Below are 43,958 nucleotides of genomic sequence, written 5' to 3'. Positions count from 1 at the left end.
CCCCGCCTCCGCCGCCGGCCCCCGAGCCGCAGCCCGAACCCCCGCCGCCGCCGCCCGCCCCTGCGGTGGTGGCCCCGGTGACGCCGCCCGCGCCCAAGGTCCAGGACGATGACCGCGAGGCCGAGATTGCGCTCGAGAAAAAGCGCAAGGCCGAACAGCTGAAGAAGGAAAAGGCCGAGCAGGAAGCGCGCGAGCAGCGGGAGAAGGAACGGGAAAAGCAACACCAGGAAAAGCTGGCGAAGGAAAAGGCCGAGAAGCTGGAAAAGGCACACCAGGAGAAGCTGGAAAAGCAAAAGGCCGAGAAGGCGGAGAAGGAACGCCAGGAAAAGCTGGAGCAGGAAAAGAAAGAGAAGGCTGCCAAGGAAAAGGCGGAAAAGGCCGCGCGCGAAAAGGCGGAAAAGGAAAAGGCCGAAAAGGCTGAAAAGGAAAAGGCAGCCAGGGAGAAAGCCGAGAAGGAAAAGGCCGAAGCGGCCAGGAAGGCCGCCGAAGACAAGCGCAAGAAGGAGCAGGCCGCCAAGGAGGCGAAGGAAGCCAAGGAAGCCGAGGCCCGCCGCCAGGAGAACATACGCCGCATGCAGGGCATGGCCGGCAGCGGCGGCTCCGATGCCAGCGGCACCGGCGGCAGCCGCAGCGGCGGAGCGGGCAGCAGCGCCAGCGGCGGTCCGTCGGCCGGCTACGCGGCCAAGGTGGCGGCGCGCGTCAAGCCCAACATCGTCTATCCGGACGCCATCAGCGGCAATCCGCGCGCCGAGGTGCGCGTGCGCACCGCACCCGACGGCACCATCACCAGTGCCACGATCAGCAAGTCCAGCGGCAATGCCGCCTGGGACGAAGCCGTGGTGCGCGCCCTGCAAAAGACCGACAAGCTGCCGCGGGACATCGACGGCAAGGTGCCGTCCGACCTCGTCATCGGCTTCAGGCCGCAGGACTGACGCAGAGGCCCTCCCGTACTGTGCAAATCAAGCCCCGCCGGCCCGGCCTGCGGGGCTTTTTCATGCCTTGAGCAAACCGCGCAGCCCCCGGCTGCACTCCTGCCGCGCTACCCGGCAATGCACATATAGGCGCCCAGCACCAGCAGGCTCAGCATCAGCACACGCTTGAAGAGCGGGGGCGACAGGCGCTCGCGCAGCCGCGCGCCCCATGCCATGCCGGCCAGTGCGGGCAGCAGCATCAGGGCAGAGACCAGCACGGCCTGGCCCCAGGCAAAGCCGCCGGCCCGGGGGACGGCAGGCGCAGCCCCTGCCATGCCCAGCCCCAGCGCCACGGTGGAAACCGTAAAGCTCAGACCCATGGCCTGCATCAAGGCCTGGCGCGGGAGATTCAGCGCCTGCAGAAAGGCCACGGCAGGCACGACGAAAACACCGGTCAGCGCGGCAATGCCGCCGGTTGCCAGGCCGCACGCCAGCCCCAGCCATGCCTGGTGCCTGACCGGGATTGCGGCACTGCGGCCCCACAGGCCCCAGGCCGCATAAGCCACCAGCGCCAGACCCAGCGCCATGCGCGCCACGGGCAAGGCACCCACGGGGCCCCAGCACCCCATGCCGCCCAGCGTGCCCAGCACAATGCCGGCCTGCATGGGCCACAGCCGGCGCAGCACCGGCATGAGCGCAGCCACGGGGCGCATCTGCACCACATTGGTCACCAGGGAAGGCAGCAGCAGCCAGGCCGCCGCCTGCCCTGCGGGCATCAGCAAGGCCAGCAATGCCATGGATACCGTGGGCAGGCCCAGCCCGACCACGCCCTTGACCACGCCCGCCAGCGCGAACACGGCCAGCGCCGCCACGAAAACCCATTCCTGCTCTGCCATCTGTTCCTCCTATAGCTGCCATCCATCGCTGCCATGCATCAGGAAAATCCAAACTATTTTTTATCCTTCATTGCCTGGCACATCGATACAGCGCAATACTGTCCGGCGTTACAAGCATCCACAAGCGGGAAATTTCAAACCAAGGCTTTGGAAATTCCTGAATGTCACCCTATGGGCCTGCGCTTCGACCTCACCGACCTGCAGCTGTTCGTCCACATCCTGGACAGCGGCACCATGACCGCGGCCGCCGCGCTGTCGCACATCACGCTGGCTTCGGCCAGCGAGCGCGTGCGCGGCATGGAAAGCCAGCTGGGCTGTGCGCTGCTCACGCGCCAGGCACGCGGCGTGCAGCCCACGGCGGCCGGCCATACGCTGGGCCAGCATGCGCGCCAGGTACTGCGGCAGATGCAGAGCCTGCGCGGCGCCATGGGCGACTTCGGCTCGGGGCTGGCCGCACAGGTGCGCCTGCGCGGCAACACTTCGGCCATACGCGAGCACCTGCCTCTGGCCATCAGCGGTTTTCTGCAGCAGCACCCGCAGCTCGCGCTGGAGCTGCAGGAATGCCCCAGCGCCGAGGTTCTGGACGGCCTGCGCCAGGGCCTGTGCGACCTGGGCGTGGCCGCCTGGGATGCCGACGAGCCGCCGCTGCTGTCCGGCCTCGAATGCAGCATGTGGCGCACCGACCAGCTGGTGGCCGTGCTGGCGGCCGGCCATCCGCTGGCCACGCATGCCAGCCTGGCGCTGGCCGATCTCGTCCATGAAAACTGGGTGGGCCTGCCGCGCGATTCGGCATTGCAGCAATTGCTGCTGAAGCAGGCCCTGCGACTGGAAAAGGCCGCTGCCGCAGGCAGGCCTGATTTCATGGGCAGCGCGCTGCGCATGCGTGTGCAGCTGCCCCATCCCGAAGGCCTGTGCCAGCTGGTGGGGCAAAGCGTCGGCATCTGCGTGCTGCCCGCCGCCGCGGTACGGCGCCACGCCGCGGCCACCGGAGTCGTGGCCGTGCCGCTCAGCGATGCCTGGGCCCGGCGCCAGCTGTGGCTGTGCACGGCCAGGGGCGCTTCCCTCTCTAGCCCGGCAGGCCAGCTGCTGGCCCATCTGCGCCGGCAGGCTGACTAGCGGCCCGGACCTTCACAGGCCGGGCCGGACACGGGGTGTCAGGAGATCGTCTCCTGCTCCTTGCCATGCACCTTGGCAAAGGTCAGGATCACTTCGCGCACGATCTTGCGCTGGGGCGCGGGCAGTTGAAGAAAGGCATCGAAGGCCTCGCGCTCCAGATAGCCCACGCCTTCAGTCCAGCGCTGGCGGTGCTCCTGCACCGAATTGCGCACGGCCTCGCCAAAGCGCAGCACCTCGGGTTCGATTTTCAGCAGGCTGGCCAGCACGACCAGCTTGTCCTGTGCGGGTACGGCCTCGCCCTTGAGCCAGCGCGATACCGCCTGAAAGGTGACGGACCTTCCCCAGTAGTGGGTGTTGAACAGATTGAGCAATACGCCAGGCCGCGGCTCCAAGCCAGCGGCAACCATGGCGTCGCGCAGCCGCTGGGCAAATTCGAGCTTGTTGTCCATTCCTGGAAATTAAATTCCTGTGGAATGAAAGTTAAACTTTGTGTTTTATCATTCATTGAATTATCGGTTGAATCCATCCCACAACCGTCGTACAGCGGGAGGCTGGCACGGCGGTCAGCTGCGCAATGCCCCCATCCCTGCTCGAACAATTGCCCGAAATCATCGCCGCAGGTCGCAAGCAGGCCGCGCACATCCTCCGGAACCTGGAGGCGTACGGCGGGACCGTGCTCCAGACACGTGAAATGGTCATGCCGGCCAATGGCGTTGCAGCGGGCGCGACCCAGGACCTGGAGACCGGCTGGACGGGCCGGCTGATCCATGGCGACAACCTCGCAGCCATGGCTGCGCTGCTGGCGGGCGATGAGCAAATGCCCAGCCTGCGCGGCAAGCTGGACCTGATCTATATCGATCCGCCATTCGACAGCCGCAGCGACTACCACATGAAGGTGGCCCTACCGGACCCGATGCGGCCTGCGCGCACCACGCAGATCAGGCGGCAGGCCTACTCGGACATCTGGCGCGGCGGTACCGCCTCCTATCTGGCCATGCTCGTGCCCCGCCTCATCCTGATGCGGGAACTGCTGGCCGATACCGGTTCGATCTACGTGCATCTGGACTGGCATGCGGGCCACTATGTCAAGGTGATCCTGGACGACATCATGGGCCGGCAGAACCTGCGCAACGAGATCGTCTGGTGCTACCACGGCCCCGGCTCTCCCAGGATGCGCCAGTTCAACCGCAAGCACGACCATATCTACTGGTATTCCAAGTCCGACGCCTGGACCTTCAACGCCGATGATGTCCGCATGCCGCTCTCCGGCCCGCTGGGCGGCGGCTGGGCAGGAATCGACAGGGCGGCGCTTGCGCAGCGCGGCAAGATCCCCGAGGACTGGTGGGAGATGGCCGTGGCGGCCCGCTTGCGCGTCGACGGTATCCGCCGGACCGGCTATGCCACCGAAAAGCCCAATGCGCTGCTGGAGCGGATCATCCAAGCATCCTCCGGGCCCGGCGCCCTGGTGGCGGACTTCTTCGGCGGCTCGGGTGCATTTGCGTACAACGCCGAAAGACTGTCACGCAACTGGATCAGTGTCGACATCGGCGCCGCCGCATGCCTGACCGCGCGCAAGCGCCTGGCAGGACATGGCGCCAGGCCATTTCTTTACCAGACGGTCCGCAGCCATCCAGCGCCCACGGACCAGTCTTCTTCCGGCACTAGCGGCCACCGCCTGCCGCAGGCTGCATCGCGGCAGCACCTGCTGCTCCATCCCGTCGAGCGGCGCATCAACAGCGGGCAGGAAACGCTGCAGGTGCGCCTGAAGAACTATGTGCTGCCTTCGCCCCAGGCCAACGAACTCGACGCCGATGACCGCAGCAGATTGCATGCCGTGGCGGATGCGGACCCTCTGGCCCTGATCGAATACTGGGCCGTGGACCCCGACTATGACGGCAATGTGTTCTGCTCGACATGGCAGAGCCATCGCAGCGGGCCTGCACATGCAGGCCAAGCGCTGCGTGTGAGCACCCTGGCCGTACTGCGCCTGCCCCGAAAGCACGGCCCGCGCCAGGTGTGCATACGGGCCGTGGATGTGCTGGGCTTGGAGACCGAGGTGGTGCTGCGCGCCGAGGCGTCGGCCTGAGCTTTCGCTAGCCATCCGGGCCGGCATGGCCGGGCCCGGATGGCTAGCGAAGCTTCAGAAGGTTTCCCAATCGCCTTCGTCGTTGCGGGAAGAGCCTGCCGACGCAGCGACCGAAGTAGCAGCCACCGCGGCGGAAGCCAGTGCCGGAGCACGCTTGGGGGCTGCAGGGCGTGCCGTGGCGGCAACGGCGCCCCCCGGCTTGGCCGCAACGGGCTTGGATACCGCGGACTGCGCTGCAGTTACCGGTTGCGCCTTGGCCGGCGTGCCCTCGGGCCGGCGCCGCGCCCCCCCGGTGCTGCCGGTGTCGCCGGGCAGGCGAAAGCGCGAAACGGCTTCCTGCAGGCGGCGGGTCTGCGCTTCCTGCGAACCGGCGGCCGCAGCCGCCTCTTCCACCAGCGCCGCGTTCTGCTGCGTGTTCTGGTCCATCTGGGTCACGGCCTGGTTGACCTGGGCAATGCCCGAGGCCTGTTCCTGGGAGGCGGCCGAGATCTCGCCCATGATGTCGGTCACGCGCTGCACCGAAGCGACGATCTGCTGCATGAGCTCGCCCGCGTGCGCCACCTGGGCCGAGCCCGCGTCCACTTTGGTCACGGAGTCTTCGATCAGGCCCTTGATCTCTTTGGCCGCCGTGGCCGAGCGCTGGGCCAGCGCCCGCACTTCGGAGGCCACCACGGCAAAGCCCTTGCCCTGTTCGCCGGCACGCGCCGCTTCCACGGCGGCGTTGAGCGCCAGGATATTCGTCTGGAAGGCGATGCTGTCGATGACGGTGACGATTTCCGCCATGCGCCTGGAGCTGTCGGCCAGCGCGCCGATGGTGGTCACCGCCTCGGTGCCGGCCTGGCCGCCGCGCACGGCCACCTCCAGGCTGCTGGCGGCCAGCTGGTTGGCCTGGCGCGCGTTGTCGGCGTTCTGGCGCACGGTGGAGGACAGCTGCTCCATGCTGGCCGCCGTTTCCTGCAGGGCCGAGGCCTGCTGCTCGGTACGGCTGCTCAGGTTGGAGTTGCCCAGGGCGATCTCCTGCGCGGCCACGCCGATCTCGTTCACGCCTTGGCGCACTTCGGTCACCATGCCGCTCAGGCTGTCCTGCATGCGCTGCAGCGAGGCCATGAGGCGGCCGATCTCGTGGTGGGCCTGGGGGATGCGTCCGGTCAGGTCGCCCCGGGCCACGGTTTCCAGCACGGTGTTGGCTTCGTCGATGGGGCGCAGCACCTGGTTGCGGATGAACAGCCAGCAGCCCACGGCCAGCACCAGGCCCAGCACCATCAGCGCCGTGCTGCCGGCCATGGCCTGGGCTTCCGAAGCGCGCGCCTCGGCGATCAGGGCCTGCGAACGCTGGTCCGCGGCTTCCAGATAGGTGCGGATGGCTGCCGTCAGGCCTTGCAGCGCATTGCGCCGCTCGGCGCGCATGGCCGAGCCGTAGTAGCCTTCCTCGTTGCCGCTGCGCAAGGCCTGGGCGCTGCGCTGGGCCATGTCCTTGTACACCTCGAAGGCCTTGGCCACGGCGCGCGCGCGCTCCTGCTCGTCGGGCCGGGCCTTGCCCTCGGTTTCGGCCAGGAAGGCCTGGGCCTGCTTGCCGGCATTGGCCAGGGCTTTTTCCGCATCGCCCACGGCTTCCTCCAGCGCGGCCTTGTCGCCGCGCAGCAGCTCGCGGTAGCCCGTGGAGAACTCCAGCCGGTTTTCCACGATATGGATCTGCAGCTGCTTGATGGCCATCAGCCGGCCATGGAAAAAATCGTACTGCGCCTGGGTGCCGGTGGCGCCCTTGACGGTGCTGTGCAGGCCTTCGCCAATGGCCACGGCCAGGGCCAGCAGCATCAGGACCAGCACGAGGATCAAGCCCCTGCGGATACTCAGATATCGGAACATCGAAAAACTCCCGTTGTGAACGACCACTTTCGCCCCCCGCCATGGTGCGGCGGGCAAAGTGCCGGGACGATTGTGCTGGCCGCAGCCCGAGGCCATCGGCCGAAAAACAGGCCTAAATCCGCCCAGCCCCGGCGACCGCAGAGTCCGTTTCACGCCCCCCATGCCACGCAATGGCAAACGGTTTGCGGGACAATACGGCCCATCATGACCCTCAAAGCCCCTGAACTGCTGCTGCCTGCCGGCTCGCTCGACAAGATGCGCGCCGCCTATGACTTCGGCGCCGACGCCATCTACGCCGGCCAGCCGCGCTACTCGCTGCGCGCGCGCAACAACGAATTCCGCCTGGAGCAGATCGCCCAGGGCATTCAGGAAGCCCATGCCCGGGGCAAGAAGTTCTTCGTCACCAGCAACCTGATCGCCCACAACGACAAGGTGCGCACCTATATCCGCGACATCGAGCCCGTGATGGCGCTCAAGCCCGACGCGCTGATCATGGCCGACCCCGGCCTGATGATGATGGTCAAGGAAAAGTGGCCCGAGGCCGAACTGCACCTGTCGGTGCAGGCCAACACCACGAACTGGGCCACGGTGAAGTTCTGGCAGAAGGCCGGCGTCTCGCGCATCATCCTCTCGCGCGAGCTGAGCTTGGACGAGATCGAGAAGATCCGCCAGGAATGCCCGGACATGGAGATCGAGGTCTTCGTGCACGGCGCGCTGTGCATCGCCTACTCGGGCCGCTGCCTGCTGTCGGGCTACTTCAACCGCCGCGACCCCAACCAGGGCACGTGCACCAATGCCTGCCGCTGGGAATACAAGACGCACGATGCGGCCGTGGACCCCAACACCGGCGAGGCCCTGGCCCAGACCATGGAAAACGGCTTCAGCTTCGAGAAGGCCCGCGAGGAGGCCGACTCGCAGTTCAGCACCTGCGGCAACGGCGAGCGCCACCCCAAGGCCGACCAGGTCTACCTGATCGAGGAAATGGGCCGCCCCGGCGAGCTCATGCCCATCATGGAAGACGAGCACGGCACCTACATCATGAACTCCAAGGACCTGCGCGCCGTGGAGCATGTGGAGCGCCTGGTGAAGATCGGCGTGGACTCGCTCAAGATTGAGGGCCGCACCAAGAGCCTGTACTACGTGGCCCGCACGGCCCAGGTCTACCGCCGCGCCATCGACGATGCCGTGGCCGGCCGCCCGTTCAACCCCGAGTTGATCACCGAGCTCGAAGGCCTGGCCAACCGCGGCTACACCGGCGGCCTGCTGGAGCGCCGCCCCTCGCAGGACTACCAGAACTACGAGACCGGCCACAGTGTGCTGCAGCGCAGCCACTTCGTGGGCGAGGTGCGCGGCTGGGCCGACGGTCTGGCCGAGATCGAGACCAAGAACCGCTTCCAGGTAGGCGACACGCTGGAGATCATCCATCCCCGGGGCAACCGCAAGGTGCTGCTGGAGAAGATGTTCAACCTCGAAGGCGAGCCCGTGCAGGTCGCCCAGGGCAACCCCGTGCGCGTGCGCATCCCGCTCGAAGGCCCGGTGGACGGCGCGCTGATTTCGCGCCTGCTGTAGGCTCGCGCGCGCCCACCGTCCGGCGCTGCCCCATGACGCCCCGCATGCAGGGGCGTCACTCTTTTTTCCATAGCTGCCTGCGCTTGCAATGCCTTGATGCAAGGTGTTTTTTGCATTGAAACCTATGCAAATCCTGCGCTGGCAGCTCCTGATTCCAGAGAACCCCGACCATGGACATCCGAATTGACGAAGGCCTGAAGGCCTATATCGACCCGCTCACCCCCGACGAACACGAGGCGCTGGAGCGCAGCATTCTGGCCGAAGGCTGCCGCGATGCCCTGGTGCTGTGGGGCGACCTGCTCATCGACGGCCACAACCGCTACGGCATCTGCATCAAGCACGGCCTGCCCTTCAACACCGTGCAGGCCACGCAGTTCAAGAACATGGACGACGTGCACCTGTGGATGATCGACCAGCACCTGGGCCGCCGCAGCGTCTCGGACTTCCAGCGCGGCGTGCTGGCGCTGCGCAAGCGCGAGATCATTGCCGCGCGCCGCGCCGAAGCCGCCGCCGCCGTGCAGGCCGCCAAGGCAGAAGCCGCAGAGGCGGCCAACGGCGAGGAAGCGCCCTGGGAAGGCGACACGGACCCCGTGGTCGCCAAGGCCCTGGCCAGCGTGGCCAAGGTGCCTGACGAGGCGCTGGACACGCGCGAAGCCCTGGCCCGTGCCGCGCGCCTGTCGGCCGGCCAGGTCAAGATGATCGAGACCATCCAGGAAAAGGCCGCACCCGAAGTGGTGGCCGCCGTCAAGGCGGGCGAACTCTCGCTCAACGCAGCCGCCGTGGTCGCCACCCTGCCCGTGGAGGAACAGCAGGCCGTGGCCGCCGAAGGCGCCGAAGGTCTCAAGCAGGCCGCCAAGCGCGTGCGCGATGCCAGGAAAAAGCCCAAGGCGGCCAAGGAAACCGAGGCCGGCGACGAACAGGCCGCGGCCCCTGCCGCCTCGCCAGAGGAACTGCAGGCCCGCGTGGCCGAACTCGAAGCCGAGAACGAGCGCCTGCGCCAGCAGGTCAAGGCGCTGCAGGATCTGCTGGCCGAGCAGCAGTAAGCCGCCGCCGGCCCTGCCGCGCGGGCGGTGCGCCGGCCGTGCTCAGGGCTTGAGCCAGTGGAGCAGCTCGGGCACCAGCAGCGCCTCGTTCAGGGCCTCGTCGCTTTGCGAGACAAAGGCCTTCAGGTTCCGGATGGGCAGAAAACCCGTGTTGCCGAACTCCTCGCCCAGCCGTTCGATGAAGGCGAACTCGCCGGGCTGGTTGGAGATGCCGAGGAACATCACATAGACCTCGTAGGCCTCGCGCTGGGCCTGGGCCAGCACCTTGCGCGTCTGGGCCTGGTCGCTGTTTTCACCGTCGGTGATGAAGAACACCACCGAGCGCTTGCGCGGCCCCTGCGCCTCGGCCGCAGGCGCGCTGCGGGCGCCGAAGAGGCGCTGCAGAAAGCCGGTCCGGCCTTCCTCAGCGGCCCAGCCAAAGCTCTGGAAGATCTTCTGCAGCACATAGGAATAGTCCGTGCCCCGCGCCCAGCCCGGCACCTTGCCGATGATCTGCCGGCGCACGAAGTTCTCGTAGTTGGTGGCGGTCAGCGCCCCCACATGGTGGGCATGGCGGGGGCCATCCGAGAAGGTGAACACATCGAGCTTGCGGTCGGGATCGAAAGCCAGTCCCCAGGGCGCCAGGCGCAGCAGCAGGTCGTTGGTCACGCCCTGCTCGTGCTCATCCTCGAACGAGCCCGAAACGTCCAGGGCGATGGCGACGTCGATCACCGGCGGCTGGACGATGCCTTTCTTTTCCAGCGACAGCTTGAGCGCAGTGGTCGACTTGGCGAGATTGAGTTGGATCATGAGGGAAGTTTCCGTTCGATAAAGGCCTTGAATTCAGCGACCACATCGGCCAGCAGCAGGCGCTGCGTCTCGCTGAGCCGCGGCCCCCATGGCGCCAGCTGAGCCAGCACGGCGGGCAGCCTGACCAGCACGCCTTCCTGCACCATGGCCGTCAGTGCCTGCAGATGGTCCTGGTCGAGCTGCAGCAGCTGCAGCTGCTCCAGGGCCAGCGCCTGCGAAGCCAGGATGGCCGCGGCCCTGGCGCTCAAGGTGGTGTGGATGTCGTCGCCCGTGCGCTCCAGCAGCCAGGCGGCCGCCATGTCCAGCGCCTGCAATTGCCGGTGGGCCGCCCCGGTCTGCAGCGCCAGCTCGGCCAGCAGCGCCTGGTGCGACTGGAGCTGGGGCAAGGCCTGCTGCAGGCGTGTCTCCGCCAGCCGCACCTCGGGCGCCGCCTCGCTCCATATCCTGGCCGGTGTACGCCGGAACACGCCGCCCTGCAAGGCCTCCAGCAGATCGCTCATGCGCGCGTGCAGCTGGCGCAGCAACAGCGGCACCTGGCGCAGCAACGGCTCCTCGGCCAGTTGCAGGCGCTGCCTGACCAGCTGCGCCAGGCGCTGCTGCTGCGGCTCGCCAAAGCGCATCCAGTCCGGGGCCCCGGCCGTGGGCAGCGGCGCCGCACCGATCTGCTGCTGCGCCAGCTGCACGGCCTGCGGCTGTGCGTCGGGAAACAGCTGCAGCAGCTCTTCGGCCGCGGCCGCAAACGGTCGTTGCTGCACGCCGGCCAGCACGGACGGCTTGAGGACCGGGCGCCGATGCCCGGCCGCCTCGGCCTGCGCAGCCCCGGGCAGAGCCAGCCGTGTCGGTGCCGGGCGCGAGCTCAGGGACTGAGGCCCGGGCTGTGGCGGGCACTGCGGCGCGGCGGGCGGCACCGATGGCGCAGCGCCGATGCTGATGCGCGTGGGACCGGGCTGCGCCGGGGTGTTGCCGTCCGCGCCTCGGACGATGGAGGGCGCGCGTTTCATCGCCGCAGCGCTCAGGAAAATTGCGCCAGCACGTCGTTGAAGTCGCCGACAAAGCCCACGCCCACGGGCGAGAAGGCCGGGCCGCTGCCGTCGATGATGATGGAACCCATCTGCACGCCCGAAAAATCGGCGAAGTGATCGCTCAGGCTGACCATCAGCAGCTGTTCGCGGTCCTCGTTCTCCACGACGACATGCGCATTCTTCACGTGACGGAACACCGGCTTGCCGGGGCCGTGGATCATGGCCACGAGCACGACTTCGATATAGCCGGTGGCCGGCAGGCGCAGCCTGGACGGAAACACGCGGATCCACTCGTCGTCGTCATCGCTGAGCTGGCCGTCGGTGGCATCGGGGCTGTGCACCAGCGCGCCGCCATGGACGGAAAAGGTCTTGTCGGCCGCCAGCGGCAGGTAGCCTTCCTGCTGGCCGCGCACCGTGCGCTGCACGTTGTAGACGGACAGAATGTCCTCGAACTCCGAGATCCGGGCGCCCTCGCCCCGGTTGACCGCCACCAGCGCATGCAGGTCCAGGTCCGATGGGCAATCCCAGGCCAGGCGCACGAAAAAGGATTCGTTCTTCTTGAGATTCAGCGTGAGCTTTCTGGGCGCATCCGAAGGTTTGGCGAGATTCACCGACAAGGACATGAAGCACTCCGTCTAATCGTGGGGAAAGTATGGGAAAACAGGCAGCCGGGCCGGCGGCTGGCCGCGGCCCTGCGCCATGGTTCGGAATTCAGGCGCGGCGCGCCTGGGCGCTGGCCAGCACGGTCTGGCCCAGCGCCAGCATTTCCTGGCGCGAGGCGGCCATCAGCTCGCGCGCCTGCGCGAATTTCTGCTGGTTGGCAATGCGGGCCTGGCCGGCGATCTCCATCAGCTCGCGCGTGCCTGCCACCACGGACTGGATCTGCTGGGCCTGGCTCTGGCGGTTGTCGCCGGGCGCACGGGCCGCGGTGCCGGCCACCTGCTGCATCAGCTTGCCGCGCATGCGGCTGAGGTTCTCGTCGAGGTCCTTGCCCTTCTGGCTGAGCTGCTGCGTCTCCAGCACGCGGTAGGCGCTGTACAGGCCCAGCAGGCTGGACTTGATGGAGGCAAAGCGCACCGAAGCCGTGGTCGCCAGCTCCTGCAGCGTGCTCAGGCCCGAGTCCTGGATCTGCGCCAGCACCAGCTGGTCCGCGGGCAGGCGCGTCATGCAGCCTTCGACGGCCAGCGCACGCGACTCCAGCGCCTGCAGCTTCTGCGTGGCCTGCATGCGCAGCAGATGGTCCTGCTCCATCGCCGGCTCCAGCGCCTGCACCTGCTGGCGGGCGTACAGGTGGGCGTTGTACAGGAACAGCGCCTCGACCGCGAACAGCTTGCGAAAGCGGTGGTATTCCTGCAGCACGCTGTCCAGGCCGTGCATGTCCGATTCGAGCCTGCGCATCTCGCCGCTGAGTTCACGCTCGAGCTTGTTGACCTCGTCGGACAGGCGCTTGGTCTTGAACGAGACCAGCTGCGCGGTCTCTGCCAGCGCCTTGCTGATGGCGCTGCGCATGGCCTGGGCACTGAGCAGCCCGGCAAGGCGCGTCATCAGCGAGGGTTTCTCGCCGCTGAGGATGCGGTCGGCCAGCTGGTCCAGCTTCTCGGATTCGACGGCCGCGCTGAGCCGGTCCAGCAGGCCGAACACCACGGGCGCCTTGTGCTTGTCGACTTCGGCCAGGAAGCGGTCGAAGACCTGGTTGAGCGTCAGTTCGGCCTCGAAGCCCAGCTTGGCAATCTCCGCGGGGGCCAGCGCCATCAGCTCGAAGTTCTGCACACGGCCCAGCACGGCTGCCATTTCGGCGGCTGGCAGCGCGGTCGGGAAATTCTGGGGAATCTGCAATGCGCCAGGCGGCTGGGCCGCCTGGATGGCAGTGCCGGCAGGCTGGGCGGAAGGCTGTGTCACATCACTCATTTGTTATGAATGTTCCTGCCCGCAGGCAGAACGCTTTGGTGAAGAGAGCAGCCATTCTAGATGCCTACTTTGCGCAGGCAGCGCACCCGGAGCCGGGCGGGATAAAGCCTTACAAAAGGATGCAGGCCTCGGGGGAATCAGACCTCGGCCGTGAAGCCGATCTGCTTGACGATGGGCCCCCACTTGGCCAGGTCCTCCCTGACCAGAGCGGCCAGCTCCGCCGGGCTCGACGACATGGCCTCCAGGCCGAACACGCCCAGGCTGTCGACCACATCGGCGCTGGCCAGGGCCTGGCGCATCTGGGCGTTGAGCCTCTCCACCAGCTCCGACTTGGCCTTGGCGGGCAGGAAGAAGCCGAACCATTCGCTGTGGGCCATGTTCCTGTAGCCCTGCTCGGTGAACGTCGGTACCTTGGGCATGAAGCGGCTGCGCTTGGCGCCGCTCACGCCCAGCACGCGGAGCTTGCCGCTGGCCACATGCTGCATGGCATCGCCGACCGGGCAGCTCACCGCCGCGACATTGCCGCCCATCATGTCCATCAGCGCGGGCTGCGAGCCGCGATAGCCCACATGCTTGAACTCCACGCCGGCCTGGTGCCCCAGCAAGGCACCAATGAAATGCGGCGTGGAGCCCGCAGCGGGCGATCCGAAGCTGCCGCCGTTGGGATTGGCCTTGACCCAGGCGAAGAACTCGGGCACGGTGGTCACGCTGGCCGGCACCATGGGGCCGACCGCGAAACCGAAGTCGAAGATGCAGCCCACGGTGACGGGCGTGAGGTCGGCCACCGGGTCGTAGCCCAGCTTCTTGTAGATGTGCGGGTAGATCGTCAGCATGGAAGTCGGCGTCTGCAGCATCACCGAGCCGTCGGCCGGGCGGCCCTTGACGTAGTTGATGGCGATCTGCCCGCCCGCGCCCGTGCGGTTTTCCACCACCACGGCCTTGGCATAGCCGCCGAGCTTGGTGCCCACACGGCGGCAGATGGCGTCCGACGTGCCGCCCGCAGCGAAGCCGGTGATGATGTTCAAATTCTCGAGCTGGGCCTGGGCCTGGGCCTGCATGGCTATGCCGGACAGCAGCGCACCCGCGCTGCCGGCACCTGCGGCCTGCAGCCATTGGCGGCGGTTGAAGTTCATGGTTGTCTCCTTGGTGTTTTGGGTGAATGCAGGGTCAGCCAGGCGAGGACTGTCACTTCTTGTCGCGCAGCCAGGTGACGGCGCCCGAGTGGGTGACCGCGCCCTGGTGGGCGGGGCGCACGGTCAGCGCATATTTCTCCAGCAGGCCGCCCAGCGGCCGCTGCTGCGCACGGGCGGCCCTGGCGGCCTCCAGCCGCGTCGCAAGGGTTTCGGGCGCCAGCTCCACCGTGATGCTGCGCGCGCCGGCCCTGGCATCGATGGCGATGATGTCGCCGTCCTGCAGCGCGGCAATCGGCCCGTTGTCGGCCGCCTCCGGGCCCGCATAGCCTATGCACAGGCCGCGCGTGGCGCCCGAGAAGCGCCCGTCGGTGAGCAGGGCCACCTTGTCGCCCATGCCCTGGCCGTAGAGCAAGGCCGTGATGCCCAGCATCTCGCGCATGCCGGGGCTGCCCCGGGGCCCTTCGTTGCGGATCACCAGCACATCGCCAGGCGCATAGGCCATGGCCTGCACGGCGTCCTGGGCTTGCTCTTCCGATTCGAACACGCGCGCCGGCCCGCGGTGCACCAGGGTATGCAGCCCCGCGGTCTTGAGCAGGGCACCGTCCGGGCACAGATTGCCCTTGAGCACCGTGAGCCCGCCGTCGGGCGAGATCGGATGGCCGGCCTTGCGCACCACTTCGCCGTCGGGCTCGGCGGCATCGGCCACTTCCTGGGCCAGCGTGCGGCCCGTGAAGGTCAGCGCGTCGCCGTGCAGCAGGCCCTGCTCCAGCAGGGCGCGCAGGATGACGGCCGCGCCTCCGATGTAGTACACGTCGCGCGCCAGGTAGCGGCCGCCGGGCTTGAGGTCGGCGATCAGCGGCGTGCGCGCGAAGATCTCGGCCACGTCGTCGAGATGAAAGCGTATGCCGGCCTCGTGTGCGATCGCAGGCAGGTGCAGGGCCGCATTCGTGGAGCCGCCCGTGGCGCAGACCACCGCGCAGGCGTTTTCCAGGGCCTTGCGCGTGACGATGTCGCGCGGCAGCACGGCCTCGCCCCGGGCGCCGGCCCAGACCATGTCCATGAGCTGGCGGCCCGCGCGGCGCATCAGCGGCGCGCGTTCGCTGAACACGGCCGGCACCATGCTGGAGCCGATCGGCGCCAGGCCCAGGGCCTCGCTCACCATGCCCATGGTGTTGGCCGTGAACTGCCCGGCGCAGGCCCCGGCCGAGGGCAGGCAGGCGCGCGTGACGGTGTCCAGTTCCTGCAGCGTGGAGGTGCCGGCCAGCACCTTGCCTATGGTTTCGTAGGTGTCGACCACGTTGAGGTCGCGCCCCGAGGCGCTGCCCGGCATCTGCCCGGGCAGCGCCGAGCCGCCGTGCACGAAGACGCTGGGCACATTGCAGCGCACCATGGCCATCATCAGCCCCGGCAGGTTCTTGTCGCAGGCGCCCACGGCAAAGATGCCGTCCCACTGGTGGCCGCGCACCGAGGCCTCCACGCTGTCGGCGATCAGCTCGCGCGAGATCAGCGAAAAGCGCATGCCCGAGTGCGCCATGGTCAGGCCGTCGCTGACCGAGACCACGGGGCACTCGTGGGGCATGCCGCCGCCCGCGTAGATGCCGGTCTTGGCATGCTGGGCCTGCTCACGCAGGTTCATGTTGCAGGGGCTCATCTCCCCGCCGGTATGGAACACGCCCACATGCGGGCGCGCGATCTCCTCGTCGTCCTGGCCCAGCGCATGCAGAAAGCTGCGCGCGCTGGCGCGGAGCGTGCCGCGGTGCACCGTGGCGGAGCGAAACGCAGGGACGGCACCGGATGGCGTACCGGAACCGGAAGAGGCCTGCGTGCTGCCAGGGGTAGCGCGGGAGTCGGAAGATCGGGAATCGTTCATGAAAGGCAGGCGCGGCGGCAAGGCGAGGGACAAGGCGGAACAAACCGGGAATGCGGGAAAGTGCCGGATGCGGCGCAGCTTGTGCAGGCATGTGCCCACGCAAGCCGCGCCGCAATGTTTATGAAAAATAACCTTCCGGCCTGCTGCTGGATATTGGCGTTTTACCTTGCCACCCTCTGCCAGCCACGGCACGAGGCGATCGCTTCCGGCCTCCAGCAGGCTGCGCGCGCATTCGGGATAATTTCGCCTTGTTGCAAAAAAAACATAATTTCACCCGTGCACCCCTCCCCGTCTACGCGCCAGCTGGGCGCCCTCGCCTGCGCCTTGTACTGCGGCGCAGCCCTTGCCTCCGAGCTTCCCGAGGTCACTGTTGCAGGCATTGCCTCCGACGCGCAGCTCAGTGTGCTGGACCCTCGGTTGCTGCAGGAACAGCCCGATGCCAGCCTGCAGGACATTCTGCTGCGCCAGCCAGGCATTGCCCTGGATTCCGACGGCAAGCTGAGCCTGCGCGGCATGGGCTCGGGCATGACCCAGGTACTGCTGGACGGGCGGCCGCTGGGCACTTTCAACGGCGGTGGGGCTAGCCTGGAGGACGTGCCGGCCGCGCTGATCGAAAGCGTGGAAATCGTGCGCGGCGCCTCGGCCGAGGACAGTGGCGCGGGCATCGCAGGCACCATACGCGTCCACCTGCGCCGTGCCGGAGGCACGCCCGAGCGCAGCGTGCGGGCGCGGCTGGGCTTTTCCCCGCAGGGACAGTTCGAGCGCAGCACGGCCCTTGCGCTGGGTGGACAGGGCGACATGCTGGACTGGCAATTCAACGCCCAGGTACTGGACAAGTCCCAGCGCATCCGCAAGCACAACACCACTTCGAACAGCTCAAGGCAATGGGACGACTGGTTCCAGGACGTCATCACGGTGGATCGCCTCAGCGAAGAACGCACGACGCTGCTGACGCGCACCCGCCAGACTTCGCTGGCCGGCGAGGTCGCGCTGCACCCCACGTCGCAGGACCGTATTGCGCTGCAGTGGATGGGCGAATACCTCACGCTGCACCAGGACAGCGCCACCACCACTGCCCGGCCCTACTTTGTCCGGGAGTACAGCGAACTCGGCTGGATGCAGCTTCCTGCGGTCATCCGCAGCAGCAGCAACCGCGAATCGCCCCATTGGACGATACGCCCCACGCTGCGCTGGGAGCACGCAACAGCCGATGGCGGCCAGGTGCAGGCCGAAGCCGGCATGCTGCAGTCGCGCAACCACAGCAGCTATGCCTATCAGGGGGCGAGCGACAGCTATGCATGGGGCGGCCAGGAAAGCACCCTGGAGCATCAGCGCGAGGTCCACGGCGCCCTGCGCTGGAAACAGCCGCTGGGTCATGGCATGCGCCTGACGCTCGGCACCCAGCTGCGCAACGAACGCATGCGCGAAACCATTACCGAAGACGGGGACACCGATACCAGCTCCGTCATGCGCCGCGCTGCGGCGGCCTTTGCGCAATGGAACTGGCAGCCGGGCGCAGCCTGTGACCTGGAGGCCGGCCTGCGCCGCGAGCGCAACCAGATCCGCTTTCCTGCGGACGCCGGCATGCCGCATCGCAATGACGACTTCTGGCTGCCCTCGCTCAATCTTCGCTACCGCCCCAACGACCTGCAGCAATGGCATGCCGGGCTGGCTCGCACCTACCGCTCGCCCAGGCTCAGCCTGCTGCTGCCGCGCATCAACAGCGGCCATGAAGGCAGCATCGGCGACCCCGACATCGCCGGCAACCCCAGGCTGCGCAGCGAGCTGGCCACCGGCCTGGAACTGGGGTTCAGCCAGCAGCTGCAGCGCAACGGGCGCAACACCGGCGAATGGAGTGCCAATGTCTTTGCCCGCTCCATCGCCAACAGTCTCACGAACGAACTGGACACCTACCGGAACGAGGAAGGCGATACCCGCTGGCTGCTGACGGCAGTCAACCGGCAGCGCACCGAGGTGCTGGGGCTGGAACTGGCTGCCCGCCATGACCTGGCCCAGCTGCCGGTCAGCCTGAACGCACACCTGACCCTGGCCCGTTCCCGCGTGAGCGGCCAGACCGCACCGGCGCGGCTGCAGGGCCAGTCCCCTGCCGTGCTGGACTGGGGCTTCAGCGTACGCCACCCAGGCGGCAGTCTGCTGCCGGACACCTGGAACGTTCTCATGCGCCATGAAGCAGGCTACAGCACCCGCGCCAACGCAGGCCTGATCATGGACATCAAGCCCCTGTCCACATTGAACCTGCAAGCCCTGTGGAAGCTGGAGCCGACCGTGCGGCTGCGTGCCCAGCTGGCGCAGCTGGGCAATGACTGGAAGGCCGATGCCCGCAGCACCGTGGACGGCACCCGCATACGGATGCGAAGCCAGCGCCCCTTGAGTGTGGCGCTGATGCTGGAAAAGGACATCTGACCATGCGCCGGCGGCTCTGGCAGGCCAGCACACTCATGGCCTTGGCCCTGCTGCCGGGCTCTCCTTATCTGGCGGCCAAAGAGCCTGCTGCTGACATCCGGGCCGCACAACAGTCGCTGGAACAGGGCAAGGGCATGGCCGGGCTGGCCCTGCTGGCCGCCGTGCTGCCGGATCTGCAGGCGCAGTGGCGACAACATCCCACCCCCGACCATGCACGGGCCTATGCCCGGGCACTCGCCCTGAAAGCCCGGCTGCATGAGCTGCTGGCCCAGACCGGCGAAGCCGCGCAAAGCCGCGACCGGGCCCACGAGATCGCCTTGCAGGCATTGGGCGGCCAGGATGCCGATGTGCAGGAGCTTTTGTCCGAGCGCATGTACGCGGCCATCAGCGCACAGGACTTCTCCAAGGCCCAGGCCCTGTCCCGGGAACTGGAAAGCAGCCTCCCCCGGCCGCTGAAGCAATGCAAAAGCGCCATCTGCCTGGAGCTGCGCTTTCAGCAGGCCAACCTGGCGGCCACCATGGGACATGCCCAGGAGGCACTGGACATTGCGCTGGAACTGGCTGCCATCCCCGAGGCATCGCCGGATCTTGCCGCCTGGAACGTCTACCACCTGGTCTATCTGACCGGTCAATTGCGCCAGGCCCGACAGATGCAGCACTGGTGCCAGCGCGCCGATGCAATGGCGCGCGACGACGCCCATGCCCGCAACGGTGCCCTGGCACGCGCCCAGGCGATGTGCCTGTCCGGCCACGGCGACGCCCAGACCTTCGAGCATTTGCTGCAGGCCGAGCTGCAGGCACACGGGGCGGGCAGCCAGGGCAGCTCCCACATGCTGAGCCTGCAGGCCGGCCGGTTGCTCGAGCACGGCGACTACGCGGCAGCGGCCCGGACCGCCGGCCAGGCCTGGGCCACAGGCCTGGCCCGTCAGGAGCCCTTCTGGCAGCAATGGGCAACCATCACCATCGCCCAGGCCATGGAGGGCAACAGGCGCATGCCCGAAGCCATCTTCTACGGCAAGCTGGCCTTGCGTTATCAACAGATCCTGCTTGCCCGCTCGGGCACCCTGCCGCCCGAGCAGCTCGATGCCATGCTCCGCAACAGTCGCGGCTTCTACGAAACCCTGGCCCGCTGGCTGCTGCAGCAGCAACGCTTTGCCGAAGCCGAGCAGGTACTTGCCCTGGCCCGGGAGCACGGCTACCACCGGCTGGTGCGCCAATACCGTCCAGCCCAGCAGGCCGTGGCGCTGACGCCGGACGAGCAGGCGCAGCTGCTGCGCCTAGCACCGTTGCAGCAGCGCCTGGAGAAAGCCTGGAGCGAACGCGAGAGCGATGCGTCTTCAGCCCTGTCGGACCTGCTGGACAGCCTGCAGCCCCTGCTGGCCAGCCGCCTGCCGCAGCGCCCGCACGGCGCAACGCCTCCCCTCTCGTTGCCGCCCGTGGCGCCGGGCAAGATCCAGGTGCTTTTCCTGCCCGCGCCACAGCAGCTGCATGTCGTGCTGCGCAGCGCCCAGGTACCGGACCGCTACCTGAGCCTGCCGGTGCGGCAGGACCAGCTTGTCCAGGACATTGCCCTGCTGCGCCGGCAACTGCAGCAGCCCCGGAGCCAGCCCCAGCCCCTGGCTCAGAAGCTGTATCGCCAGCTATGGCAGCCGCTGCTGGCCTATCTGCCCGCTGGCCAGCCGCTGGCGCCGCCGGGGCAGGCTCCCGAAGTCCAGCTGCATCCGGAAGGGCCGCTGCGCTATCTGCCTTTTGCAGCCCTGCACGACGGCAGCCACTGGCTGGGCGAGTCCTATGCGCTGCCGCTGGATACCGGACTGGCGCATGAGGCGGCCAAGCCTGCGTCAGCACGCGCCGGCTGGGCATTGCTCGGCGCTAGCAAGCCAGGCGGTGAACTGCCGGCCCTGCCGCAGGTGCGCGAAGAAATCGATGCGCTTGCCCGCATCGCGCAAAGCCGGGGCATCGCCTATGGCAAGGCGCTGGACGGGCAGTTCACCGCCGCGGCATTGCGCACCGCCCTGCAAAGCAGCAGCGTGGTCCATCTGGCCAGCCACTTTCGCCTGCAGCCCGGCGACGGCCAGGCTTCAGGCCTGTATCTGGGCGACGGCAGCCTGCTCACGCTTCGGGCGCTCGACGACCCCAGCTATCGCTTCGACGGACTGGATCTGCTCACGCTGTCCGCCTGCGAGACCGCCCTCCCTTCCGGCCCGCAAGAGGAAGGCCTGCCCGTCGACAGCCTGGCCTGGCTGGCCCAGGCCAAGGGAGCAAAGCATGTGCTGGCCAGCCTCTGGGCTGTCGCCGATGAAGCCACGCGCCGGTACATGGATGCGTTCTATTCCGCACTGGGCAGCGGCATGCCCCACGCCCAGGCCGTACGCAGCGCCCAGCTGAGCATGCTGGCGGCCGGCTTGCCCGCACCGGCCGGCGGCAGGCGCGGCCTGGCGGCATACTCCGCGTCGGCGGACCTCTCCTCCGCACCGGGCCATCCGTACTACTGGAGTGGCTTTGTGCTGCTGTCTGCGGCCCACTGAGCCGCGACGGAATGCCAGCGCAACTCGGCATGCCAGGCCCCGGCCGGCAGGCGCGCCAGGGCATCGTCCAGCCCCTGCCGGGCCTGCGCAGGCGCCGCCACGAAGAGCAGGGATTCGGGCTGCCTCTCGGCACTGTCTATGGTCAGGGCCTTGTGCCAGAGGGCAGGCCCTGACGGCGACGCGGCGGGCAGATGTGCGGCATCGCCGGCCCGTTCGGGATAAATGGCATGCCAGCGCCCCTTGTCACCGACATGGAAGATGCGCAGATAGACGGGCCGCAGCGATGCATTGCCCACCTGCAGCTCCAGCTTCGTGCCCACCGGCAAGCGCCCCAGGAAAGCGGATGGCCGGCCGGCATTTTCCAGCTCCATGCGCTGCACCGATCCTCCCGGCTGCTGCCATTGCAGCGCTATCCGCAGACCGACGGGCAACTGCGCCGGGCCCTGCGGCTCCCCGCTCCGTTCCCATGCAGGCAGGGCTGCGCGACTCCACAAGGGAGCCTGCAGGCTGCCTTCGAAAACCGGCGAAGGCCACAGCGATTGCGGAACCGGCACGATCCGGGCCAGCTGGCCATGCGTATCGAGCACCTGCCGGGCCAGCTCCGCATAGCGCCGCCCGGGCTCCGCCGCTGGCAGGGCTTGCAGGGCCTGCACCAGTGCATGGGTGAACACGCCATGGTGAAGCCCGTCAAGCAACCACTCCGGCGTCCGTTCCATGTCCTCGCAGGCATACAGCCCCACATAGCCCTGCATGCGCGGGCGAGCGCCGGGCAGCGTCGGGGGCAGAGCGTCTGCAGCAGGCCCGGGCAAGCGTGCGCCTGATGAGTGCATCTGGCGCAGGTCGGACACGCGCAGGCCGCGCCAGGTCACTCCGTCGCTTCCCGAGCGTGTTGCCGACGCGGCATAGCAGGCATCCATCACCACCAGCACATGGGCTCCCGCCGCGAGCCAGTCATCGATGGCGGCACCCAGTTCCGCATCGGCCACCGCGCCCCGCAGCGGCCAGGCGCTGCCGGCAGGCATGCGCTCGGCATCGGCGGCAAGAAGAAAGGTGCTTTTTCCATCCGCTTCGGCAACCGGCTTGGGCGGCCCCTTGGCGCGGACCGCATGGCCCGACCAGTACAGGACCACGGCATCGCCCTGGCCTACACGGTGCCCCATGTCCTTGAGCGCGGCCAGGATGCCCGCACGATCCGGCCGGCGTGCGCCCTGCAGCGGCTTCGCGTCCGGCATGCCGTCGTCGGCGGCCATGGCAATGTCGGCCGCGGCAACGCCGTGGGCCAGCAGCTGCTGGCGCATGGCCGTGACATCGTTGGCCGGCCCCCTGAGCCACAGGGAGCGGGGCTGCCTGGCCAGGGCGCTGACGCCCACCAGCAAGGCATGCCTGCGGCCCGCCTGGGCCCCGTGGCCCATGAAGCTGTGCAGCATCAGCGCGGCGGCACCCGTGCGCGATACCGCTTGCAGCCAGGATCTCCGTTGCATGTCCAGGCTTCATTCAGGGCAGGGAAGGCAACAGGCGCGCACTGCGCACCGCAGGCTGGGCCTGGATCCTGTGCAGCAGAGCGGCGGCATCGGGCACCGCCGGGCGGATCTGCAGTATCCAGGTTCCGTCGGGCTGGGCATGCCAGGCCACACCCTGCAGCCCCGCGGCGGCTACCGGCTGGGCGGACTGCGCCAGCTGTGACAGCAACGCCATGTCGGCACTCCGGCTGCCGTCCTGCAGGCGAATCTGGATGCGCGTAGCCGAAGCCTCTGCCGATGGCTGCAAATCCTCGAGATCGGTGGAGCGCCATCCCGCTTCCGGGCCGGCCGGCTTGGCTGGCGTCCCCCCGGGGCTGGACACGATCCAGGCGGCCTGCCCGACGACCAGCAGCACCGCCAGCGCAGCGGCGGCATTGGCCCATAGCGGGTGCCCGAACATCCAGTGCAGCCAGCGCGGCGCAGCCTTGGCGGCAGTTCTTCCCTCGTCGGCCTGCATTTTCTGCATCAGCAGGGACCAGGCCCGTTCCGTGTTCTCGGTGCCGGCTTCTTCCCGCAGGACGGCACGGGCCTCGGCCAGCCAGCGGACCTGCTCCGCCAACGCGGCATGGCCTTGCTGCATGGTGTGCATCCACTGCGCACGAGAGGCATCGAGCCGGCCAGCCAGCCAGGCCGGCAGGTCCTCCTCAAAGCGTTGCTGATCTTGCGGGTCCAGCTGCGTCATGCCTGCTCACCTTGTGCCACATTCAGGCCCAGCCATTGCTGCAAACATAGCTTCAAATTCCTTCGGCCATGGAACAGGCGTGTCTTGACGGTGTTTTCGGGGCATTTCTGCGTTTCGGCGATATCCGACAGGGCCATGTCCTCCACGGCCCACAGCATCAAGGCCTCTCGCTGCAAGGGGTTGCGCAGGCGCCTGAGGCAGTGCAGCACGGCCTTCCTGTCCTGGGCGGAATGCAGCTGCGCTTCCGGGCCGGGCGCCTCATCCTGCACCGCTGCCAGGTCTTCGTCGCTGGCCAGTTGCTCCAGCTCGACCCGGCGCTGGCGACGGCGCAGACAGTCGACGGCCTTGTTGCGCGCCAGGGTGAAAAGCCAGGTATTGAAGGCCGCCCGTCCGTCATAGCGCTGCGGATGGCGCCAGACATCATGAAAGACGTCGGCTGTCACTTCCTGCGCCAGGGCTGCTGCGTCATCTCCGCAGGCTGCCAGCTGCATGCGCGCAAACAGCTGCACCTTTCCCGCCCATTGCTGCCACAGCGCGCGCAGAGCCAGCTGATCGCCTGCCTGCATGGCCTGCAACAACTCCTGTGGGGATCGGGACTTTTCCATAACTCCTGCTGATCTGCCAGCCATCGATCAGCCGCCGATCATAGCTGCGGACCTGGCGCCTGCTGGCATCCAGTGAACGGGAAAAAAATTTGAACCTTTGTGCGGGCTGCAACGAACAAGACAACGACTGTCTCTATTTCAACAACGGCCACAAGGAAAACATATGGTTACACAGTTCATTTCCCGAGGAGATCGCATGCCTACAAAAAAATCGCCGAACTTGGCCCGCCTATCCGTTGCCGTTGCCTGCGCGGCCTTTCTGACCGCCTGTGGCGGCGGCAGTGACGGAAACGGCGGCAAGCCCCCTCAGGAGGAAGCACAGAATCCACAGCCGTCAACGGAGCTGACGGCAGACGCCCAAAAAAGCGGCCTCGAATCCGTTCCCGGCACTCCTGGCACACAGACCTACAACCTGACCCTGTCAGTGGGTGATACTTGGCAGTTGGCCCTCAGCCCCAGCGACAAGAAATACACGCTCACGGTGCTGCAGGGAGCCTTCGACGCTGCCACAGACAGCCGATACAGCGGCAGCTACGACGACAGCACGCCTGGCCTCATCACAGGAACCGACTCGTCGAGCCAGCAGTCATTCCAGTTCCAGGTCGACGCCGACACCGGCTCCATCACCGGCACGCTGAACATGCAGACCGCCAGCGGCCAGCCCCTCGTGGCTGCGGCCACCGGCACCAGCTACGCTACCCCCACGGATCTGGGTCGCCTCAAGGGTTCGTATTTCTTCATGATGGCCTCCCGGAATGCCGGCAACGGCTCCTCTCCCGAACGCATTGGCGGCCAGGCGCGCATTGGTGACGACGGCAAGCAGTTGCTGGTCTGCGCCCAGGGCCTGTTCGACCAGGCCGGCAACTGCACCTCTCCCGACAGCCACGCCAAGCAGGAACTGCATACCTTTGCACTGGCGCGCGATGCGCGGACCGGGCTGGTCAAGGTCAGCGACGACAAGGGTCCGCAGGGCTGGCTGAACTTCCAGGTGACGGACCTGGGCGGCTACAGCATTTTCTTCGACCGCCTGGGCTACAACACCGACACACCGCCCGTAAACCGTACCGGTACGGCCTACCTGACCCGCACACCGTTGCTGACGGCCGGGACGCTGGACGGCAACTGGCATTGCACCGACGCCTTCAATCCTTCCTGGCACTCGGATGTGACCATCCGGGGCCTGAGCTTGAACTGGGTCGACGCGAGCGCACAGACGGGAACGGAGCAGCTCTACCTCAATCAGGTCACCAATGACGCAGGCAAGCTGCTGAATCTGCCCGGTGTGATCACCACGGTGGTGCAAGGCGGCACCCTGCAGAACGACGCCGCCATCATTCAGCCTGTTTCCACAGCCCTCTTCACGGTGGAGCGCGAGGCAGCAAACTCCCTGGGCATGTGCCAGCGCAAGAAGTCCTGAGCCTCCTGCACCCAGAAAAAAAACCGGTTGGAGAACCGGTTTTTTTTTTCTGGCGGGGAGACCTCTTGCCGGAGCCTGTCTCGACCTGCTGCGCATGGCACCGCCAAGCGATACGGGCAGCACTCAGCCCAAGGGTCTCCCTGGAGTGCGGTCCTGCAGGGCTCATAATCCGCGCCACCCTCAATCAAGGATTTGGCATACATGTCTTCCGACGGCTTTCACGTCCATGGCCCACACGATCACGAGCTCGAGCATGCCGCCGAAGGCGAGCATGGCCCAACCGCCCACCATGGCATCGGCGGCGGCAGCCTGACCAACCAGATCGCCATGTGCACGGCGGTCATCGCCACGGTGGGCGCCATCTTCTCGTACATGGGCGGCGCCACCCAGGCGAATGCGGGGCTCTATAAAAACGATGCGGCCATCAAGAAGACCGAGGCCGCCAACCAGTGGGCCTTCTACCAGGCCAAGAGCACCAAGCAGTCGCTGGCCGAGTTCGCGCGCGACCTGGCCGCCACGGATGACAGGCGGGCAGCCTACCAGGCCAAGGTGGACCGCTATGAGAAGGAAAAGGACGATATCAAGCGCGACGCCGACCGGCTGGAAGGCGAGGCCAAACACTGGGACGAACAGTCCGAGATGCAGATGCACCTGCACCATCGCTGGGCCCAGGCCACCACCGCGCTGCAGGTGGCCATTGCGCTGGCTGCCATCGCACTGTTGACCAAGAAGAAATGGCTGGAATACGCCATGCTCGGCGTGGCCGTGCTCGGCCTGGGCGTGGGCGGGCTGGCGATGCTCCATATCTGACAGAGCCTCGGCAATGCAAAAGGGCCGGGCATGCACCCGGCCCTTTGGGGTTTGAGCGGGCTGTCACTCGCCCAGCAGCTGCCGCAGCACGTAGGGCAGGATGCCGCCATGGCGGTAGTAGTCGACCTCGATGGGCGTATCGATGCGCAGCTTCACGATCACTGTCTGCTTGCTGCCATCGGCGCGCGTGATCACGAGCTGGGCATCGCTCTGGGGCGCCAGGTCGGGGGCAGGGATCACGTCGATGAACTCCTCGCCCGTCAGGCCCAGGGTCTGCCAGCTGTCGCTGCCCTTGAACTGCAGCGGCAGCACGCCCATGCCCACCAGGTTGGAGCGGTGGATGCGCTCGAAGCTGCGGGCCACCACGGCCTTGATGCCCAGCAGCTGCGTGCCCTTGGCCGCCCAGTCGCGGCTGGAGCCCGTGCCGTACTCCTCGCCGGCCAGCACCACGGTGGCGCGGCCTGCGGTCTGGTACTTCATGGCCGCATCATAGATGGACAGCTTCTCGGTCACGCCATGGTCGTCGCGGTACAGCGTGACTCCGCCCTCCTCGCGCGAGCCGTCGGCCAGCGGCGGAATCATGAGGTTCTTGATGCGCACGTTGGCAAAGGTGCCGCGCATCATCACCTCATGGTTGCCGCGGCGCGAGCCGTAGCTGTTGAAGTCGGTCTTCTGGACGCCATGCGCGAGCAGCCATTGGCCCGCGGGAGAGCTTTCCTTGATGGAGCCGGCCGGCGAGATGTGGTCGGTGGTGATGGAGTCGCCGAACAGCGCCATGATGCGCGCGCCGTGCACCGCGTAGGGATTGCCATTCCTTGCAGCCTTTTGCCCTGCAGGGCTTTGTACATCTGCGGCAGGCGCTTCCAGTTCGAGAGTGAATTTCTCGAAGAACGGTGGCTCCGCGATATAGGTGCTCTCGGGCCAGGTGTAGGTGGCGCCGGTCACGCCCTGGATCTTCTCCCAGAGCTTGCCGGGGTCGCTGGCCACCTGCTCGTAGTTGCTGCGGAAGGCCTTGCCGTTCATCGCATACTTGAGCAGCGCATGCACTTCCTCGCTGCTGGGCCAGATGTCGCCCAGGTACACGTCCTTGCCGCCCTTGCCCTGGCCCACGGGCTCGGTCATCAGGTCCTTGAGCACGGTGCCCGCGATCGCATAGGCCACGACCAGCGGCGGGCTGGCCAGGAAATTGGCCTTGATGTTGGGATGGATGCGCGCCTCGAAATTGCGGTTGCCCGAGAGCACGGCCGCGCAGACCAGGTTGTTCTGCTGGATGGAGGCATTGATCTCGGGCGTGAGGTCGCCCGCATTGCCGATGCAGGTGGTGCAGCCATAGCCGGCCAGCGCAAAGCCCAGCTTCTCCAGGTAGGGCAGCAGGCCGGCCTCGGTCAGGTAGCGCGTGACCAGGCGCGAGCCGGGAGCCAGCGAGGTCTTGATGTGCGGCTTGACCTTGAGCCCCGCTTCCACGGCCTTCTTGGCCAGCAGGCCCGCTGCCAGCATGACGCTGGGGTTCGAGGTGTTGGTGCAGCTGGTGATGGCGGCAATCAGCACGTCGCCGTTGCCGATGGTGACCGGCCCGGCCTCGACCGGCGCCCCGGACAGCGGATGCGCCGACATCGGCGTCGGCTTGTTGGCCTCCATCTCCACTTCGAAGCGCGGCGCGGCCATGGGTGTGGGCGGGTTGTCGCGCATGCGCACGCCGCGCTCCTGGTGCGGCGCCTCCAGCAGATGACGGGTCAGCAGCAGCTCCGGCGCCTGGTTGAAACCGTTGTCAGCCACCGGCTTGGAAAACAGCGTGCGGAAGGTGTCGGCCACGTTGCCGATCTCGATGCGGTCCTGCGGCCGCTTGGGGCCCGCCAGGCTGGGAGCGACGGTGGACAGGTCCAGCCTCACCACATGCGAATAGTCGATCTGGCCGGCCTTGGGCACGCCGAACAGGCCCTGCGCCTTGAAGTAGCGCTCGAAGGCATCGATCTCGCTCTTGGTGCGGCCGGTGCCCTTGAAGTAGTCGATGGTCTTGTCGTCCACCGGGAAAAAGCCCATGGTCGCGCCGTATTCGGGTGCCATGTTGCCGATCGTCGCGCGGTCCGGCACGGCCAGGCTGCGCGTGCCTTCGCCGAAGAATTCGACGAACTTGCCCACCACCTTTTCCCGGCGCAGGATTTCGGTCACCGTCAGCACCAGGTCTGTGGCCGTCACCCCTTCGCGCAGCTTGCCCGTCAATTCGAAGCCCACCACGTCGGGCGTGAGGAAGTACACCGGCTGGCCCAGCATGGCCGCCTCGGCCTCGATGCCGCCCACGCCCCAGGCCACGACGCCGATGCCGTTGATCATGGTGGTGTGGCTGTCGGTGCCGACCAGGGTGTCGGGGTAGTACACAGGCCCTTCGCCCTTGCCGTTCCTGGCCTTGTGCACGCCGCGCGCCAGGTATTCGAGATTGACCTGGTGCACGATGCCGAAGCCCGGCGGCACCACGCCGAAGGTGTCGAAGGCCTGCATGCCCCACTTCATGAACTGGTAGCGCTCCTGGTTGCGCTGGAACTCCAGCTTCATGTTCAGGTCCAGCGCCTGCTTGGTGCCGAAGTAGTCGACCATGATGGAGTGGTCGACCACCAGGTCCACGGGCACCAGGGGCTCGATGGCCTTGGGCTTTTTGCCCAGCCTGGCGGCCGTGCTGCGCATGGCGGCCAGGTCGGCCAGCAGCGGCACGCCCGTGAAGTCCTGCAGCACCACGCGCGAGACCACGAAGGGAATCTCGTCCACGCGCTCGGCATTGGGCTGCCAGCGCGCCAGTTGCTCCACATGCCCGGTCGTGATCTTCTTGCCGTCGCAATTGCGCAGCACCGATTCCAGCACGATGCGGATGGACACCGGCAGGCGATTGATCTCGGGAAACTGCTTGGCCAGGGCCGGCAGGGAGTAGAACCGGCCTTTCTTGCCATCGGCCAGCTCAAAGGACTTCAGGGTTTTGGCAAAAGCATGCGACATCGTGAGACTCTCCATCGACAGAACACAGGGGGTAACGCTTTCGCATTCCATTGTGCACACAACTGCCCCGCCAGGGTGTGGGACGCCACACTATCCACCTTGGCCATGCTCATTTTCAGGAGCAAGAAAGCCCGCACGCGGCGGGCCCGGATGGCAGGAGCCAGTGTTCAGACTCCGGAATCCGGCAGGAAATCCGTCCCTTCGCTCAAGGGCGCGAAACGGTAGCTGGCCGGCGTGCGGCCGAGCTTGACCGGCGCGCCCACCCCCTGGTACTCGCCCATCCGAACCACCATCTCGCGGTGCGCGGTATGCGGATGCTCCAGGGCCTGCTGCACGTCCAGCACCGGCGCGGCAGGCACGCCGATGGCCATCAGCTCGTCGGCGAGCTTCACGCCGTCGAGCCCGGCAAAGGCCTGCAGCAGCAAGGCCTTGAGCTCGGCGCGGTGGACGGAGCGCTGGCCCGCCGTGGCAAAGCGCTCGTCCTGCGCCAGCGCCTCCTGGCCGACATGGCCGCACAGCAGCCGGAACTGCCGGTCGTTGCCCACGGCCAGGAAGATGGGGGCGCCGCCCGTGCTCACCACGTCATAGGGGTAGATGTTGGGATGGGCATTGCCCGAGCGCTGCGGCACCTTGCGCCCCATGAACCAGTTGGCCGCATGCGGATGCAGCAGCGACAGGCCGGAGTCGTACAGCGACGCGTCCACCAGCTGGCCCTGGCCGCTGCGCCCGCGCTCGTGCAGCGCCAGCAGCACGCCGATGGTGGCGTTCAGCCCCGTCACCATGTCCACCACCGGCAGGCCCACGCGCAGCGGATCGCCGCCGGCCTCGCCGTTGATGCTCATGATGCCGGCCATGGCCTGGATGGCGGCGTCGTAGCCGGGCAGGCTGCCCAGCGGACCGTCGGCGCCAAAGCCCGTGACGCGGCACCAGACCAGGTGCGGCAGCTCTTCGCGCATCTGCTCGTAGCCTATGCCCCACTTCTCCATGGTGCCGACCTTGAAGTTCTCCAGCACCACATCGGCCTCGGCCATCAGCTCGCGCACGCGCTGCTGGCCCGCGGGCGCGGACAGGTCGAGGAACTGGATGCGCTTGTTGCGGTTCAGGCCGAAGTAGTACGAGGCCACGCCATCCTTGAACGGCGGCCCCCAGGTGCGCGTGTCGTCGCCCTGCGGCGGCTCCACCTTGAGCACGTCGGCGCCATGGTCGCCGAGGATCTGCCCGCAGAACGGGCCGCCGAGGATGCGCGAGAGGTCCAGCACCTTGACGCCTTGCAGCGCGCCGGGGGAAAGAGGTGTGTTCATGCGAAGGATTTCTCCATGTGGACGGGGCACGGCTGCATCAATCCAGCTTCACGCCGGCCTTTTGCACCACCTCGCTCCATTTGTCGAGTTCGGTCTTCACGAAGCTGGCCAGATAGGCGGGCTTGGTGTCCGGGCCGCGCTCCAGGCCCTGGGCTGCAAATGCCTTCTTCACGTTCTCGGAGTCCAGCGCCTTGGCATAGGCCTGGTTGAGCAGCTCCACCCGGTCCGCCGGCATGCCCTTGGGACCGACCACGCCGAAGAACACGCTCACGTCATAGCCGGCCAGGCCCTGTTCGGCGATCGTGGGGATCTGGGGCATGGCGCTGGAGCGCCGGGCCGTGGCCACGCCCAGGGCCAAAACCCTGCCGGCCTTGATATAGGGCATGGCCGTAAGGATGTCGGTGAAGGTCATGTCCACCTGACCGGCCAGCAGATCGTTGAGCGCCGGCCCCGTGCCCTTATAGGGCACATGCTGCAGCTGGGTGCCGGCCATGCCGTTGAACAGCACGCCCGCCAGATGGGACGAGGCGCCGTTGCCCGAAGACGCGAAGTTGAGCTTGCCGGGCTTGCTCTTTTCCAGTGCGATCAGCTCCTTGACGTTGCCCACGCCCAGGTCCGGCCGCACCACCAGCACATTGGGCAGGTAGCCCACGTAGATGATGGGCGTGAAGCTGGTGCGCGGGTCGTAGCTGATGGACTTATACAGCGGCTTGTTGATGGCCAGCGGGCCCGAGGTGCCGAACATCAGCGTATAGCCGTCCGGCTTGGCGCGGGCCACGTAGTCCGCGCCGATGTTGCCGCCGGCGCCAGCCTTGTTCTCCACGATCACGCTCTGGCCCAGTTCCCTGGTCAGCTCGGTGGCCAGGATGCGGGCCATGGCATCGGTGGGGCCGCCGGGCGGGAACGGCACGATGAACATGATGGGCCGCTCGGGGAATTTCTCCGCGGCCACGGCATTCAAAGATACGCCCATGCACAGGGCGGCGGTGGCGGCTGCAACGGTTGCGGCCAGCAGGCGGCGGCTGATGTTCATCTCTTGTCTCCTTGGTGGGTACGCCGATCGGTGTCGGCTTTCAAAATACATAGCTGCTGGCGCTTGTCTGTATTGCGCCAGAGCCGTTTTATTCATTGATTCACTCTTGCCAAGCAGGCGGCATCTCGGCCGCCTCCAGCGGGTCGCGCGGCAGCACGCGGTGCAGCAGCACCAGCTGCGACAGGCGCAGGCGCTCGGCCGAGCCGGTCTGCGCGGCCTCCCAGGCCATGGCGATGGCCGTGGTGCAGTTATAGAGGCCCGTAGCGGCCTGGCGGGCCAGCACGTCGCCGCCCTCTTGCGCGGCCTTCTCGGCCAGCGCGCTGGCGCGCGCCAGCGCAGCTTCCAGCGCCTGGCGGTAGCCGGGCACCAGCCTGGCCTGGTCGAGCAGGCCGTGCAGGTACTGCTGCAGCACCGGCAGCGAGCCTTCGCGCTTGATGGCGCGGATCACGTCCAGCGCCACGATGTTGCTCGTGCCTTCCCAGATCGAGCCCAGGTGGGCGTCGCGCACCAGGCGCGGGTCGCTCCACTCCTCGATGTAGCCGCAGCCGCCGCGCACTTCCATCGCGTCGCCGGTCACCTTGCGCGCATCGCGGCAGGCGCGGAACTTGATCATCGGGGTGAGGATGCGCAGCAGCGGGTAGGCGCCCTCTTCGCCAGCGTCCGAGCGCATCAGCGTCTGCGCGGTCTGGAACACCATGGTGCGCGCCTGCTCGGCGGGCACGCGCAGCTTGTCGAGCTGGCGCTGCATCAGCGGCATCTGCTCCAGGCGCTTGCCGAAGGCGATGCGCTCGTGGGCGATGAACTCGGCCTCGGCCACGGCGCGGCGCATCATGCCGGACGAGCGCACGCCGTTGGACAGGCGCGAGTTGTTGACCATGTCGGCCATCTGCACGAAGCCGCGGCCCTGCTCGCCGACCAGGTAGGCCACGGCGCCGTCCATGCGGATCTCGCCGCTGGCCATGGACTTGGTGCCCAGCTTGTCCTTCAGGCGGATGATGCGGTAGTGGTTGGCGCTGCCGTCGTCCAGGGTGCGCGGCAGCAGGAACAGCGAGATGCCCTTCATGCCCGGCTGGCCGCCTTCCACGCGGGCCAGCACCATGGCGAACTCGGCGTCGGGGTTGGAGCAGAACCACTTGTCGCCGGTCAGTCGCCACGAGCCGTCGGCCTGCGGGCTGGCCATGGTCAGCGTGTTGGCGATGTCCGAGCCGGCGGCCTGCTCGGTCATGAACATGGCGCCCTGCGCCTGCTCGTCCCAGTCCAGCGACAGCAACTGCGGCAGGTATTTGTTCACCAGCTCCGGCGCGCCGAACTTCTTGAGCGTGCGCGTCAGCGAATCGGTCATCGACAGCGGGCAGCACAGGCCGAACTCCGACTGCACGAACAGGTAGGTGAGCGCGTACTTGACGGCCGGCGGCATCTTGCCCCGCCAGCCCAGCATGTCGTCGCGGTGCGAGATGGCCTGCAGGCCGAACTCGCCGTAGGCGATGCGCTCCAGCTCCTCATAGGCCGGGTGCTTGACGATGCGCTGCCGGTCCACACCGGCGCGGGTGCGGTGCTCCAGCGTGGGCGGGTTCTTGTCGGCAATGCCGGCCAGCTCGTCGATACGGCCGCCGGCCAGCTCGCCCATGCGCCGCAGGTAGGGCTGCAGGTGGGCCAGCAGGTCGGCCGGCAGGTAGAGCTTGAGCAGCGACTGCAGCTCGGTGTCGGTGGTGTAGAAGTTGGCGCCCTGGCGGTCGGGCACGGGGTGGGCTGTGTCACGGGGCATCGGGTCTCCTGCCGGAATCGTTTGCCGCAAATTTCAGCACCCTCATGTATTCGCGTCAAATATTATTAAAATCTTTCTCAATATTTTTTAAATATCAATAAGCACCATGGAACTGCGGCTGCTGCACTACTTCGTCACCCTGGCCGAAGAGCTTCACTTCAGCCGCGCGGCCCAGCGGCTGTCGATCTCGCAACCGCCGCTGTCCGTGGCGATCAGGCAGCTGGAGCAAGAGCTGCAGGCCCAGTTGTTCGAGCGCAGCAGCAAGGGCGTGCGGCTCACGGCCGCCGGAGAGCATCTGCTGGACAAGGCGCGCCAGCTGCTGGCCCTGAGCCGGCAGGCCGCACAGGAAACGCGCGATGTGGCCCAGGGCACGCGCGGCCATCTGCGTCTGGGCTTTGTCGGCTCCAGCCTGTACCGCGGCCTGCCCCAGGCGCTGGAGCAATTCCAGCAAAGCCATCCGCAGGTACGCGTGGACATGCTGGAGGCCAACAGCGCCGAGCAGATCCTGGACCTGCAGCAGATGCGGCTGGACATGGCCCTGGTCCACTCCATCCAGCCGCCCGAAGGCATTGCCAGCCAGCTCATCGTGGAAGAGCCTTTCGTGGTCTGCCTGCCCGCGCACCATGCCCTGCATGACAGCGCGGCCGTCGACCTGGCCGAACTCAGGAACGACCGGCTGATCCTGTTTTCCAGCCTGGTCTCGCCGGCCTACCACCAGCGCATCTACGAGATGTGCCTGGCGCACGGCTTCGCGCCCGAGGTGCGGCACGAGGTGCGGCACTGGCTGTCGGTGATCTCGCTGGTCTCGCTGGGCCAGGGCGTGGCCCTGGTGCCCGCGGCGCTGGAGCGCGTGGGCATGCCGCGCCTGGCGTTCCGCCCGCTGCGGGGCTCGCACCCTTCGTCGGAGATGCTGGCCATGTGGCGCCGCACACCGGACAATCCGCTGGTACAGGCGCTGCTGGCCTGCCTGCAGCAGGCCGCGACCGAGCTTTGAGGGGCCCGGTCACGGCCTCTCATGAAGACTGTTCCTCATTGACCAACGTGCTGCCTTGAACCGCCGGCCTGTTTGATATGGCCACCCGGCCGCGTCGGCTACCGCACCATGGCGGACTCCGCGCATCTGCGCCAGCGACTGTCCAATGACGGGTTGTCGTTGTGCAGCCGACAATGGCCACCAGGAATGCCATATGCGGACGCATGGCGCACCTTCCGGATAGCCGGCCTGGGTCGGCTGCACGAAGAGAAATGACGGTCAGAACGGCTTGCTGACCGATACCAGCAAGGTGCGGCGCGGAGCGAACTGCGGTGCGCCCACTCCGATGCCGGTGCCATCGCGCAGTTCGTAGCTGCGGTCGAACAGGTTGAGTACCGACACACGCGTTTTCAGCTTGCCCACCATGGGCAAATCGAAGTCGCGCGCGGCGCCCACGTTCACCTGCCAGTAGGTGGGCAAATGCTCGGTATTGGCAAAGCCGTTGCGCAGGCCCGAGCCGAACAGCGCGCTCGCCGTCCAGGTGGTGCCCGCCTGCAGGTAGGACACGCCGCCCGAAGCCGTCAGCTGCTGGTCATGGTCCAGATGCACCCAGTGGCTGTTGATGTAGGCCTGCTCTTCGGCATCGAAGTTGAACTGCCCGGTCTCGATGCCCTTGCCCATGGCCCGCGAAATGGCCACGTTCAGGTAGGCGCCGAAATTGCCCTGGCGGTAGTTGGCCGAGCCCTCGATGCCGTAGATGCGGCCGCGCTCGTAGTTGAACGCCGAGTACAGCAGCGCGTTGCCGAACTGGCCTTCGTCCTGCAGATGGCGCACGTCGCGGTAGTAGGCGTCGAGCCCGAGTGTCAGGTTCGGCGTCAGTTGGTGCGAAACGCCGACGTCAAAGTAGTTGGAACGCTCTGAACGCACGGCGGTGTTGGCGTCCGATGGCAGCGCATTCGTCGTACCCAGGAATTTGGCTACTGTCGTGGCGTCGAATTTCTCGGTCGGGGGCGGCGTGAAATAGCGCGCGTAGCCGGCGTGCAGGCGCGTGCGGCTCGACCAGTCGTAGGTCACGCCCAGGCGCGGGCTGATCTGCTGCTCGCTGACGATGGTGTTCACATGGTCGTAGCGCGCACCGTAATTGACGGTGAGCTTGTCCGTCGGCTTCCACTCGTCCTGCAGATATACGCCGACCGTGGAGCCCGAGCCACGCGCGTTGTCGGCGATGGCCATCGGTACGCCGCTGGTCTGCGCACCGCTGTCGTCGGCCGGGAAGACCTGTGAGCTGTTGTCTACCCCGTAGCGCTCGCGCTGCAGGAACAGGCCGCCACGCAGCGTGTGGCGGTCGTTCAGCCGGTAGCTGGCATCGCTTTGCAGGCCGTAGGCGCTGTTGCTGCGCGTGATGTTGGCGGCCACGCCGTTGTAGACCAGGTCGCCCACCGGATCGGGCATGTAGTCGGTCCGGCTCGAACGACGGAACAACGAGACCTGGTAATCGAGCTGCGACGACACCTTGTGCTGGTACGACAGGATCTGGAAATCCGTCTGCTCGCGCTGATTGGCGTTCAGATCCTGCGAGGCCGGAGGCACTGCCCCGTCGAGCGTGAACTGCGGCGCCAGGCCTGGCCTCGTGGGAATCTGGAACCGCCCGTTCGACGTGCCGAACATCAGGCCCACACGGCTGTCGGCATCGATCATGTATGACAGCATGCCAAAGGACTTGTTCTGCGTGGTGTGGTCATGGGTGGCGCTGCGGTTGCCCGTGGGGTTTTCGATGCCCAGGTTGCTTTCGGCCAGCGTGCCGCTCAGGTAATAGCTCCATGGCCCCTGCGCGCCTTGTACCTGGGCATTGAGTTCGCGCCGGCCGTTGCTGCCCAGTACCGTGCCGATTTCGCCTCCAAAGGGCTTGGTCGGCCCGTCCTCGTCGGAGGCCGCGCCCTTCGTCTGGATATCGATCACGCCTGCCGTGCGATATCCATACTGCGCGGGCAACGCCCCCGTGAGCACGTTGATCTGGTTGGCAAATCGCGTGTCCAGCATCTGGCCAAAGCCGCTGATCGGCTCCGGAATCACGACGCCGTTGATGCGGTACTGCAGGTTGGAATGGTCGCCACGCACGTGCAGCTGACCATACGAGTCCTGTACCACGCCTGGCGCCTGCAGCAGCACCTGGTTCAGCGGTGTGGCCGCGCCCTGCGGCAGGCGGGCGATGTCATCGCTGTTGAAATTGTAGAGGGAGCTACCGGTGTCGGGCGAGAGCGCGTTGCGCGCCGCATCCAGGCGCTTGGCGCTCACGCGCACCTCACCCAGGCTGCCCGCTGAGGCACTGGGCTGTACTGTGACGGTGTCGTCCGGCACTTCGGAAGATGGGGAAGGCCTGGCGGCTTGCTGCGCAAGCGCAGAAACGGAAGCCAGAGCGGGCAGGACGGCAGTAAGCGCCGCCACCAGCGTACGGGGCGGGAAAGGAGTCATGGCAAACCTTTGAATCGAGCGGATGTAATGAGCGCCGACCCGTGCATTTCCATTAGCGCAAGGGCCGGAGGGCAAAAACAGGATTCAAGGCTTGGATGGGGGATCGCGCGCTCGCACGGCCACCGCGAATACCGGAGTGCCGGCGCAGGGCCTGACAGGAGGGAAATGCCAGCGCAGGGCCAGACCCAGGGCCCAGAGCACCAGCACGGGCAAGGCCAAATCCAGATCCAGCGCGGCAAACGCCGCACATTCGGGGCAAACGGCATGGTCCGGCGCAGGCGGCTGCTCGGTACCGCGGCCGGCGTCGGAAAATGCCACGCCAGTTTGCGGCAGGTGCGAGAGCACGTGGCGCAGTTCCCCTTGTTCGCCGAAAAGCAGCAGCAACGCCAGCAGACAGGCTAGCCAGCGCAGGTAGGGGGACGACAGGCGGGTTGAACGCAAAGGCACGGCGAAGGCGCAGTTCAGGCAGGTGTGGATTGTGGCATGCCGGCATTGCCTGCTACAAATGCTTGGCAGCGCCACGGCTGCCATCAATGCTCCAGCAGCCTGACGCCGAGGTCGCCCAGCCGCAATTTAGCTCCTGCCCACATACGACCGCTCATCGCCAGCCGTCCGGCTCACCAGAAGACCTGCCCAAGCAATGCGAATGCATCTGCTTACGGCCCGCATCCAGAGCATGCGCGCTCGGGAATTGATAGCTGCCGGCGGCTTCGGGAGGCAGGTACCGGATACTCCAGGCTTTCCCATTCACCGAGAACAACAAACATGCAAGGCCATCCCGAAGTCGTCGACTACCTCAAGGACCTGCTGCGCGGCGAGCTGGCGGCGCGCGACCAGTACTTCGTGCATTCGCGCATCTATGAAGACCAGGGCTTCACCAGGCTCTTCACGCGCCTGGACCACGAGATGCAGGAAGAGACCCAGCATGCCGACGCGCTGCTGCGCCGCATCCTGATGCTGGGCGGCCGCCCCGACATGCGCCCCAAGGAATTCACGCCCGGCGAGACCGTGCCCGAGATGCTGCGCAAGGACCTGGACACCGAATACGAGGTGCGCGCCGGCCTCCAGCAAGGCATGGCGCTGTGCGAGCAGCACCGCGACTACGTGAGCCGCGACCTCCTGCTGGCCCAGCTGCGCGACACCGAGGAAGACCATGCCTACTGGCTGGAAAAGCAGCTGGGGCTGATCGACAAAGTGGGGCTGGAGAACTATCTGCAGAGCCAAGCCTGAACGCGCAGGTGCCCTGCTCTTCGAAGACCGCCCCTGCAGGCAGCCCTTTTCATGGCCACGGCAGACCCCAAAAAAATGCCCCTGCGGAGAGGGGCTGCGACGGTGCAAGCACAGGCTGCGTTCAGGACGCCGCCGTCGCCGGCGCCGCCGGCATGCGCATGGCCCGCACGATGGTGGCCAGCACCACGCCATAGGCGGGCACGAAAAGCAGCAGGCTCACGGCCAGCTTGATCACGTAGTCGACCATGGCGATCTCCACCCAGTGGGCGGCCATGAAGGCATCGCTGCTGTGCCAGAAGGCGATCGAGAAGAAAGCCGCCGTGTCCAGCACCTGGCCGAACACCGAGGCGGCTGCCGGCGCCAGCCACCAAGCATGGCTTTTCTGGCGGATGCGGTCGAAGACCTGGATGTCCAGCAGCTGGCCCAGCACATAGGCGGCAAAGCTGGCCAGCGCAATGCGGAACACGAAGCTGTTGAAGCTCTGCAGCGCGTCCCAGCCGTTGAAGCGGCCTTCATGGAACAGCACGCCCACCACATAGGACACGAGAAGCGCGGGCAGCATGGCGCGCGTGATCACGCGCCGCGCCTCGGCCTTGCCGATCAGGCGCACCGTCAGGTCGGTGGCCAGGAAGATGAACGGGAAGCTGAAGGCGCCCCAGGTGCTGTGAAAGCCGAAAAGCATGATCGGCAGCTGCACCAGATAGTTGCTGGCGATGACGATGGCGATGTGGAACGCCACGAGCACAGAGAGGTAGAAGGGCACGCGCGACGATGGCGTCTGCACGGCATGAGCGGATGTCATGACAGTCCTTTTTGGTCGATGGGGGCGAGGGAACCCATGGTTGCGAAGAATGCGCCAGCGCGGCGCAACCGCGAATTTTAAGCGGTACCGCCATTATCCCCAGCGGCCCGAAAATGCGTATCCGCCGAGGCGCATGGCGGGTATAACGAAAAGCATAGCTGGCAGCGCCTGCCGCTCCTGGTATTCAGCATGAAAATGAGCTGACTCCATTGAAGAAAGGGCGCTGCCAGCTCTCATTTCTGGTGCATCAAGCTACCGCCTGCCGGGTCTGCCGGGCCGCCTCGCGCGTGGCACGCAGGCCCGCCCATTGCAGATCGGCCAGCGCCAGCACCACGGCGGCCTGCGCCGCCACCCAGGCCACGCCCCAGGCGCTCAGCGCCAGGTCCGAGGCAAAGATCAGCACCGCGCAGCCCAGCGCCCAGCCCAGATTGCCCAGGGCCACCAGGCCGATCAGCGTGCGCGGCGCGGGCTGGCGGCGCGCCATCCACGCGGCGGCCAGCGCATAGGCCAGCAGGAAAATGCCCGTGCCCGTCAGCAGCGGCGCAGGCAGGCCCGTCAGTTCGGCCAGCGGCTGCGCGGCGCCCAGCTGCAGCGCGCCCGTGGCAGCGCAGGAGGCGGCATCGGCCCACATCACACGGGACAGGAAACGGGGGGAAGCAAAGAGGGACATGGAAAACTCCTGTGGAACGAAGAAGGTCTGGCGGCCGGCCCTGTGCCGGCTGCTGGGGTCCATGATTGCCATGCGCCTGCACAGCGTCGATAACCTCGCAGGTCATGGCCTTGCCTGCGGCCTGCCACTACGATGCAGGCCATGACTTCCAGCACCGCGCCCTCTTCCCATGCCTTCCACGCCTTCCAGGCCGCCCATGCCCCCCATGCGCCGCCCGGCGCGCGCGCGCCGTTCGGCGAGCATCTGCGCCACTGGCGCCAGCACCGGCGCCTCAGCCAGCAGGGCCTGGCGCTGGAGGCCGAGATCTCCACCCGCCACCTGAGCTATGTGGAGACCGGCCGGGCCCAGCCCAGCCGCGAGATGGTGCTGCGCCTGGCCGAGCGCCTGGCCGTGCCGCTGCGCGAGCGCAATGCGCTGCTGGTGGCCGCGGGCTTTGCGCCCATGTACCAGGCGCGGCCGCTGGACCACCCCGACCTCGCGGCCGCGCGCCAGGCCGTGGACCTGGTGCTCAAGGGCCACGAGCCCAATCCGGCCCTGGCCGTGGACCGGCACTGGAACCTGGTGGCCGCCAACGCCGTCGTGCCGCTGCTGCTGGACGGCGTCGCGCCACACCTGCTGGCGCCCCCCGTGAACGTGCTGCGCCTGAGCCTGCACCCCGAGGGCCTGGGCCCGCGCCTGGCCAATGCCGCGCAGTGGCGCACCCATCTGCTGCACCGGCTGCAGCAGCAGATCGCGGCCACGGCCGACGGCGCGCTGCAGGCGCTGCACGACGAGATCGCGGCCTATCCGTTCACCGAGGCCCCAGACACCCCGCCGCCCAGCCCCATCGCCGTGCCCTTCGAGCTGCGCACCCCGCTGGGCACGCTGAGCTTCATCAGCACCATCACCATCTTCGGCACGCCCGTGGACGTGACGCTGCAGGAGCTGGCCGTGGAGTCCTTCTTCCCGGCCAACGCCGAGACCCAGGCGGCGCTGCAGCAGCTGCGGCAACAGGCGGCCTGACAAAGAAAAAGCCCGCGGGACTCGCATCCCGCGGGCTTGGGCGCAAGGCCCCGAAAGGGCCCCTCGGCCTTAGGCAGCGACGCCCTTGGCCACGTCTGCGTACTCTTCGATCTGGTCGAAGTTCATGTAGCGGTAGACGCTGGCCTTGTCGGCATCGATCACGCCCATTTCCTGGAGGTATTCCTCCTTGGTGGGCAGCTTGCCCAGGCGCGAGGCGATGGCGGCCAGCTCGGCCGAGCCCAGGAACACATTGGTGTTCTTGCCCAGGCGGTTGGGGAAGTTGCGGGTCGAGGTGGAGATCACCGTCGCGCCTTCATGCACCTGGGCCTGGTTGCCCATGCACAGCGAGCAGCCCGGCATTTCGGTGCGCGCACCGGCCGTGCCGAAGGCCGCGTAGTGGCCTTCCTTGATCAGCTCGCTCTGGTCCATCTTGGTCGGCGGCGCCACCCACAGCTTGACGGGGATGTCGCGCTGGCCGCCCAGCAGCTTGGCCGCGGCGCGGAAGTGGCCGATGTTGGTCATGCACGAGCCGATGAAGGCTTCGTCGATCTTGGTGCCGGCCACTTCGGACAGGAACTTGGCATCGTCCGGGTCGTTGGGGCAGCAGACGATGGGTTCCTTGATGTCGGCCAGGTCGATCTCGATCACGGCGGCGTACTCGGCGTCCTTGTCGGCCTCGAGCAGGTCGGGCTTGGCCAGCCAGGCCTCGACCTTCTCGATGCGGCGCTGCAGCGTCTTCGCGTCCTGATAGCCGTCGGCGATCATGTTCTTCATCAGCACCACGTTGGACTTCAGGTACTCGATGATCGGCTCCTTGTTGAGCTTGATCGTGCAGCCGGCGGCCGAGCGCTCGGCCGAGGCGTCCGAGAGTTCAAATGCCTGTTCCACCTTCAGGTCGGGCAGGCCTTCGATTTCCAGGATCTTGCCGGAGAAGATGTTCTTCTTGCCGGCCTTGGCCACGGTCAGCAGGCCGGCCTTGATCGCGTACAGCGGAATCGCATGCACCAGGTCGCGCAGGGTCACGCCGGGCTGCATTTCGCCCTTGAAGCGCACCAACACGGATTCGGGCATGTCCAGCGGCATCACGCCGGTGGCGGCGCCGAAGGCCACCAGGCCCGAGCCCGCGGGGAAGGAGATGCCGATGGGGAAGCGGGTGTGCGAGTCGCCGCCGGTGCCCACGGTGTCGGGCAGCAGCAGGCGGTTGAGCCAGCTGTGGATCACGCCGTCGCCGGGACGCAGGGCCACGCCGCCGCGGTTGGAGATGAAGGCGGGCAGCTCGCGGTGGGTCTTCACGTCCACGGGCTTGGGATAGGCCGCGGTGTGGCAGAAGGACTGCATCACCATGTCGGCGCTGAAGCCCAGGCAGGCCAGGTCCTTCAGCTCGTCGCGGGTCATGGGGCCGGTGGTGTCCTGCGAGCCCACGGTGGTCATGCGCGGCTCGCAGTAGGTGCCGGGGCGCACGCCGAAGCCTTCGGGCAGGCCGCAGGCGCGGCCGACCATCTTCTGGGCCAGCGTGAAGCCGGCCTTGGACTCGGCAGGCGCCTGGGGCAGGCGGAAGGCGGTCGATGCGGGCAGGCCCAGGGCTTCACGGGCCTTGGCGGTCAGCGAGCGGCCGATGATCAGGTTGATGCGGCCGCCGGCGCGCACTTCGTCCAGCAGCACGTCGCTCTTGAGCGCGAAGTCGGCAATCTTCTCGCCGTTCTTCTCGATCTTGCCGTCATAGGGGAAGATGTCGAGCACGTCGCCCATTTCCATCTTCGACACATCGACTTCGATGGGCAGCGAGCCCGAGTCTTCCTGCGTGTTGAAGAAGATGGGAGCGATCTTGCCGCCCAGCGTGACGCCGCCGAAGCGCTTGTTGGGCACGAAGGGGATGTCGGCGCCCGTGGCCCAGATCACGCTGTTGGTGGCCGACTTGCGGCTGGAACCGGTGCCGACCACGTCGCCCACGTAGGCGACCAGGTGGCCCTTCTTCTTCAGGTCCTCGATGAACTGGATGGGGCCGCGCTTGCCGTCTTCCTCGGGCTTGAAGGCCGCATCGGGACGGGTGTTCTTGAGCATCGCCAGGTAGTGCAGCGGGATGTCGGGACGGCTCCAGGCATCGGGCGCGGGCGACAGGTCGTCGGTGTTGGTCTCGCCGGGCACCTTGAACACGGTGACGGTGATCTTCTTCTCGACTTCGGGGCGCGAGGTGAACCACTCGGCGTCGGCCCACGACTGCATCACTTCCTGGGCCTTGGCATTGCCGGCCTTGGCCTTGGCGGCCACGTCATTGAAGTAGTCGAACATCAGCAGGGTCTTCTTCAGGCCCTCGGCGGCGATGGCGGCGACTTCGGCGTCGTCCAGCAGCTCGATCAGCGGATGCACGTTGTAGCCGCCGACCATGGTGCCCAGCAGCTCGGTGGCCTTGGCCTTGGAGATCAGGCCCACCTGGATATCACCGTGGGCGACGGCGGCCAGGAAGGAAGCCTTGACCTTGGCCGCGTCGTCCACGCCCGGAGGCACGCGGTGGGTCAGCAGGTCGAGCAGGAACGCTTCCTCGCCGGCGGGCGGGTTCTTGATCAGCTCGATCAGCTCGGCGACCTGCTTGGCATCCAGAGGCAGCGGGGGGATGCCTAATGCGGCGCGTTCGGCCACATGGTCACGGTAGGCTTTCAACATGGGTTCTCTCCAATGGTTTTTAGAAAAAGGCTGTGCGCCAGGCACGCTACACAGAACCGCCACGGGCGGGCATGGCGGCTCTGCGGCTGCGCGCGTTGCGCTCTATCGCCTTACTGGGCGGGCTTGGGCGCGTCCAGCAGGCTGGGAGGCGGGTTCTTCTTGATGGCTTCTGCCACCTGCTGCTGCTCGGGGCTCATGCATTCGTCGGCCAGGCGCTGGCCGGCCTTCTGGTTCATGAGCATGGACTTGTTGGCGATCTGCAGCCACACGGCGCCGGCGGCCTTGTCCTCCAGGCGCACCGTGCCCGTGGTGGTCTTCACGGGCGACATGTGGTACTTGAAGCCGCGGCCGTCCACGAAGAAGTAGCCGGGATTGGTGCTGTCGGCCGTCACGTTCACATAGGCGCCGAGTTCGCAGGGAATGCGGCCCTTGAACACGCGTTCGGATACGGCCAGCTCCTCGGTGGACAGCGGGGCGGCAGGAGCCGCAGCCACGGCAGCGGCTGCTGTGCCGGCGGCTGCAGCGCCGGCCGCAGCCTTGGCGCCCTTCTTGGCAGCAGGCTTCTTGGCCGTCTTTTGAACCGTCTTCTTTGCGGCAGTGGCCTTGGCCGGGGTCGTGCCCTGGGCCTGGGCGAAGGAGCTGGCTGCAACCAGGGGGGCTGCGATCAAAAGAGTGGCGATGAGGGTCTTCATAGGAAAGGCTCCTGCAGACTTTGCTTGAGGTTCAATGGGTTGGTTCAGGAGCAAACCACGGCTGCACCGCATCCGGTAAGGCCTGCCCTGTCTGGTGAGCGCGCTCCAGCAACTGCCAGAAATAGCGATAGCTCGCGCGATCATGTAATACCCCATCCAAACTGATGGGGGCCCAAT

At 67.1% G+C, this 43,958-nt stretch carries 35 protein-coding genes (1 of these 35 cut by a window edge); 12 read left to right on the top strand and 23 right to left on the bottom strand.

From position 1 onward, the window contains the following. On the top strand, positions 1 to 932 hold a 932-nt coding region (tolA, locus tag Cte04_RS17575), incomplete at its 5' end, for a cell envelope integrity protein TolA (RefSeq protein ID WP_066481403.1). 107 nt (positions 933 to 1,039) lie between these two features. On the opposite strand, the gene Cte04_RS17570 is transcribed toward tolA, so the two are convergent. Next, positions 1,040 to 1,807 (bottom strand): TSUP family transporter, encoded by a 768-nt coding sequence (locus Cte04_RS17570; RefSeq protein WP_066481325.1) that lies wholly within the window; start codon positions 1,805 to 1,807, stop codon positions 1,040 to 1,042. A gap of 177 nt (positions 1,808 to 1,984) precedes the next feature. Here Cte04_RS17570 and Cte04_RS17565 point away from each other — a divergent pair, with 177 nt between their 5' ends. Then, complete coding sequence (locus Cte04_RS17565) at positions 1,985 to 2,923, top strand: LysR substrate-binding domain-containing protein (RefSeq protein ID WP_066481401.1); 939 nt, start codon at positions 1,985 to 1,987, stop codon at positions 2,921 to 2,923. 38 nt (positions 2,924 to 2,961) lie between these two features. Here Cte04_RS17565 and Cte04_RS17560 read toward each other — a convergent pair whose 3' ends face one another. After that, positions 2,962 to 3,372, bottom strand: a complete 411-nt coding sequence (locus Cte04_RS17560) for a transcriptional regulator (protein ID WP_066481324.1) — start codon at positions 3,370 to 3,372, stop codon at positions 2,962 to 2,964. Between the two features lie 125 nt (positions 3,373 to 3,497). Between Cte04_RS17560 and Cte04_RS17555 the strand changes: the two genes are divergently transcribed. Beyond that, positions 3,498 to 5,009 carry a DNA methyltransferase gene (locus Cte04_RS17555; RefSeq protein WP_083526723.1) on the top strand — a complete coding sequence of 504 codons (1,512 nt, stop codon included), beginning with the start codon at positions 3,498 to 3,500 and terminating at the stop codon, positions 5,007 to 5,009. Between the two features lie 54 nt (positions 5,010 to 5,063). Here the strand turns inward: Cte04_RS17555 and Cte04_RS17550 are convergent, their stop codons facing one another. Further along, the gene (locus Cte04_RS17550; RefSeq protein ID WP_169798064.1) at positions 5,064 to 6,875 is read right to left on the bottom strand and encodes a methyl-accepting chemotaxis protein; all 1,812 of its coding nucleotides are present in this window, start codon (positions 6,873 to 6,875) and stop codon (positions 5,064 to 5,066) included. A 204-nt stretch (positions 6,876 to 7,079) separates the two neighbouring features. Between Cte04_RS17550 and trhP the strand changes: the two genes are divergently transcribed. Further along, positions 7,080 to 8,444 (top strand): prephenate-dependent tRNA uridine(34) hydroxylase TrhP, encoded by a 1,365-nt coding sequence (gene trhP / locus Cte04_RS17545; RefSeq protein ID WP_066481300.1) that lies wholly within the window; start codon positions 7,080 to 7,082, stop codon positions 8,442 to 8,444. Between the two features lie 170 nt (positions 8,445 to 8,614). After that, the gene (locus Cte04_RS17540) at positions 8,615 to 9,487 is read left to right on the top strand and encodes a plasmid replication/partition related protein (protein ID WP_066481299.1); all 873 of its coding nucleotides are present in this window, start codon (positions 8,615 to 8,617) and stop codon (positions 9,485 to 9,487) included. A 42-nt stretch (positions 9,488 to 9,529) separates the two neighbouring features. Here Cte04_RS17540 and Cte04_RS17535 read toward each other — a convergent pair whose 3' ends face one another. The 6 genes from Cte04_RS17535 to ilvD form a co-directional block, all read right to left on the bottom strand. After that, on the bottom strand, positions 9,530 to 10,276 hold the full coding sequence (locus tag Cte04_RS17535) for a vWA domain-containing protein (protein WP_066481298.1): 747 nt from the start codon (positions 10,274 to 10,276) through the stop codon (positions 9,530 to 9,532). Next, positions 10,273 to 11,277: a hypothetical protein gene (locus Cte04_RS17530; RefSeq protein WP_066481297.1), complete on the bottom strand. Its 1,005-nt coding sequence runs from the start codon at positions 11,275 to 11,277 to the stop codon at positions 10,273 to 10,275. Before Cte04_RS17530 ends, Cte04_RS17535 begins: the two co-directional genes overlap by 4 nt. Before the next feature lie 11 nt (positions 11,278 to 11,288). After that, entirely contained in the window at positions 11,289 to 11,921 is a 633-nt protein-coding gene (locus Cte04_RS17525; protein ID WP_066481296.1) for a TerD family protein, read from the bottom strand. 88 nt (positions 11,922 to 12,009) lie between these two features. After that, positions 12,010 to 13,197, bottom strand: coding sequence for a hypothetical protein (locus Cte04_RS22170; RefSeq protein WP_217997588.1), 1,188 nt, complete (start codon positions 13,195 to 13,197; stop codon positions 12,010 to 12,012). A 146-nt stretch (positions 13,198 to 13,343) separates the two neighbouring features. Then, complete coding sequence (locus Cte04_RS17515) at positions 13,344 to 14,339, bottom strand: Bug family tripartite tricarboxylate transporter substrate binding protein (protein ID WP_066481275.1); 996 nt, start codon at positions 14,337 to 14,339, stop codon at positions 13,344 to 13,346. 52 nt (positions 14,340 to 14,391) lie between these two features. Further along, positions 14,392 to 16,209 carry a dihydroxy-acid dehydratase gene (gene ilvD / locus Cte04_RS17510; protein ID WP_066481394.1) on the bottom strand — a complete coding sequence of 606 codons (1,818 nt, stop codon included), beginning with the start codon at positions 16,207 to 16,209 and terminating at the stop codon, positions 14,392 to 14,394. Between the two features lie 276 nt (positions 16,210 to 16,485). Between ilvD and Cte04_RS17505 the strand changes: the two genes are divergently transcribed. Beyond that, positions 16,486 to 18,633: a TonB-dependent receptor plug domain-containing protein gene (locus Cte04_RS17505; protein ID WP_169798063.1), complete on the top strand. Its 2,148-nt coding sequence runs from the start codon at positions 16,486 to 16,488 to the stop codon at positions 18,631 to 18,633. A gap of 2 nt (positions 18,634 to 18,635) precedes the next feature. Then, positions 18,636 to 21,161 carry a CHAT domain-containing protein gene (locus tag Cte04_RS17500; RefSeq protein WP_066481268.1) on the top strand — a complete coding sequence of 842 codons (2,526 nt, stop codon included), beginning with the start codon at positions 18,636 to 18,638 and terminating at the stop codon, positions 21,159 to 21,161. Here Cte04_RS17500 and Cte04_RS17495 read toward each other — a convergent pair. Genes Cte04_RS17495 through Cte04_RS17485 form a run of 3 tightly spaced genes read right to left on the bottom strand, consistent with a single transcriptional unit; the run spans position 21,122 to position 23,968 of the window. Further along, positions 21,122 to 22,642 carry a caspase family protein gene (locus tag Cte04_RS17495; protein WP_066481260.1) on the bottom strand — a complete coding sequence of 507 codons (1,521 nt, stop codon included), beginning with the start codon at positions 22,640 to 22,642 and terminating at the stop codon, positions 21,122 to 21,124. The genes Cte04_RS17500 and Cte04_RS17495 overlap by 40 nt on opposite strands. Before the next feature lie 13 nt (positions 22,643 to 22,655). Beyond that, entirely contained in the window at positions 22,656 to 23,363 is a 708-nt protein-coding gene (locus Cte04_RS17490) for a hypothetical protein (RefSeq protein WP_066481252.1), read from the bottom strand. Continuing rightward, positions 23,360 to 23,968, bottom strand: a complete 609-nt coding sequence (locus tag Cte04_RS17485; protein ID WP_169798062.1) for an RNA polymerase sigma factor — start codon at positions 23,966 to 23,968, stop codon at positions 23,360 to 23,362. Before Cte04_RS17485 ends, Cte04_RS17490 begins: the two co-directional genes overlap by 4 nt. Positions 23,969 to 24,392: 424 nt before the next feature. Between Cte04_RS17485 and Cte04_RS17480 the strand changes: the two genes are divergently transcribed. Together Cte04_RS17480 and Cte04_RS17475 are read left to right on the top strand one after the other, a co-directional pair. Further along, positions 24,393 to 25,385 (top strand): hypothetical protein, encoded by a 993-nt coding sequence (locus tag Cte04_RS17480; RefSeq protein WP_157082089.1) that lies wholly within the window; start codon positions 24,393 to 24,395, stop codon positions 25,383 to 25,385. A gap of 201 nt (positions 25,386 to 25,586) precedes the next feature. Next, entirely contained in the window at positions 25,587 to 26,195 is a 609-nt protein-coding gene (locus Cte04_RS17475; protein WP_066481241.1) for a DUF4337 domain-containing protein, read from the top strand. 63 nt (positions 26,196 to 26,258) lie between these two features. Here Cte04_RS17475 and Cte04_RS17470 read toward each other — a convergent pair whose 3' ends face one another. The 4 genes from Cte04_RS17470 to Cte04_RS17455 form a co-directional block, all read right to left on the bottom strand. Continuing rightward, positions 26,259 to 29,180 carry an aconitate hydratase gene (locus Cte04_RS17470; protein ID WP_066481238.1) on the bottom strand — a complete coding sequence of 974 codons (2,922 nt, stop codon included), beginning with the start codon at positions 29,178 to 29,180 and terminating at the stop codon, positions 26,259 to 26,261. A gap of 167 nt (positions 29,181 to 29,347) precedes the next feature. Then, positions 29,348 to 30,481 carry a CaiB/BaiF CoA transferase family protein gene (locus Cte04_RS17465; RefSeq protein WP_066481231.1) on the bottom strand — a complete coding sequence of 378 codons (1,134 nt, stop codon included), beginning with the start codon at positions 30,479 to 30,481 and terminating at the stop codon, positions 29,348 to 29,350. 37 nt (positions 30,482 to 30,518) lie between these two features. Then, positions 30,519 to 31,514 carry a Bug family tripartite tricarboxylate transporter substrate binding protein gene (locus tag Cte04_RS17460; RefSeq protein ID WP_066481228.1) on the bottom strand — a complete coding sequence of 332 codons (996 nt, stop codon included), beginning with the start codon at positions 31,512 to 31,514 and terminating at the stop codon, positions 30,519 to 30,521. Between the two features lie 100 nt (positions 31,515 to 31,614). Further along, positions 31,615 to 33,279, bottom strand: coding sequence for an acyl-CoA dehydrogenase family protein (locus Cte04_RS17455; RefSeq protein WP_066481226.1), 1,665 nt, complete (start codon positions 33,277 to 33,279; stop codon positions 31,615 to 31,617). Between the two features lie 106 nt (positions 33,280 to 33,385). Here Cte04_RS17455 and Cte04_RS17450 point away from each other — a divergent pair, with 106 nt between their 5' ends. Next, the gene (locus tag Cte04_RS17450) at positions 33,386 to 34,273 is read left to right on the top strand and encodes a LysR family transcriptional regulator (RefSeq protein ID WP_066481224.1); all 888 of its coding nucleotides are present in this window, start codon (positions 33,386 to 33,388) and stop codon (positions 34,271 to 34,273) included. Positions 34,274 to 34,531: 258 nt separating this feature from the next. On the opposite strand, the gene Cte04_RS17445 is transcribed toward Cte04_RS17450, so the two are convergent. Continuing rightward, positions 34,532 to 36,724: a TonB-dependent receptor gene (locus tag Cte04_RS17445; protein WP_066481222.1), complete on the bottom strand. Its 2,193-nt coding sequence runs from the start codon at positions 36,722 to 36,724 to the stop codon at positions 34,532 to 34,534. 84 nt (positions 36,725 to 36,808) lie between these two features. Further along, positions 36,809 to 37,165 (bottom strand): hypothetical protein, encoded by a 357-nt coding sequence (locus tag Cte04_RS17440; protein ID WP_066481220.1) that lies wholly within the window; start codon positions 37,163 to 37,165, stop codon positions 36,809 to 36,811. Between the two features lie 324 nt (positions 37,166 to 37,489). On the opposite strand from Cte04_RS17440, the gene bfr reads away from it, so the two are divergent. Beyond that, positions 37,490 to 37,954 carry a bacterioferritin gene (gene bfr / locus Cte04_RS17435; RefSeq protein WP_066481217.1) on the top strand — a complete coding sequence of 155 codons (465 nt, stop codon included), beginning with the start codon at positions 37,490 to 37,492 and terminating at the stop codon, positions 37,952 to 37,954. 121 nt (positions 37,955 to 38,075) lie between these two features. Here the strand turns inward: bfr and Cte04_RS17430 are convergent, their stop codons facing one another. Both Cte04_RS17430 and Cte04_RS17425 read right to left on the bottom strand, forming a co-directional pair. Further along, the gene (locus Cte04_RS17430) at positions 38,076 to 38,756 is read right to left on the bottom strand and encodes a 7-cyano-7-deazaguanine/7-aminomethyl-7-deazaguanine transporter (RefSeq protein WP_066481214.1); all 681 of its coding nucleotides are present in this window, start codon (positions 38,754 to 38,756) and stop codon (positions 38,076 to 38,078) included. Positions 38,757 to 39,003: 247 nt separating this feature from the next. Beyond that, positions 39,004 to 39,426 carry a hypothetical protein gene (locus Cte04_RS17425; RefSeq protein ID WP_066481382.1) on the bottom strand — a complete coding sequence of 141 codons (423 nt, stop codon included), beginning with the start codon at positions 39,424 to 39,426 and terminating at the stop codon, positions 39,004 to 39,006. Between the two features lie 141 nt (positions 39,427 to 39,567). Here Cte04_RS17425 and Cte04_RS17420 point away from each other — a divergent pair, with 141 nt between their 5' ends. Then, entirely contained in the window at positions 39,568 to 40,428 is an 861-nt protein-coding gene (locus Cte04_RS17420; protein WP_245633421.1) for a helix-turn-helix domain-containing protein, read from the top strand. 69 nt (positions 40,429 to 40,497) lie between these two features. On the opposite strand, the gene acnB is transcribed toward Cte04_RS17420, so the two are convergent. From acnB to Cte04_RS17405, 3 genes are all read right to left on the bottom strand, one after another. Next, positions 40,498 to 43,089: a bifunctional aconitate hydratase 2/2-methylisocitrate dehydratase gene (gene acnB, locus Cte04_RS17415; protein WP_066481209.1), complete on the bottom strand. Its 2,592-nt coding sequence runs from the start codon at positions 43,087 to 43,089 to the stop codon at positions 40,498 to 40,500. A 110-nt stretch (positions 43,090 to 43,199) separates the two neighbouring features. Beyond that, entirely contained in the window at positions 43,200 to 43,781 is a 582-nt protein-coding gene (locus Cte04_RS17410) for a hypothetical protein (RefSeq protein ID WP_066481202.1), read from the bottom strand. Between the two features lie 31 nt (positions 43,782 to 43,812). Further along, positions 43,813 to 43,958, bottom strand: the 3' end of a protein-coding gene (locus tag Cte04_RS17405) for an HpcH/HpaI aldolase/citrate lyase family protein (RefSeq protein WP_066481199.1). The gene runs 868 nt beyond the window's last position; 146 of the gene's 1,014 nt are visible here — the last part of the coding sequence; its start codon lies beyond the right edge, outside the window — the gene reads right to left on this strand; it ends in the stop codon at positions 43,813 to 43,815.

This window comes from Comamonas terrae, assembly GCF_001544075.1.
Classification (GTDB): Bacteria; Pseudomonadota; Gammaproteobacteria; order Burkholderiales; family Burkholderiaceae_C; genus Comamonas; species Comamonas terrae.
This window is presented reverse-complemented; position numbering and strand designations above follow the sequence as displayed.

What these genes read in the sequence shown, in the direction of transcription:
- bfr (WP_066481217.1), top strand. Translation starts at nt 37,490, where the DNA reads ATGCAAGGCCATCCCGAAGTCGTCGACTACCTCAAGGACCTGCTGCGC.
- Cte04_RS17500 (WP_066481268.1), top strand. Translation starts at nt 18,636, where the DNA reads ATGCGCCGGCGGCTCTGGCAGGCCAGCACACTCATGGCCTTGGCCCTG.
- Cte04_RS17555 (WP_083526723.1), top strand. Translation starts at nt 3,498, where the DNA reads ATGCCCCCATCCCTGCTCGAACAATTGCCCGAAATCATCGCCGCAGGT.
- Cte04_RS17475 (WP_066481241.1), top strand. Translation starts at nt 25,587, where the DNA reads ATGTCTTCCGACGGCTTTCACGTCCATGGCCCACACGATCACGAGCTC.
- Cte04_RS17570 (WP_066481325.1), bottom strand. Translation starts at nt 1,807, where the DNA reads ATGGCAGAGCAGGAATGGGTTTTCGTGGCGGCGCTGGCCGTGTTCGCG.
- Cte04_RS17530 (WP_066481297.1), bottom strand. Translation starts at nt 11,277, where the DNA reads ATGAAACGCGCGCCCTCCATCGTCCGAGGCGCGGACGGCAACACCCCG.
- trhP (WP_066481300.1), top strand. Translation starts at nt 7,080, where the DNA reads ATGACCCTCAAAGCCCCTGAACTGCTGCTGCCTGCCGGCTCGCTCGAC.
- acnB (WP_066481209.1), bottom strand. Translation starts at nt 43,089, where the DNA reads ATGTTGAAAGCCTACCGTGACCATGTGGCCGAACGCGCCGCATTAGGC.
- Cte04_RS17450 (WP_066481224.1), top strand. Translation starts at nt 33,386, where the DNA reads ATGGAACTGCGGCTGCTGCACTACTTCGTCACCCTGGCCGAAGAGCTT.
- Cte04_RS17465 (WP_066481231.1), bottom strand. Translation starts at nt 30,481, where the DNA reads ATGAACACACCTCTTTCCCCCGGCGCGCTGCAAGGCGTCAAGGTGCTG.
- Cte04_RS17430 (WP_066481214.1), bottom strand. Translation starts at nt 38,756, where the DNA reads ATGACATCCGCTCATGCCGTGCAGACGCCATCGTCGCGCGTGCCCTTC.
- Cte04_RS17550 (WP_169798064.1), bottom strand. Translation starts at nt 6,875, where the DNA reads ATGTTCCGATATCTGAGTATCCGCAGGGGCTTGATCCTCGTGCTGGTC.
- Cte04_RS17410 (WP_066481202.1), bottom strand. Translation starts at nt 43,781, where the DNA reads ATGAAGACCCTCATCGCCACTCTTTTGATCGCAGCCCCCCTGGTTGCA.
- Cte04_RS17535 (WP_066481298.1), bottom strand. Translation starts at nt 10,276, where the DNA reads ATGATCCAACTCAATCTCGCCAAGTCGACCACTGCGCTCAAGCTGTCG.
- Cte04_RS17525 (WP_066481296.1), bottom strand. Translation starts at nt 11,921, where the DNA reads ATGTCCTTGTCGGTGAATCTCGCCAAACCTTCGGATGCGCCCAGAAAG.
- Cte04_RS17470 (WP_066481238.1), bottom strand. Translation starts at nt 29,180, where the DNA reads ATGTCGCATGCTTTTGCCAAAACCCTGAAGTCCTTTGAGCTGGCCGAT.
- Cte04_RS17495 (WP_066481260.1), bottom strand. Translation starts at nt 22,642, where the DNA reads ATGCAACGGAGATCCTGGCTGCAAGCGGTATCGCGCACGGGTGCCGCC.
- ilvD (WP_066481394.1), bottom strand. Translation starts at nt 16,209, where the DNA reads ATGAACGATTCCCGATCTTCCGACTCCCGCGCTACCCCTGGCAGCACG.
- Cte04_RS17425 (WP_066481382.1), bottom strand. Translation starts at nt 39,426, where the DNA reads ATGTCCCTCTTTGCTTCCCCCCGTTTCCTGTCCCGTGTGATGTGGGCC.
- Cte04_RS17515 (WP_066481275.1), bottom strand. Translation starts at nt 14,339, where the DNA reads ATGAACTTCAACCGCCGCCAATGGCTGCAGGCCGCAGGTGCCGGCAGC.
- Cte04_RS17445 (WP_066481222.1), bottom strand. Translation starts at nt 36,724, where the DNA reads ATGACTCCTTTCCCGCCCCGTACGCTGGTGGCGGCGCTTACTGCCGTC.
- Cte04_RS17540 (WP_066481299.1), top strand. Translation starts at nt 8,615, where the DNA reads ATGGACATCCGAATTGACGAAGGCCTGAAGGCCTATATCGACCCGCTC.
- Cte04_RS17460 (WP_066481228.1), bottom strand. Translation starts at nt 31,514, where the DNA reads ATGAACATCAGCCGCCGCCTGCTGGCCGCAACCGTTGCAGCCGCCACC.
- Cte04_RS17455 (WP_066481226.1), bottom strand. Translation starts at nt 33,279, where the DNA reads ATGCCCCGTGACACAGCCCACCCCGTGCCCGACCGCCAGGGCGCCAAC.
- Cte04_RS17490 (WP_066481252.1), bottom strand. Translation starts at nt 23,363, where the DNA reads ATGACGCAGCTGGACCCGCAAGATCAGCAACGCTTTGAGGAGGACCTG.
- Cte04_RS17420 (WP_245633421.1), top strand. Translation starts at nt 39,568, where the DNA reads ATGACTTCCAGCACCGCGCCCTCTTCCCATGCCTTCCACGCCTTCCAG.
- Cte04_RS17560 (WP_066481324.1), bottom strand. Translation starts at nt 3,372, where the DNA reads ATGGACAACAAGCTCGAATTTGCCCAGCGGCTGCGCGACGCCATGGTT.
- Cte04_RS17485 (WP_169798062.1), bottom strand. Translation starts at nt 23,968, where the DNA reads ATGGAAAAGTCCCGATCCCCACAGGAGTTGTTGCAGGCCATGCAGGCA.